We start from the raw sequence: 57,671 nt of genomic DNA, 5'->3' as shown, positions 1-57,671 counted from the left end.
TGTAGTTTTAGTTGCAACATCAATCAAACTACATGAAAAAAATTACTTTGATTCTTTTATTACTAGCTATTACAACGGCACATTCTCAGATTAGGGATTTCTCCGAAAAAGGCAACGGACTCGTTAATCTAGAGCGACATCAATTTACTATCAATCTTCTGGGGCCAGGTATTCGTTATGAGCTGGGTTTATTTAAAAATGTAAGTGCATCAACCAGTTTTACACCGGCATTTGCTAGATACCAAGTTGGGTATGCCTTAGGTTTTGCTTGGCATACCAGAATTCGATATTACCATAATTTTCAAGAACGCTTAGATGTAAATAAGAATGTAATAGGCAATTCAGCAAACTACATTGGTCCTGCGCGTAGTATATTCTGGGAGCCGGTTCAGTTTACCGATAATATCTCTAACGGTAATAGTGATTATGCCTTTGCTTTCTATGGTGGAGTATACGGTATACAGCGTACCAATAGAAAAGGTTTCAATGTAAATGCAGAAGTAGGCTATGGCTATTTTGACTCAAAAAATATAGATACTGGTCATGGTTTTTTGCTTCATGTTACCTTCGGGTGGGTAGCCACAAAAAGAAAATCTAAAAAACCTACTTTTGACTAAAATGGTCTAATCTTTGATAGTGTTATCAGCATAAATAAAAACTAAACACTATCATGAAAAAAATCACCTTTCTTTCAGTTATTCTTATGTCAGTTTTTTATGTTAACGCCCAGTCTGACAAGCTAGTAGAAGACGGACTCTTTAAAGTTAATTTGTTGGCGCCAGGGGTGTCTTACGAACTAGGTATTGGCCCTAAAACCACGTTGAATTTAGAAGCTTTTTTAGGTTTTGCACTTAACGGTGGGTCTGGTAGAGATACCAATTTCGGATTATACCCTGGTTTGGAAGCAGATGTTAGGCAGTACATCAATTTTGATAGAAGGCTTAGAAAAGGTAAAAACATATCTGGTAACACAGGTAACTACATTAGTTTTTTAAATCAGTTTCAATTTGGTACACCTGTTATTGGTAATTTAGAATATGCCTCAGATTACTTCTATAATACTGCAATAGTGTATGGTTTACAGCGTACCTATAAAAAAGGATTCTATTTTGGTTTGGCTTTCGGCCCGGGTATATTTGTAGATCAATTTAATACAGATGTGGGTGTTTTAATAGATGTTAGACTAGGTTGGGTTATTGGTGGTAGAAAAAAGTAGGCGTTGCTTTGGCGAACTATCTCAAAATCAATAAGATAAAAATAACATAAGTTTAAGTGTGGCTATTGTTATTTAAAGTATCTTTGCACGCTTAAATAAGACCTTTTATGTCCACTACTACAAAAAATATTGCGATCATTGCGCACGTTGACCACGGTAAAACAACCTTGGTAGACAAAATAATGTACCACTGTAGCTTATTTCGTGAAAACGAGAATACAGGTGATTTAATTTTGGATAATAACGATTTGGAAAGAGAACGTGGTATTACCATTACTTCCAAAAACGTTTCCGTTATATATAAGGATACTAAAATAAATATTATTGATACTCCTGGTCACGCCGATTTCGGTGGTGAAGTTGAGCGTGTATTGAATATGGCAGATGGTGTTTTGTTATTGGTAGATGCCTTTGAAGGTCCTATGCCACAAACACGTTTCGTACTTCAAAAAGCGATTGACCTTGGTTTAAAGCCTTGTTTGGTGATCAATAAAGTTGATAAAGAAAACTGTACTCCAGACGAAGTACATGAAAAAGTTTTTGATCTAATGTTCGAACTAGGTGCTGAAGAATGGCAGTTAGACTTCCCTACAGTATACGGTTCTGCAAAGAACAACTGGATGAGCGAAGATTGGAAAAACGAAACAACGAATATTGAGCCATTGTTAGATATGGTTATTGAGCATATTCCTGTTTTCGAACCAAAAGAAGGTAACACGCAAATGTTGATTACTTCTTTAGATTTCTCTTCATTTACAGGTAGAATAGCTATCGGTAGATTACAAAGAGGTTCTTTAAAAGAAGGTCAACAAATATCTTTGGTTAAAAGAGACGGTTCTATCGTAAAATCTAAAATCAAAGAACTTTACGTATTTGAAGGTCTTGGTCGTAAGAAAGTAGAAGAAGTTGAAACTGGTGACATTTGTGCATTAGTTGGTGTTGAAGGTTTTGAAATTGGTGATACTGTTGCTGATTTAGAAAATCCTGAAGCATTAAAGACTATTACAATTGATGAGCCTACAATGAGTATGTTGTTTACTATTAACGATAGCCCATTCTTTGGTCAAGATGGTAAATTCGTTACTTCTAGACATATTAAAGATCGTTTGGCTAGGGAGTTAGAAAAGAACCTTGCTTTGCGTGTAAACCCAACTGACAGTGCTGATAAATTTTTAGTATTCGGTCGTGGCGTATTACACCTTTCGGTACTTATTGAAACAATGAGACGTGAAGGTTACGAAATGCAAATTGGGCAACCACAAGTAATCATTAAAGAAATTGACGGGGTTAAATGTGAGCCTATCGAGCATTTAACTATCGATTTACCTGAAGAAGTTTCTGGTAGAGCTGTTGAAATGGTATCTATCCGTAAAGGTGAGATGACTAGTATGGAGGCTAAAGGTAACCGTATGTTATGTGAATTTCAGATTCCATCGCGTGGTATCATAGGTCTTCGTAACCAACTATTAACTGCTACTGCAGGTGAGGCTATTATGGCACACCGTTTCTTAGAGTATCAACCAATGAAAGGTGATATTCCACAAAGACAAAATGGTTCTTTAGTTTCTATGGAAAGAGGAAAAGCAATTCCTTATTCTATTGATAAATTACAGGATCGTGGTAAGTTTTTCGTTGATCCGGGTGAAGATATTTACGAAGGTCAAGTTATCGGAGAGAATTCTCGTGGAGATGATATGACCGTGAATATTACAAAAACTAAAAAGATGTCTAACGTTCGTTCTTCTGGTGCAGATGATAAAGCTAAAATTGTTCCGGCAATTAAGTTTTCTCTTGAAGAAGCATTAGAATACATTCAAAAAGATGAGTATGTTGAGGTTACGCCTAAGCATTTACGTTTACGTAAAATCTATTTGACAGAAAATGAGCGTAAGAGAAATAAAATAGCATAAGTACTAAAGCTCCTTTTTTAAGGAGCTTTTTTTTGCTTTTAAATATAGAAACCACCCAATCGGGTGGTTTTTTTTAGTTTATGTGATTTTTTAGAGGTTGTTGGTGAAGTGGTTTTGTGATTGCTACGCTGATATAATGTTAATTAGTGTCTTTGTTTTCAGAAAAACGCAAAAATATAGGTTAGATTTTCCTACATTCTTAATAATACATTCATCCTGCATTTTTCTTCGTTTCTGCATAGAATTTTAGCTAATTTAAAGTGGAATTTATTCACAACTCAAACTAACACTATTATGCAACTAAAAGGGAAAAATGTACTCATAACTGGGGGTACTCGGGGTATTGGTAAATGCATGGTTCAAAACCTAATTAAAGACGGGGTAACCAATATTGCTGTAATTGCACGCGATAAAAAAAATCTAAAAGATTTATCATTAGAATATCCTGAGGTAAGTTTTATTAGAATTGCTGGTGATATTGCCAATATTCAAGTTTTACGCGATGCTGCGGCACGTATAGAAGATAAATGGGGTCATTTAGATATATTAATAAACAATGCCGGGATCGTCGCTGCTGGTCCTTTAGAAGATATACAAGATGAAGATCTTTACGATCAGGTTGCGGTAAACTTAACTGCGGTAATGTTATTGACAAAATACTGTATTCCCCTTTTAAGATTTTCTGAAGATGCCTATATCTTAAATATTTCATCGGGATTGGGATTGATCGGAATGCCATTCTATGCGGTTTATGGTAGCACCAAGGCAGCTATTCGTCAGTTTTCAGATTCTATGCGTAGAGAATTGGCACCTTCTAAAGTTTCGGTAACCTGTGCTTTTCCCACCGCTACAGATACTGAGATGATGCAAAAATTTAAAGGTAGAAAAATGGATGCGCCAGAGTATGTTGCAGAACGTTCATTAGAAGGATTATTTAATAAAGAGATTCAAGTTATTTTTGGTGGTGAAGAACGACTGAAAGAAAATACCTTAAATTTTGAAGCGCCAGCAGAGTTAGATAAGGTGGTCGCAGAGAATTACGAGGAACGTAAAATAGCCAGTTTAGATCATAAAGCCGTCTGATCATAACTGTATAATAAACTAAACGGCACACAACTATGAAATTACTTTACAAACTATCACTATTATTAGTACTTGCAGTTATTGTATCCTGTAAAGAAACTCCTAAAAAAACAACCGAAACCGCTAAAGAAGTGGTGGCTGAAACTAATGTAATTGCTTATCCAGATTCTTGGGTGTCTTCAAGAGTTGCAAAAACAAAAGAAAGACTAAATACTACAGAAGCAGGAAAAGTTATTTGGAACGCAATGGAAGCGCATGGCGGATTGGGTACTTGGTATGCAAACGGACCAATTACTTTTCGTTTTAATTATCAGCCTCTAGATGGTAAAACTGCTAGAGATAGTTACCAAACAGTTGATACATGGAGCAACAGATCTGTGCATACAAGTGCTACCGATAGTTCTGCAAAATTTGGTTGGACAGGTGAACAAGCTTGGATGATGGCTAAAGACAGTACAGCATTTGCTTATGACACTAAGTTCTGGGCGCTAACTCCATTATGGTTTGTTGGTCATCCGTTTGTGTTGAGTGGTGAAGGGGTGAACCTAGAGTTGTTAGATGCTGAGAAATTTAAAGGTCAAGATTATAATGTGATCAAAGTAACTTTTGACGCAGAGACAGGTGATGCACCCGATGATTACTATATTCTTTATGTAAATAAAGAGACAAATAAGTTAGCGGTTATGAGATATATCGTTTCATATCCAGATTATTTTAAAGACGGTGGTCATGCTCCAGAAAAATTCACGGAGTTTATAGGTGAACAAACAGTAAATGGTATTACAATGCCAGGCGGATTTAAAACCTACTGGACGGTTAAAGACAATCAACCTGGTGACTATATCACTAAAATCGATTTTACAGATGTTTCTTTTGAGAAAGAATTACCTAAAGACTTTTTTGATGCTCCAGAGGGCGCGAAAATTTTAGAGTAATATCTCTTAAAATTTAAGTTGTTGTTACAACGCAAAAAAAAGCGTGTATCTAAAAAATACTTTTTAGATACACGCTTTATACTTTTAATATGGTTTAGATTTTATTCAGCTGCACAGGCATCATATGCTTGACTATAAGCTAAAAGACCTTCTTTAGTGTTTTTGTATTCACTAGCCATAATTTTTCCTTTTACCGCTTCACATTCAGTACTTAGGGCTGCTAATTTTTTATTGAAGCCGAAAACAAAATCTTTGCTCATTGTTGATATACCGTCTTCAGCATTGGTATACTTCAAAACATATTCTTTACCCATATGTTCGTACAATGATACTTTGCTACCTTGGTAAATTGCTTTTGCGAATTTCGGAGCATTAGTTTTATCACTTGCAACTGACGAAGTAAAAGTGGCAACTTCGTAAATATCACCTGTAGTTAATACAATCTGTTTACTGTCTATAGCAGCAACTTCTTGTGCTTTGTTATTTTCGTCTAGCATTTGTATTGCTGCGCTCGCTTTCGTCAATTCATCAATAGCAACTGTTGTTTGTAAAGTATCGTTAGCGGCTGTTATTAAAAACGCAACTGCCTTTTCTGATTCTTCAGCTGGATCTTCTGCATATACAATTGCTACATCTGGCTCATTTGAAAGGTCTTCGGTAATAACTTCAAAGTGTCTTGTTGAGATTTCATTTATGGTAAAATCGTTAATTAAATCTTCTGCACTATTATTCAGTCTCTTTCCGTCTTTTTTATCGTACTCGTTTGCGATAAGTAGATCTGAATATTCCTTAATTTTTTCGGGTAGATCTAAGTTCAAATAGATTTTTGCAATATTGTAGTAACTCGCATAACGCACTTTTTTATGCTGCTTGTCATCTTCATTATATCTTGTTACAACGTCGTTGAAATAATCGATCCATGGTTGCGCCTCTATTAATAAATCGCCAACTGGTTGGTCGTGCTGCATTTTTGAAAATATAGCCTTTAAAGATTCAGATGCTTCTTGGTGATTGGCAAATTCTGGGTGCTTCTTAGTAGCGATTATCCAGAAATGTTGTGATTGACTTAATGTTTTCGGTACATAACCGTATTTAAAATTGATCTTACTATTTGTTTGGCTAATCATGCTATTGCGATGCTTAGTACGATATTTGTCTCGTATACTGTAGCGATTATTGTTGTAATACGAACTTGCCTTAGAATAGGTTTTGAATCCTGTACTAGAATAGTTGTCATTTTCAGATAGTGTAAAAGAAGAGTTTTCACCAGAATCGGAATTATTAATTGATATTGTAGCAGAAGAAGAATAACTACAAATTACGTCATATGTATACGTCGTTTTGGTTACGTTTCCTTCTTTGTCTTTTTCTTCGTGTTTATTTTTTTTGATATCTACATCACCTATTTCGGTACCATGAAAAGTAAATCTAAAATCAAGGGTTCCGTTTTGTGCTACTCTAGAAAATCCTTCTAAAAAAATATTACGGCTACTAGAGGTAAAGGTTCTTTTTGAGTCATCTAGAATTGGTATTGAAGGTAAATCGACATATGAGACTTGAAAATATTCTCGGTCTAAATTTGCCCTTTGACCTAACAGTTTCGTGGCAGTAAGGCAACAGATAATTACTAATAAACTTAGTACTTTTTTCATTGTGGTTATTTTGGTTGGTTATATGAAAATATTGAACATGAGCGATTACACTTTGTATTAAAGTGTAATGTCTACGTTAAATATACTTGAATAAATATTAATGAAGTGTAGCCACTGCTGCACCAATAATACCTGCGTGATTTTGAAGCTTTGCGGGTATTACCTTGGTATCGATTTTGATTTTAGATTTAAACTCATCAAAATCTTTTGAAGCGCCACCACCTAGAATAATTAAATCTGGTGATACGATCAATTCAACATATTCTAAAAAGGTGTTGAATCTCTTTCCCCATTTTTTATACGATAGTCCTTCACGGTCTTTTGCCGATCCAGCTGCCCATTTTTCTATTTTAGAAAATCCTTTATAAGGTATTTGGCCTAACTCAAAATTAGGTATCAACCTACCATCTAAAAAAGCACCACTACCTAAGCCTGTGCCAATGGTGATCATCACAACAAATCCTTTTTCCCCTTTTCCTGTACCATAGTTCATGGTAGCATAGCCAGCAGCATCTGCATCGTTGATAACGGTAAAATCAAGTCCGGTTTTCTTTTCTAATAATTTTTCGACATTTACACCTAACCAGCTTTTATCAAGATTACCAGTAGCCTTACAAACTCCGTTTTTAATAATGGTAGGGAAACCACAGCCAACTTTGCCTTTGTAATCAAAATGTTTTACAATTTGGGCAATTACATCGGTCATTGCTTCTGGCGTTCTAGGTATGGGAGTGGGTATTCTATGGCGTTCAGAGATCATTTCTCCGGTTTCCGAATTAACTAATGCTCCTTTAATTCCAGAGCCACCTACATCAATACCTAGTAAAGTCATTTTGTGTTTTGTTATGAATTACAAAGAAACGAAAAAGAATCGGGTCTTTGAAGTGAGATTCTATATGTGAAGATACACATCTCTTTAAGCTCATTTTAGAGCATAAAAAAAGGACCTTTTTAGGTCCTTTCTGTTTATTTTACATTGGCATTAGCAACTCTACTATAGTGCTAACTTGAATTTCTTCTTCATCTTCATCTAACTCAGAATCTACAATGAACGTGATCATAAATTGTTTTCCAACAAATTTTTGGCTGTTTAAATCGAATGCATTCGCAACATCATCTGTAATGTTGGTGAACTCTGCATTGTAACCTTCGCTATCAGAAAAAACGTATGCGCCATCAACATAGCCAACATAAGTTCCGTTCATAGTGCTGGTATCTTGACCATATGAGGTCAACGAAGAAACTGCTACGAACAATACTATTAAAAGTGATTTCATTTTTTTAATTGTTTAGTTAATTAAAGATTTTTTTTGTCCGTTTTTAAATCCTGTTTATGGACCTAAAAAGTTGATACAAATGAAATCTAATTAATTGAATAACGAATAATTTTATCATTTTATTATGAATCTTTTTTTTAATCTTAATCTACTGTAATTCAGTAGCGTATTTTTAATTTTTTGTGTTAAAATAATTAGTTGTTAGCGAATTAAGTAATCTTATTTGATAGTACCTTTGCTGAATAAATTAATAGAATTCAATTGAAAAAAAATAAAATAGATTACCACCTTACTACGCTAATTGTTGTGCTCTTTGTTTTGGTTCAAAGTACAAATGCACAATCTACTTTAACTGCCGAAAATGTTCAGACATTAGTAGCGAAGTATAAAAGTGATATTCGTGGACCTTATAAAGATATTCGCTGGTTTTGTATAGACGGTAGTGTTCGTCAACCAAAAGATCCTTGCCCAGATAATATTGGTCCTGGTGTGCAACATGCGCGTTATAAAGATGAGGTAGTTGCTTTGGGTAAAAGCAATCATATTTACTTTGGTCAAATTTTAGCGTATACGACTATTGATGAACTTTGGGATACCAACCACAACCATTCTCGTTTAAAACAATATCAGTTAGATAAATATTTGAGATTGGTCGATGATGGATGGATCAATCAAAAAGGACAGTTTTATAGAGGTTCGGTTCAGGTAGAGGACGAAGAAGCTTGGGGAATCGATTTCTACAAATCGATTTTATCTAAAGATGCTGTAGTTGCCGATAACTTTTATTTTATTCGTCAGTCATTAAAAGATATTCCGCATAACGGCGATGATAATGTGGCGCAACTCATGCGAAGCGAATCGAAAGTGATTTCAGATTTGTTCGTTCCTTTTATGGATCTAAGAACAAAAATTCATAGTCAGCCCGAAAAAACTGATATTCAAAAGGTAATCGATTTTAAAGCTAAGAATCAAAAATCACTGACTACCGATTTGAATAAAAAGTTAGACGGACTTGTAACTACAATGAATACGTTTTTTAAACCTGTGGATGTTCAATCATTATTGAATAAATCAAAATTGGTGAAAGGAACAATCTTAGGTGATAAGGTACAATCATTTGTAGATGGCAGGGCGAATAATGAAGCGCCTTCGTATTCAGTAAATGAAACGGCACAGTTACTTTTAGAAATCAGAGAAGAGCTGCTAACCGAGAAGCGACCTTTAGCACGACTACAATTGCTTGATATTTCTTTAAAATTAGAAGAGCTATTATTTCAAAATGCACCTAATTGGGAGCCTACAACGGTAAGCGGACAGTTAGAAAAAATATGTGCATTGACTACGGCATCGGTCGGTGCAGGATATTTAGAACTGTGGGAATGGGAACAGATTTCTGGAGCCCTTAGTAAGTTCAATCAAGATCAATTAAGCTTGGCAGAATTAACGCAGGTATTAGAAACAGCTAGAGCAGCGGTAGAGTGGAGTGCAGCCATGGTAAAAGCAAATTACCAAGAAGTTGTAAATACATATACTACGTTTGAACCAAAAGCTTATGCATTTATAGATGATAGAATAAGAGGTTCGGTAGCATTGCATTTAGGGCAAAGCGTTGGTGAATTGGGTGATTTTATTTCAAAAGAATCTGCCTTGACCAATAAAGTGATGGATGTTGCCAACCAAAGTACATTTAGAGGGTTAAACCCTGGGTATGCGTTTGGGGAGTTGGTGGTTGTTGATGGCTCTTCTGAAGATATTGAAGTATCGGCAGATAAAATTTATATTTTTCAGCGCTCACCGTCAGACTTAAAACCTGTTGCGGGTATTGCTACTGTGGCAGAAGGTAATATGGTATCGCACGTGCAATTATTGGCGCGTAATTTGGGCATACCAAATGCTGCCTTATCTGATCAAAATCTTCAGAGTTTAAAGAAGTATAGTGGCCAACGTGTATTCTATGCGGTATCTAATAAAGGAAATGTGATTTTGAAACCAGAATCGCAGATGACGGATCAAGAACGCGGACTATTCGTAAAGAAAGAACGTAATACCGATAAGATCGAAGTGCCTGTTGAAAAGATTCAATTAGGCAATACCGATGTTTTGAACATGCGCGATGTTGATGCCAGTGATTCAGGAGCTTTATGCGGACCAAAAGCGGCTAACCTTGGGCAGTTGAAAAAGATGTTTCCTGAGCAGGTAGTTGAGGGATTGGTGATTCCGTTCGGAATTTTCAGAGATCACATGGATCAGCAAATGCCTGGTGAAAATAGTTCGTATTGGGAATATTTGAATGCCATGTTCAAAGAAGCCGAGCGTATGCGAAATGCAGATGTACCAGAGCCAGAAGTTGAGAATTATCAATTGCGACAGTTAGAAACCTTAAGAGGTGCTATCAAAAAAATGCCGCTGAAAGAAGATTTTATGAATCAGCTTGAAAGTAAATTCAAATCAGTTCTTGGGTCTGATTTTGGTAAGGTTCCTGTGTTTTTACGTAGCGATACCAATATGGAGGATCTAAAGGAGTTTACTGGTGCTGGATTAAACCTGACACTTTTTAATGTGTTAGATAAAGAGAAAGTTTTAGAAGGCATAAAAGATGTGTGGGCTTCACCATATACTGAACGTAGCTTTAAATGGAGGCAAGTATATTTGTTGAATCCTGAGAATGTTTTTCCTTCTATTTTGGTGATACCAAGTGTAGATGTAGATTACTCGGGCGTATTAATAACCAAGGGTATCAATTCTGGTAATGATAAAGATTTAACCGTGGCTTTTAGTAGAGGTGCAGGTGGTGCTGTAGATGGTCAGTCCGCAGAAACCTATACTATATATGATAGTAACGGCTATCGTTTATTAGCGCCTGCACGCGAGCCAATGTATACTACTTTACCTGCAATTGGCGGAACTGGCAAGAAAGTTGCGACGTTTCAGAATAGGGTAGTGAATGAAAAGAATATGAAAGATATTAAGACCTTGGCGAAAACTATTCGAGAGACCTTGCCTAAAGAAACAAATTCAGATTATGAAGGTGCTTATGACGTGGAGCTTGGTTTCAAGGAGGATAAATTATGGTTATTTCAAATTAGACCATTTGTTGAGAATAAAAAAGCATTGAGTTCTGGGTATCTAGAATCTATTACACCGAAAATTAATACAGAGAAAGAAATCTCTTTAGGTACAAAATTGTAATATGAAAAGAATCTATTTGTTTTTAATTGCTTCGTTATTTTTTGTTTTTACTGGGTGCGATGCAGATGATGACGATGTTGTTGATGAAGAATTACCAGCGTCGACTATAGCAGGTTTTAATACATTTGGTTGTCTTATTAATGAGCAAGTCTATGTACCTGAAAAAGGGAGCTTTTGTTTAGACTGTGCAGATGCACCTAAATTGCAATTAACCTATGGCGAAGTCTTTGAAGAGTATCGATTTTCTTTAGGTACATTCAATGATACAGACGGTGACGTGTCTATTACGCTAGAACTTTTTAATGGAACTGAACCGCTGACCGAAGGGCTATATTCTCTTTCACAAACTACATTAGAAGCGAGTGATATGCCCATAGCTAATGCTACTTGTAGGATTAATAAAAAAATTAGTGGAGAAAAAATTGAATCAGAATTTTACTCTAATGAAAGCATTGGTGGAGTTTTAGAAATAATAAAAATTGATGAAGAGAAGAAGTTCATATCAGGAACTTTTTATTTTTCAGCAGTAGATGGCAACGGTCAATTCATTAATATAACCGATGGTCGTTTTGATGTTACGTATAAGAGTTTTTAAAAATTACTATTAATATAAGTATGAAGAAAATTATAGTATTACTAATTGTTGTGTTAAGTGTATCTGCATTTACAACATACAAATATTACCCAATTGACGGTTACGAACGTACAGGTATTAAACGTTTAAAGCGTTTAGAGATGATTAAAAACGGAGAGATAAAAGATGCATCTGCATTACCTGCCGGAGCCATGAAATCGTACAGCGATATTCAATTGAACTTGCTGTCAAGAAAGAATGATAGCGCAATGGGATTGATGCAGGTGAACGAAGATTTTCAGAAAGAAATCAGTGCACTTTTCCGCGGATTGGATAAAAGTTATTCCCTTACTGTTTTAGATATCTCTGACCCAGAAAATGTACGTTATGCCGAACGAAATGAAACTGCAGGGTATCAGCCAGGGAGTGTGGGTAAATTGGCGGTATTATTGGGATTGTTCACACAGTTAGAGAAAATTTATCCGGATTCATTCGAAAAAAGAACGGAGCTGTTAAAGAACAAATCTGTAAAATCGGGAGTTTGGGGATTAACTGATGAACATACTATACCTATCTATAATATTGAAAAGAATACACTGGTAAAGCGCCAGGTGATTGCTAGCGATGTGTTCTCATTATATGAATGGGCAGATCACATGTTATCGGTGAGTAATAACGGTGCGGCAAGTATTGTATGGAGAGAAGCGCTTTTAATGGCGGCATTCGGAGAGAAATATCCAGATTTGACTCAAGAAGAAGCAGATGCTTACTTCAAAGAAACACCTAAAAAGGAATTGACAGACTTGAGTAATGATGTTGTCAACCTGCCATTGCGTGACTTAGGTATCACTTCAGATGAATGGCGATTGGGAAGTTTCTTTACTAGAGGTGCAAATACTTATGTAGGGGATAAAGGTGGTAGTATCGGTTCTCCGCAAGGATTAATGAAGTTTTTGGTGCAGTTAGAGCAAGGTAAAGTGGTCGACGAAGCATCTAGTTTAGAAATGAAGCGATTAATGTATATGACCGATCGTAGAATTCGTTACGCACAATCGCCAGTTTTGAAAGATGCTGCAGTGTATTTTAAATCGGGCTCTTTATATAAATGCGATAGAAGCAAAGGGGAAACTTGTGGAAAATATATGGGGAACGTAACCAACTTTATGAACTCGGTTATCATTGTTGAGCATCCAGACAATTGTAGGTATATGGTGGTATTAATGACGAACGTACTCCGTAAAAACTCTGCTAGTGATCATATGTATTTAGCGGGTAATATTGATAAAATTATACGAAAGGGGTAAATTTCGAACTTCTAATTCATTCTATTAAAATAACCTATTGTGCTATATGTCAATAGGTTATTTTCATTTTAAGAGGTTTTGAATACTTAAGAATACTTAATCTAAAGTTAAAAGTTTTTTTATATCAAAGCACTTGCTTAGTTTTGTGGTGTAATTAGAAATAATGGCACGTAAAAAGCAATATAACGAAACTGAGGTCATAGAAAAGGCAATGCGCTTGTTCTGGCGTAATGGCTATGAAAGTACATCGGTTCGTATGTTAGAGAAAGAAATGGGTATTAACCAATTCTCTATCTATGCCAGTTTTAAAAACAAAGAAGGAGTCTTTTTAGAGAGTATAAAATTCTATAACGCCCAAATAAAAAGTATTACAGATACATTAGAAAAATCTAACAATGGTGTGTTAGGTATTAAAGCGTATTTTTTTGACTTTCTAGAATTCTCTAGAGAAGGAGCCATCTTTAAAGGATGTTTGGTTACCAATACGGTAAACGAAATAAAAGAAGATTCTAATCCGACGATAATGGCAGCTTTAAAACGTTTTTCTTCAAATATTAGAGAACTGTTTGTAAGGAATTTAAAGCAAGACGACGAAAGGCATGTAAAAGAAATAGAAGTACAAGCAGACTATTTAATGAATGCGCTTTTAGGACTTTCAATTTCTTCTAAAGTATTTAGTGAAGACCAACTACAAGGTATTATTGAAATGACATTTTTACACCTGTAGGTTTTTTTTGAACAATAACTAAGCGATTGCTTAGATTTAACATAAATATAGTAATTAATAAAAACAATAAGATTATGACAACTTTAAAAATACATGATATCGAGTCTGCACCAGAAGGTAGCAAAGCATTATTAGAAAGCTCTAACAAGGCATACGGAATGATTCCTGGTCTTCACGGGGTGTTGGCAGCATCGCCAAAATTATTAGAAGCATACCAAACATTACATCAGTTATTTACAGAGACTTCTTTCAACGAAGAAGAGTTGACTGTAGTATGGCAAGCAATTAATGTTGAGCATGCATGTCATTACTGTGTACCAGCACACACAGGTATCGCTAAAATGATGAAGGTTGATGATACTATTACAGATGCGTTACGTAACGAGACTCCGTTAGCAAATGCAAAACTAGAAGCTTTAAGAACAATGACTTTAGCTATTGTTCGTAACCGTGGTAATGTAACACAAGAAGATTTAGATGCTTTTTATGCAGCTGGTTATGGAGAGCAACAAGTATTAGAAATCATTTTAGGATTATCTCAAAAGGTAATTAGTAACTATACAAACCATATTGCACATACCCCTGTCGATGCAGCTTTTCAAAAGTTTGCATGGTCTAAATAATTGAGGTTTCATTTTCCCCCGAAACCATATGTTGATTGAGTGATTAAGTATAGCCTTCTGTCTTTGGGCAGAAGGTTATTTAATTCTCGGCATTATTTATCCATAATTTAAACTTAAATCATGAGTACAACAATAGAAAATAAAGTAGCTTTAGTAACTGGTGCTAACAGAGGTATTGGTAAAGCGATTGTAGAGTCATTTTTAAATCACGGAGCTAAAAAAGTTTATTTAGCAGTACGTGACACAAATTCTACAAAAGAATTAGAAGAGAAATATGGTGACAAGGTTGTTACTGTAAAAGCAGATGTATCGAATACCAAATCTATTCAAGATTTGGCAGCACAAGCTACCGATGTAGATATCGTAGTTAATAATGCAGGTATAGGTACACCGTATGCTACAATAGGTGAAGATTTTGAAAAAGACTTTACAAACCAATTACAAGTAAATACCTTTGGGTTATTACGTATAGCAAATGCATTCGCAAAAACGTTAGTAGATAAAAAAGGAGCATTGGTTCAATTGAATTCTATTGCTTCATTAAAGAATTTCCCTCAATTATCTACTTACTCTGCCTCAAAAGCAGCGTCTTATTCATTGACACAAGGGTTAAGAGCTGATTTGGGTGCAAAAGGGGTTCAAGTTTTAAGTGTACACCCTGGTCCTGTAGATACAGATATGTCTGCTGCAGCGGGTTTTGAAGGTGCTGCGCCGACATCTGATGTGTCAGAAGGTATAGTTACAGCATTGGCAGCAGGTGATTTTCACTTGTTCCCCGATGATATGGCAAAACAGTTCGAAGGTGCTTATCAAAGCTTTTCTGACAATATAGTTTTAGCAGATTTTAGCGAATAATAATTGAATTATAGGTCTTAAATGATCACTGAATTTTAATACTTTAATACATATCAAAATGAAAAAAGTAGCAATAAACGGAATGGGGCGTATTGGTCGCGCTTCTTTAAAAGTAATTTTGGATACTCCAGAGTTAGAATTAGTAGCTGTAAACGATATCGTATCTATCGAGAATATTGCTTATTTACTTAAGTATGATTCAGTTTACGGTATATATGAAAAGGAAGTTTCGCATGATGAAAACAACCTAATTATAGATGGTAAAAAAATACAATACAACTCGCAACGCAATCCTGAAGATTTGCCTTGGGCAGCACATAAAATTGATGTCGTTATTGAAAGTACCGGTTTCTTTACCAAAAGTGAAGATGCTAAAAAGCATATAAAAGCGGGTGCTAAATCTGTTATAATCTCTGCACCGACTAAGAGTGAAGATATACCAACAGTTGTTCACGGAGTAAATACTGCAGCCGGTAAAACAAATATATTCTCTTGTGCTAGTTGTACTACCAATAATATTAGTCCAGTAGTAGAAGTGTTGGGTCGTAGAGTTGGTATCAAAAAAGCCATTATGACTACGGTTCATGCATATACCGCATCTCAAGGTATTGTTGATGCACCTTCTCAAAAGAACTTGAGAATGGGTCGTGCAGGTGCGGCGAATATTGTGCCTACTTCAACAGGTGCGGCAATTGCAACCACCAAAGCATTACCAGAATTAGCTGGTAAGTTCGATGGTGTTGCGCTACGTGTACCGATTCCGGTAGGGTCAATGTCCGACTTAACTTTTGTTATGGAACGCGATGTAACAATTGAAGAAGTGAATGCTATCTTTAAAGAAGAAGCGGCAACCGACAGATATAAAAATATTTTAGATACTACAGACGAACCTTTGGTTTCTTCAGATATTGTTAAGAATCCGCATGCATCTACTGTCGATTTAGGTATGACAAGAGTAGTAGATGGCGATTTATTGAAAGTGATGACGTGGTATGATAATGAATGGGGATTCACCAATCAAATGATCCGTCAAATATTGTCAGAAGTATAAACATAAAAGTATCGGGTAGGTCATCTTTATAAAAAGGTGCCTGCCCTTATTTTAACTATAAAATTTAAGAAAATGATAAAAGTATCAGTAATGTACCCGAATAGTGAAGGTGTAAAGTTCGATGCGGACTATTATAAAAATACACACTTGCCAATGGTTCAAAAACTAGTGGGTAGTGCGTTAAAAGAATTAGAATTAGACTTAGGTGTTGGTGGTAGAGCACCTGGCGAAGCTGCACCTTATGTAGCTATTGCACATTTAAAATTTGAAGATGTAGCTTCTTTTCAAGCAGCTTTTGGTCCGCATGCGGCAACATTAGCTGATGATCTTAAGAATTACAGTAATGTACAAGGTGAAATTCAGATTAGTGATTTAGTGACATTTTAAGGACTTAAATTCTGTAAAGAGAACACTATTCAATATAGTAAAGCTGAAGAATTGTTTGATGCAAAAGTGTTGAGTTAGTTGTGTGATTTTAGATGTAGTAGTAAACAGCACTTTATGCATTCAAAATATAATAGAGGTATTGCTAATTGCTAGAAGTCTTTAAAAAAATCAGTTGATATCTATGGAAGTTAATGATGTTACTATAAAAAAGGTTGCAAGCCAATGTTTTAGAAATGTCTTTAGAACAAGTACCGCTGAAACTGGTTTTTATCATATTGACTTAGGGAAAAACAGTACTCCTTTTGAATTCAGGACTTTTATGACAGACCTAAAGAAAGAACTTTCGACTTTAAGTGCTAGTACCTTTAATAAAAATCTGAGCTACCATTGGTTAGTTCGTTTTGATCAGCAAGTGAACACACCGTTTCACATAGATAATGCAGGTCATCAATCTTTTTTACTATTGGGCTACGAGCCTACTGAAATTGAAAGTGAGTTGCATTTGGCTGATTACCATAAATATGCGAATGATAGTGATGATGCAGAGAATTTTGCAGCCAATTTCACTCCTGTGTTTAAAGGTGATGAAGCTTTGTTAGCACCTTATGTCACTAAAATAAGTGCGATTAAAAAAGATACTTATAGTATTGTGATTATGAATAATAGCAGTCCGCAGGTGCATCAAGAAACCTTAGGTGTTTTTCATAAGGCTGTAATTATAAAACAAGATTTAAGTAAAAGCAGAATAGTAAATTCTATGGTTCTTAATATGACAACGGATGATGAAACTGTTGAGGACCGTTATCGAGAAGAGAAATTTTTGAATAACACTGCTATCAGCAAATAACAGAAAATATGAAGGAGAAATTAAAAATTGATATTGTATCTGATGTTGTATGCCCATGGTGTATTATCGGATATAAACGCTTAGAAAAAGCGATTTCAGAACTTGGCATTGCGGATCAAGTAGAGATTGAATGGCAACCGTTTGAGCTGAACCCTGGTATGCCACCAGAAGGTCAGAATATTACGGAGCATATTACCGAAAAATATGGTTCTACAGTAGAACAACAGAAAGAATCACGTGATAACATGACCGATGTTGGTGAAGCGTTAGGATTCAAATTCGACTATTTTGATGAGATGCGTATGTCGAATACTTTCGAAGCCCATGTGTTGTTAGAATATGCGAAGGACTTCGGAAAACAGACCGAACTAAAAATGCGATTTATCACTTCTTTCTTTAGCGAAAGAAAAGATGTGTCTGACAGAGCTGTTCTAAAACAAGCTTTGTTAGATGTAGGGTTGAATGCAGACGAAGCTTTGGCGAAACTAGATAATGAGGAAGCACGATACGAAGTAAGAAATAAACAAGGCGAATGGAAAAATATGGGTGTAAACTCTGTACCAACTATTGTCTTTAATAGAAAAAGTGCCGTAACAGGTGCGCAACCTGTTGCTACTTTTAAACAAATACTTGGCGAGCTAATTGCCGAGAAGTAAAATATAAATCTGTCTATTATGAGTACAACAAATAAAGGTGAGTTAGATACATTGTTAGCCGCAAAACGTCAAGAGGGAGCTGCGAAATTTACCGAAGAGAAAAAACAGGTATATGCTGAGGGTATTTCAAGTGTTGCCGCATCGGGAGTATTAGAAAATGCATTAAATGTCAATAGCAAAGCACCTAACTTCACTTTAAAAAATGCGTTGGGTAATTCGGTTTCGTTATACGATGAATTAAAAAATGGACCTGTAGTTCTTACATGGTACCGAGGTGGTTGGTGTCCGTATTGTAACATCACACTGCACTATTTACAAGAAAAACTTCCTGAATTTAAAAAGGCAGGTGCCACCTTAATTGCGTTAACGCCAGAGTTGCCAGATAATTCTTTGTCTACTTCAGAAAAAAACAAATTAGAATTTACGGTATTGAGCGATGTGGGTAACGTTGTTGGTAAAGAATATGGCGTGGTGTATACATTGACTGATGAGGTAGCTACTTTGTATGAAGCAGGTTTTGGTTTGAGCAAAGTAAATGGCGATGATAGTAATGAACTGCCATTAGCTGCGACTTATGTGATCGATACCGATGCCATTATTCAATATGCTTTTTTAGATGCAGATTATACCGAAAGAGCAGAAGTGTCAGAAATACTAACGGCTTTAGAAAAGTTGAAATAGCCTCAACAACAATTTAACCACCACTAATTATGAATACGAACAAAATAATTTATTACGTCGCTACAGGTATTTTCACCTTGGTAATACTGTTTTCTGCAGGTATGTATTTCTTTAATCATGAATATATTAAGGGAGCATTTACAAGTTTAGGCTACCCAACCTATTTAATTTATCCGTACGCTACCGCAAAGTTGGTGGGACTGTTTGCTATCTGGAACCCTAAATTTCATGTGATTAAAGAATGGGCGTATTCCGCATTTTTCTTTGCAGTTACCTTAGCATTTTTCGCACATATAATGGTAAGTGATGGTGAACAAATGGCAGCTGTAATTGCTTGGGTGGCATTGGTTGTTTCTTATATTTTTAGTAAAAGAATTTAAGTTTATTAAAAGCCAAAGGGGAAAAGTATTCTATTTAGGTAATCTAACCATTATTATAATGATAGTTGTTGCTATAGATACACTTGTATTCTGATTTTCCTGTAGAGATACTTTCTATGGAATTTAAACCATCTGTAATTCCAACTACTTATATAGTATTGGCTTTTTTAAACTTGTATTTATATGAAAAATCGAAATCATGAAAAATTTCAGTTATATCATTATTCTTTCTGTTTTACTTTTTTCTTGTAAAGAAAAAATAGAAAATAAAACACAATCAACTCCTGTCATAGCACAAACAGAAACACCGAAAATCACCCCAATAGCATCTTTTAAAGGGCAACAAGTAACTGGGGTTTCCGTGAGTAATGATGGGCGTATTTTTGCGAATTTTCCTAGATGGAGAAAAGGAGTTAAATATTCTGTAGCAGAAATAACAAATGGTACAACCGCTCCTTTTCCAAATGAAGAGTGGAACTCTTGGAAAATAGGAAACAAAACAGAGGCGAATAAATTTATTGGTGTACAATCTGTTGTCGTTTACGACAATCTTATCTATGTTTTAGATACTAGAAGTCCCCTTTTTCAAGAAGTTTTAGATGCACCTAGAATTTTTGTTTTTGATATAAACACAAAAAAATTAGAGCACACTTATATTTTAAACGAAGACGCTTACCATCCTAATTCTTATATCAATGATTTACGTCTTGATAAAAAGAACAACAAAATTTACTTTACAGATTCTGGTAATTCTGGTTTAGTCATTTTAGATTTAAAAACTGAAAAGTTCACTAGAGTTTTAGATAACCATTCTTCTACAGCAGCAGAAGTAGAATTTTTAACTTTTGAGGATAAGAAATGGACAAATTCTGTAAATTCAGATGGAATTGCTTTAGACACCAAGAATGACAAGCTATACTATCACGCCCTTTCAGGGTATAGTTTATACAGCATACCCACAAGAGTACTGACTTTAGATGATGAAAAAGATATTGAAAACGCAGTAACTTTTGAAGCTAAAACATCTGCACCCGACGGAATGATTTTTGACGAAAACGGAAATTTATATTATGCAGATCTAGAACACAATAAAATTATGTATCGCAAACCAGACGGTAGTATACATACTTTAGTGGAAGGTGATGCCATAAAATGGGCAGATACCTTTAGCATATTCGAGGGTTATTTATATTTCACCAACTCTAGGATTAATGAGGTAACTGCAGATATTTCTGAAATGGAATTTACCATTAATAAAATTGGATTAGCAAATTAGTTCTTGATGCTTCAAGAGTAACTTGATAGTGAAACATTAATTATCTTCATAAAATGAAAACCAAACCTAAAGTATTATTCTTTGATGTCAACGAAACGCTTTTAGATCTTACAAAAGTTCAAAAGAAAGTAGGAGAAGCTTTAGGCGGAAGAGAAGATTTGCTCTCCCTTTGGTTTACGACTATGTTACAGTATTCATTAGTGACTTCGGCAAGTGGTCAGTACAAATCCTTCGGGCATATTGGTGCTGCCGCTTTACAAATGGTGGCAGCAAATGTTGATATTTCCCTATCGGAAGATGAGGCACGCAAAACTATTGCTGAGTCTATGGGTAATTTACCAGCGCACCCAGAAGTAAAAGAAGCACTTACACAATTGAAAACTGCCGGTTACAAATTAGTAGCCTTCACCAATTCATCTAAAGACGGATTAAAAAAGCAATTTGAATATGCCGGATTAACCGAGTATTTTGATGAAATGCTAAGTGTAGAGCCAACGGGTAAGTTCAAACCCTTTACCGACACTTATGCATGGGGAGCAAAACAAATGGGCGTAGAACTAGAGGAATGTATGCTAATCGCAGCCCATGGTTGGGATGTTGCCGGTGCACTTTGGGCAGGGTGGCGCGCAGCTTTTATTGGTAGACCTGGTCAACAGGTTTTCCCTTTAGCTCCAAAAACAGAAATTGTAGCGACTGACCTGAAAAAGGCAGCAGACATTTTAGTGACCTATAGCTAGAAATTATAACCATTTCATTTTCAAATAAAAAGCATCTTAGAATATGTATCTTTGGCGTACCATTAACTAAAGAAAGTATTACATGTTTAAAAGAACACTATTTGTTGCCCTAATTGCACTTACCCTAACTTCTTGCTGGAAAGATAAAAGTCCCGAAGACCTTATTCGTTTAAAAGACAAATTTAAGTCTCAAGTCAACGATTTTGAAAGTAAGAAAGAGACCGCCAATAAAAATGTAAATAGAGGTCTAGAATCTTTAAATGCCTTAAAAAGCGCTTTAGAAGATACTAAGAATGAAGATAAAGAATTCGCGAAGGTATATGGCGATTGGGAGAAAGTAGATCGTCGTGTTCAGAATTTGAACAAAGAATACGAAGATTTAAAAGAGAAGGCTTCTAACTTGTTTACAGCTATGGAAACACAGACCAATAGCCTAAGTGATGAAAAGAGCAAGAAAACACTATTAGGTGCCATAGAAAAAGCACGTACCAAGTATAATGGTACTTTAGCGAATACATCGCAAGCCATAGATAAATTAAGATTACTACATGGCGATGCCGTTGAGGTGGTAAAAGCCTTAGAAGTAGCTGCTGCCTTAAATTCGTTCGATAATATTAATGATCAAATGAAAAGCATAGAAGGTCGTGTAGACGGTATTATGCAAGAATTGAATGTTGCCGTAGTAGAAAGTAAAAAACTATACGAAAAGAAGATTACCGAGTTAGGGGAAGAGTAGTATAACTGCATTCACCTTTTACTAGAAACAGCCAGTATTTTTTAAATACTGGCTGTTTTTTTATGGGTTAGTTTTTCAACAAAGACATCTTTGTTAATGTTATATAATTTGAAATGCTATTTGTTGTATTCTAATTAGTACCTATTTGATTACTGGAAAGATGTTTTTCATTTTGTAGTTATAACATTACAAATTTTGATTCCTTTTCGTATATTTCTTGGCTTGAATCAATATCATTCTTTTATTGATATAATTTTATTTAAAAAAATAGAGATACCAATTATGAAAAAACTTCAACTTTTAAGCATTCTAACTCTTTTGTTTATTTCAAGCGCATTTGGTCAAATAGACACCAAAGAATTGGAATCTGAAAACCAGAAACTCAAGGCAGAAATTGTGATTAAAAAAGAAACTATCTCTAAGCTTGAAGGGGAAGTAAATTACTTGAAAGAAACTTTGGATTTAATCGATTCAAAAATATCTAAAGATGAAAAGGATGTTTCCTTTAAGATTAATCTTGTAGAAGGTGATTTGGATACAGGAAAAATTATTATCGAAGGAATTTTGATAAATAATGGAGTTGTGAGGTCGATCCAAGGTCAAAAAGCTAATGCTTTTGACCCAAAAGGAAATGGAATTAATTCTTATAAAGTTAAGTTCGGAGATGTTGCAAAAATTTCTAAATTACTTAAAGATGTTCCTGTAAAATTCAATATTGAACTCGACCCAATATCTGATGCACCACCAATACTTAAAGCACTAACAGTGTATTTCTATTCAAATGTAGGCTATAAAAAAGACCCGATAAATGTTGTGTTTAAAAACCTAAATGTAATTTGGAAGTAAATTAAATAAACTATAAACTTAATAAAATTAGAATTTATGAAAAAGATAATTACCACCTTATTGCTGGCTTTTATTTTGACTTCTTGTTCTTCGGGTGGTCCTAAAAGTGCCGCTAAGAATTTTACAGAAAATATGTCAAAAGGTAAAATTGAAGAAGCCAAGAAATACGCTACAGAATCAACAGGTAAATTACTTGATTTTGCTAGTAGTTTAGGAAGTTTGCCCATAGAGCCTGATTTTAAATTTAAATTTGTTAAAGACTCTATAGTTGACAATAGAGCTTGGGTAACTTTTATAGATGAAAAAGGGAAGGAAAATGATTGTGAACTTGTCAAAATAGATGGGGAATGGCTTGTTCATATAGAGTCAAAAAAATAATCTTTTTAATTACTTTAACGATATTTTATGCTTGTCAAGAACGATCTGAAAAAATCATTTCCTCTGAAAGTTTTATTCCTGATAAATTAGAAAGCGGACTGCTCATTTGTCGATTAGGCAATGGTTATTTTTCTAAATACTTTAAGAATTATGGATCAAAGGAAAAGAAGTATTCTCATATAGGAATGCTATCCATTGAAAATGATAGTTTATTTGTATATCATTCAGACGCAAGTGAGTTTACTGGTGTGGGATTGGTAAAAAAAGAAAATTTCAATTCTTTTGTTAAAGGTATAAAAACGTATGATTATTTTGAACTGAAATTTTCAAATTCAATAAAGGAGAAAATTTTAGATGAAGTAAAAAAATATTATAAAGCTAAAACGCCTTTCGATTTAGAATTCAATAGCGAGAATGACGATGAGTTATATTGTACAGAGCTAATAGCTGTGTCGGTCAATAATGTTTTTGATTCAATCAAAGTATTTTCACCAAGTATATCCTTAAAAAATAGAAAAATTTATGCTTTAGATGATATTTATTTAAATCAACATGTTGTAAAATTTCTACCGTAAAAAGATGGTATGACTAATTATAGTATATAAATGTGCTTTTTAAATAGCCGTTAAATGCTTAATTATTATCAAATCTTCTTATTGAAAAATTTAAGGAAAATAAAAGACTAATTATATGCCAAGATGAATGATTTGATTTCTGAAAAAGAAATTAAATTAATTGATAAACTTGACCAACAATACTGGGATTCAGTTCAAGACATTATAGCAATAATGTTTTAAAATATACGATATAAATAAGTTTAATTATGTATAAAAATAATTACCCAGTATAGTTTTTAATCAAAGATTGTTACGTGTTTGTAACGGCTGAGTTTATTGCGAAAAATCCTCGCACACAAACCAGCAACTACTTATATATAATCATTAGGGCACATTAGAAAAAAATGAAGTACATAACATTAACCATAGGATTATTCATCGTCAATTTTGCATTTGGACAACATTTGTATACTGAAAAATATGATGAATGTAAATTGAGTAGATTTTGTTTGGATTGTGGAGACACTAAAGCTGAACCACCAATAGATTTTGTGACTGATTTTCTATCCAGTCTCAACGAAAAGTCATTAAAAAAAATAAAAGGTTCAATTGCTGTCCAGATTCTAATAGATTCAATAGGGAAACCTTGTCTTTTAAGCGCACAAAATGAGACAAACGTGAAATCCTCAAAAATAAAATTACAAACAGGAATTAACAACACAAATAATTGGTTACCTGCGATTACTAAAGGAAAAGCGGAATCAGCTTCGGTTTCGTTACTCTTAATCTTCGAGGATGGAAAATTAGTGATAAGAAGAAGAAACTTTGATAGTAAGAATCAATCGAATATGAAATCGGTCGGAACTTCAGATATTAAAGGTACGAGAGAATCAAAACTTTCTGAAAGTTGGACAGTTTACAATCAAAGTAATTCAAAATTACCTTGGGATATGTCAAGAGTAGTATTAACAGATAAAAACAACACACTTTGGGTTGGAACTGATAATGGTATTGCAGTTATGAAAGGAGAAAATATCGAAATAATTAATTCTAATAACTCTAAACTAAGACCAACCAAATATAATGAGAACCAAACATCTTCAATACGAGGCGGAGCAGTTGACCAACTAAATAATAAGTGGTTTTTTGGTGGCTATGAACTTTACAAGTTCGACAATAAAAATTGGACAGTTTTTGACTCTTTGAATTCACCAATTGGTTGGATGAGAAAAATTCATGTCGACAAGAAAAACAATTTATTTCTGACGTCTTCTAAAGGAGTGGTCAAATACGATGGTAATAGTTGGTCAATAATTGATACTTCGAATTCTAAACTCCCTTCTAACAAAGCTTCCGGAGTTTTCGTAGACAGTAAAGAAAGATTATGGATTGGAACTTATGATGGTAATATTAGAATAGATAACGATAATACAACAGATTTTAATAACTCTAAATCACCTTTAAAAGAAGGAGCTATTTCACAAATGCACGAAGACAAGTTTGGTAATCTTTGGTTTGATCTTTATAATAATGATGATAAGTCAAAAGGAGGTATGTTTATTTTAAGAACTAATGGACAATGGGAATCAATAAGACCTAAAAACTCTAAACTATTTACAGTTAATGATATTAACAACTTCCTTTTGGATGAGGACAAGAATATTTTATGGATTGCGCTAAATAGTGTTGGACTTATAAAGTATGATATTACAAATGATAAATGGGAAACCTATACAAATGAAAATTCTAATGTCCCAAGTATTCACGTAATGCAACTAACAAAAGATAAAAACGGAATAATTTGGGCTGCGACATTTGCAGGATTGATAAAACTGAACGCAGAATAACGTACCCTGACAAAAAACAGAGATAAAATCAACCAAATTCTTCTCTAACCTAAGACACTGCCATTCAAAACTCAAAGAATCTGAAATCAGATTCTTTGAGTTTTTTTTAAACGAATGAGCCTTGTCGAGGCTTTAAAATATTGATAATTTTATGAGGATGATATGGTTTTCGAAATACTTCAGAATGATTTACGTTATTATCAAAAGTGAAATACACTTTTAATCTTTATTGGTTATTAATTCAATTTTTGTAAAATAGAATTATGAGAAGAAATTTGGGCTATATACTATTACTTCTATTTTGTGCATCTTGTGTTTTTCAAGATGCCAAATTGTCGACTATCTATAACATACAAGATGACCCGCTAAAAATTCTGATAATTAAAAATTATAGCGATAGTACACGAGTATTACTTATGGTACCTATGGCGATAGAAATCAATAACAGCAATCACCAATCAGTTAAGTTTACAAAGATGGCATATAGTCAGTCTGGAGGGAATATCTACAGCATGATTGGACCTAAACTGTTTGAATATGTAAATAATCAACTTACATACGAACCTGTAAAAAACAGAACTGTAAGTAGTAGAAGTAGTGAGAGCTATAAGTTATATATGGCTTATAATGTAACCTTAGACGGCACGATTAGAGAAAAAATATTTAAAGATTCTGTCTTTTCTCATACTAGAAATGATAAAAATGTTTTTAACATACCCAACACAGAATTAAACTTAGGTATGTACAGCGAAAAAATCTCGGATAGTTTAAAAGGTTTTATTCATCTCAATTACACGAATCCAAAAAACGATCAATTAGACTATTTAAACATCCCTATACAATTTTAGCATCGCAAGGTAATGCTACAGGTCTCATTCATTAAATCTCGCTTGAGCAATTGTTTATAGATTAATATTTATAATTTTATATTAATGCATAATAGTTCAAGAAAGAAAACATATCTCTTATTCGGAATGATTTCCTTATTTTTTCCGATAAATCTATGTAAAAAAACAGTTTTGCTTAATCTAAAATATTATGAGTGTATCTAATGCTGAAAATGAATGGTTTGACTTTACATCTCAATTTGTCACCAAATTAAATGATAATAATAATGATTGGAAAAAATTAGATGATGAAGAACAGGAATTGGCTTCTTTGTGGAAGTTAGAAATGGATATTCATAATGGTGGTTTTTTACAGTTTTTTACAAATTGGGGTGTTGAATGTTATGATAATGCCGTGAGATGTCTGAAAAAAATGGGAGCAGTTAAATGCCTAGCGATTATCGAATCTTCTTATGAGATTATTGAAAAATATAAGGATGATAAAAGACTAACTACTTACCAAGATTTATATGATTTAATTTCTAAAAAAGAAATGAAATTAATAGATAAGCTTGACCAACAATACTGGGATTTACCCGAAGACATTATCGCATTAACTTTTAAAACATACGACAAAAGCAAGTTTAATAATGTATGAAAATTAGTGTAGTTTAATGCTTAAATAATGTTTGTATAGTCTGATTCTTCTTCGAGAAATGTTCGCAAAAACTGCAACTATACGTGTAAATAACTTTTGACGGTAATTACAAAATGAAATACATCTTTTTAATTCTACTAATGATTTCATTCTTCACTAGCTGTAAGAATAAAAACGATGAAAAATATCAGCAGGTAATAAAAGCGCCATATGAGAATGGGGTTGATAAAGCTAAAAAGCCTCCTAGTCAAATCATAAAAAACGGCGATACAATTATAGTCAAGCAAGTTGATAAGATAGAAGATTATGATAGTTTTACTTTAAGGTCATTTTCATATGTATGGATGACAAATAAAGATACCCTTGACCTTAAAATTCAAGCTAGAGAATATTTAATGGATGGTAGTACCCCTATTTTTCATATAGATATTAGACACTCAGAAGAAATGTATTTTTCCACAGCTTTAGAATATCTTAAAAATAGTATTCCAATTATTCAAGAAGATTTTAAACTGAAAAATTTAGGTTCATTGCAATTTGAAAGCACGTTTTTGTATAAAGATTTTAAAACAACTTTGCCTAAAGAGTATGAAAGTAAATATGGTAAAGAGCAAATAAGCTATTTAGAAATAGATGATTTTCTCAAAGAATCTAGTATTGACGATGAATTAAAAAAGGCGCTATTTTTCTTAAAAGAAAGAACTTATGAATACGCAATAGAAAAATTTATAGTTCGTAATTCATTCATTACAGGAATAGCTATTTTAGTTAGAATTAAAACTGATGAATAAAGAAGCCTATTAGCTAAAAACCCAAATACATCACTTAAATGAATCAACTTTCTACTGAAAATCTAAACCTACTTCCAAACCCAACTGAATTAAAAAAGATTTGTAAATCAATAGCTGCTTTAGAAGCGATCATCTGCCAAGATTGGGAATTTAGATACTATTCTTTTCAAAAAGAATGGAGCGAGAATGAAGAGTTTTGCGAAATGAGAAATGGAGAAGGTGACCAGGTTCTAATAAGTTTTGGAGAAAATGGAACTTGTATAAACGGGTTTGCCCACGAAAGCAAAATGAATGGTTGGCAAAAAGATTCAAAACAAGATATACCAGTAGGTGTTGTTGATGAATTACCGGCTGTATTTAACGATTTTGTATTTGGAGAACCGGTTAAGAGTATCGGCACAACATTCTGTATTTGGCAAACCGAAACCGATGACAATTGGAAAATAGGAAATGTGAAATTGCCAGATGACGATTACAAAGATGGTTCTGGTGACTTGCTACAATTGTTAGACGGAAACCCTTTGACATATAAGAATTGGGCAGAGGAATATTATGAAGAGAATTTTGAGGATAGCGAATTAGCATTAGAACTTGTTGAGCATATTTATGACGGAACCGTAATAACAAAAGATATGGTTCTTAAAATAAACCCTGAATTAGAAGATTTTGAACAACTGATATCTGATTTAGATGAAATTGGTTATGCCCATAAACTATAGCTTATATAATGCTGCGACTATAAAATACAACAACTAGTCTGAAAATAAATGTAATGGAATTTGATAAATTATTATTTGAAAAATCTTTAGATATTATTGGAATTGGTTCCACCAAGAAAATAATAAAAGTGACAGATAAAACGCTTGATTTTTTTAAAAGTATTGGATTATCTGCAGAGCTAATTGATTTCTTAAAAGAGTTTTCATTTATGCAGGGTATAGATTTTGACGGTATCTATTTTTCTCGCGTAAATGATATGAGGTCTGAGAATTTAGAAGAAATAAATAAAGAGATCTTTAAGTATAATTTATTGATTGTAGGTGCTGGTATGAACGGAGATCCGATTGTGTTGAATTTTAAAACCATGAAAATGGGGTATGTTTTTCACGACGAGTTATGGGAAGGTGATACCATAGAAGATTTAGATGCTATTTTTATTGACCTTGGTCTAAGCTTAGGTGAGTTCTATTATAAAAAAGTGACCGAAGAAAATTTCCCTATTGATGCTTACGAAGCAGAGGAGTATATGAATAATTTGAAAAAATAAAATGGCTAAAAAAGAATATGAATTCTTCCTCAACCTACTAATAAGTTGGTGGCAAGGAACTAAAACAAAAAACGAAATCATTGAAGTGGTTAGTCCTGTTTTTGAAATAAAACCGATTTCAGAGTGGTCAGATTTTATTAATGACTTCGAAGAATCTATCAGAGAATACGATGAGCAATATTATTTTGATTGGGCAGAATATAAAGAATACGCAAAAGATACTGCAGCCACAGTACCAGGACTTTTACACTGCATTGAAAGTTACCAGTCTAAAGAATTAACCACAGAAGAATTTATTAATTGGGCGTGTTGGCATAATGGTGATTGTGGTGAAACAACTAGTGGCGTATTTGAAAATAGAAGCATTGAATATTTTTGCCTTTTCTTTCTTCCAAAGTATTATAAGAATTTAGATAGTATTTTTTACACTAAGGCAAGTGGTCTCATTACCGCTAGTAATAAATTACAATATGGTGAATTTGTAATTGCCTTAAACTTACTTCTTGAAAAAGAAAAAAAGAGCATGTATTACTTCCTTAAAAGTTATCTAGAAGGAAAAAAAACAGATGCCGATTTAAATGATTATCTCATTAAAAAAATCAGTATTAACCTACCTGCTTTTAAATTTGACCTTTCTGTTTTTCCTTATTCAGAAGAACTGAAAAAGATTAAAGAGAATGGAGATGGGGTTGAGTCATTGATATCATTAATGGAAAAGTAAGTGAATGTATATCCATCTTCAATTAATAATTTTTACGAAAATTAAAGATGTTTGAATTAGATATTCTATTACACAACAAAGCACATGTGTAAACGTTGAATTTGATAAGATAGAAGCTAATTTTTTAGACAGAAGAATATGTTGAAACACGAATACTTTGGTGAAATAATAGTAGATAATTGGAATATGTTTTTTCAGAAGGAAAAACTAAGCATTCCGTATTTTGAAGAAAGTATTAAGGTAAATCTAATGGAGTATGATGAAGATTTCGAACCTATAGAAGAAATGCCGAATGAGCAAGTACTTAATGCTTATGCCGATACTTTAAAGAAGTTTTTAGCAGACATAGACAATATAATTCTAGATATTCAAGAAGCAGCTTTCAATCGTTATGTAAGAGTTTACGCAAAATATTATGAAAAGCCTTTCGAAGTCATTTTTGAAAATCAAAAGATAAAAAAAGATGAAGCTAATGAGTTTCATCAGCCTTTAAACATAGACACCAAAGAGAAACATTTTGAGTATATGAATAGCATTCTCGAGAAAATCGTTATCTCTAACAATCAAACTATAGTAATTCCGCTTTGCTATGATATTGATGAAGAGCACGGACTCGAAATTAAAATTAGGAATAATAAAGTGGTGAAGGTTGGTGGAATAGGGGAAACCACATATGAATAAAAAATAGAAATTAAATGAGTTACGATATTGTATTATGGAAACGTTCAACCAGAACAAAAACAGCAATGCTTAAAGAATGCTATGAAGCTATAATGGATGAAAAAGACCATACTGCAATGGAGTTTTTTGATGAAGCTCCTTTTTTTGCTGATATGGAAGCGGAATATGGGGTTCTTCAACCTCAATATTTTGGTACAGAAATAGACGATTGTCCTTTTTTATATGAAACCGGAAAAGGTGAGTTTGGCAATTGGATTGTATTCAATATCTCTTGGTCAGATTATCAAAAGACAATTGATGTAGTTGTAGAAATTGCTGTAAAACATGGTATAATGGTGTATGATCCACAACGTGAAAGTGTTTATGGAAATAAAAGACCTAAAAAATGAACAGTAACATAGAAATTGAACAATACGATTTTGGTAATAATACTTATGATAGAATAAGTATAGAGAACACCTTGAATAAAGCAGATTTAAGTGAAATAGCGCACACTGTAGCTACGAAAAGTGTTAGTTATATATCTTTCGATTATGAACAAACGGTAGAAACCTGGAAAGAAATAAACAGAATTGTAAAATCTAGCAATTCAACAATTCGGATAACTTTAATGTATCGTGAAACCAAGCTAGAAAATCTGTCTTTTCTTGAATACTTAACTGATGTAGAAGAGTTGTTTGTATTCTATTTTAGGGGTACTGATTTGAGTCCGATTTCTTATTTAAAAAAGCTCAAAGTGTTGAAATTTTTTGTCGCTTTTCAATCTGCAAAAGTTCGGTTAAAACCATTAACTAGTTTAACCAAATTAGAAGAGCTTAAGATATTTAATATAAAAGATATTGAAGAGATTGAAAAGTTCAAAACCCTTAAATATTTAGGATTAGAAAGTATTAAAGTTGATAACCTTAACTTTTTAAAGTCGTTAATCAATTTAGAAAAAATAGAATTGAGATCTTGTGACAGAGTAACAGATTATTCAGGCTTATACGACTTACCAAAATTGAGTGAAGCTTTTATTGTAAAAAATTATAAAGATACATCAGCAGAATTTTTATCACATTTAAAAAATTTAGAAAAACTTAGTATATCTGACTTTAATTCTGTTGCCAAATTTCCTAGTTTGCAAAATCTAAATAAGTTGACCTACTTATCTATAACTAGCTGGAAAATACTGAATGATATTAGTGGCGTTGCAAAAGCAAAAAACTTGGTAGAATTCTCTGCTTTTGTTGGTAAAGAGTTTAAACCAGAAGCCTTAAAAGTCTTAATTGATCACGCTAATATAAAAACCATAAGAGCAGGGTTCCATAACGCAAAAGAAGAGGCAGAATTTGAAATTATAAAAAAAGAAATTTTAGGATAATAACTGCAAATAAGAACGCCTAAAATAATTAAATGCAAAGCAAAGTTATGATAGAGAATAGTAATTCTTTCTTTAAAGAATATGTACTCAGCGGCGATGGTTCAGGCTTTTTTGATGCTTATGAAAAGAAAGAACTTTGGGGTGACAGACGTATTGATATTCGTATTGTTCATAGGCGGTTAACAAAAGATACGCCAATATGTCTAAAGAAAATACTTGAGAATAAAAACCACTATGATCATGAGTGGAAAGATTTTATAGCTTCAAAACTTTTAGATGAATTAAAGATTGAATGGGATACAATAGAATTGTCTTTTGAACAAATAGTTGACGAACTTGAAATCGTGGATATTTCTTACGGTTATTATGATGCACCATATGACTTCAATATTTACTTTACTCCTAAAAATATAGATTCAGAACACGGTATTGTTTTATTGTGTGATAAACACGGTAAACCAATAAAGACTCATATCGAGTAATTGAATTTTTATGTCTTGAGATTTTAATGAATGATGATTTATAAATATCATTATTCGCCAACTTGAATGCACAATAATAGTATACGAATGCAAAATGGGATGTTGAAAATTTTAAACATTGAAACAATAAAAAAGGAATTACTTTCTGCAAATTCTACAACAGTAAATTTCCCTAAGAAAACCACTTTTGAGTTTCCTGATAACTACAAAAATGTGGTTACCAAAATCAAAACAAAAGAACTATCTGCAGAATGTATTCTGTTCGATGCTGTAAAATCGGTCAATGAAACCAAAGAGTTTTCTGATGTAGATTATTGGAGCGAAAACATGGCAGCAGAAAAGATAAAGGATTATTGGTTTTTTGGTACTAACGGACAAGGAGATTCATGGGTTTTGCATAGTAGTGATAAAGTACTGTTCTACGACCATAATAAAGGAGAGTTAGGGATTGATAATCTGGTCGATTTAGAACTTAATTTTGATCAATGGTTGCAGTTTGCTTTTTTAAACAAACAACTAGAGGATGCTTACCATAATGATAGTTTAACTTTAGCATTGAAGAATGACTATAAATCAAAATTATCTGAATTAAGTACGGGTCTTTTAGAAAACTATCCGTTCGAGATATAAGAGATTTGCTGGCATGGTAAATTTATTGTGCTAACTATAATTGTTAGATTTTGAACATTGCAATTTGCCTTAAAGTAGGCAAACACTAAATACAGATTTTACAACATGAGTTTCGATTTAATAACTACAGGCGATTGTTTAGAGAAAGGTGATCTTGACGCTTTAGAAACGTATGTATTTAAGAACGGCAAAGGTTTTCCCGCGTCTTATAAAGAATTTGTCAAAAAGTATGGATACGGAGTTACTTGTAATTTATTTATAATCTACATACCGATGAATATGTATGGAGATTCCTTTTTTGTGCGGAGTAAAGAGGTGATTGCCACTTATCAAGACGTTTTAGATGATGAAGAAGAACTTTGGTTCGATTTTGGGCCTAATGTGGCGTATAGTAAATTGAAAGATCTTATGCCTTTTAGTGTCAGTGAAAATGGAGATTATCTCTTTTGGGATATAAGCACTTATAATAATAACGAGTATGATATTTATATGACCAATTTCAAGGGGTTACCTTTTGCAAAGGTAGCATCTAGTCTTAATGAATTATTTGACAAAATAACGTCAGAACGAGATTTTCGAAGTGTATTTCCTTTCAGTGAAAGCCCTTTGCCTAAACAATTTAAGCCATTACATAAAGAGCGATAATATGTGGTATTTAAAACACGATTTTCTAGAAAAACAAGAAGGTTTGAAAGAGCAAATTCCTAACAGCTTTTTTACTCGAGCTTGCTCTGAAAAGGAATTTGAATTTATAGCGAAGAGTATAGCCAAAGGTCTGCATTGTAAAGATTTTCAAGTTCCAGATTTCTTAGAATTACCAGAAGAATATAGCGCACTTTTAGAGTATTCTAATGGCGGATTAATCGTTAACGAAGAAAGAGAGTTTGGTTATTTTGATATCGCAACCATAAGAGAGTTTTATATAAATTACGGTTTTATAAAATACGCACCAAAGATGTTACCTATCGCTTTTAACGGTGGTGGCACTTTCTATGTTTATAATTTTGAAGACAATCGCCTAAAGCCAAGTATTGCTGCAGTTCACGCAAGCTGTGTAGGTGATGATGAATTAACTTGTTTTTTAGGTAATACACTTGACGAAGTGCTACGTAAAACTATAAATATTGATAGTGAAATTGATGATAAACAATCTAAAATTGTATTGAACGATAGTCGAAAAAATAGAATTGAAAAGAATGCAAAACTATCAGAACTTAGAATAGCACTTAGTGCGCTTCATGAAAGTAGAACTAAAGGTGATATAGATTTAAAAACCTTTATTAAATCTAAGAAAGTAATTGAACAGAAATTAAAAGCGCTGGAGTAAACGTATAATTAACAATCGCTATAAATAGAATTAAACCCAAACTAAGTAGATATTCTCAAATTAAAACATGAATTTTTTTCCTACTAAAGAATAACATTTCAAGTTAATAGATAGTCAGGCAGAAACCTTAGCAAGGTTGAAAAGAAGAACTGAAAAGTCTGATTACCTAACTTCTGAATATACCAACAAATCATTCCGAGGAACCATAAGTGAAAATAAATTTAAAATTATATCGTCAACAATAGGTAAAGGTGCTTTTTGTGTAATGACTGGCGAGATTTTAGCAGAAGAGATTTATGTAAATGTTGAAATACATACAGTGTTTAAAGTATTATTGACCATGATGTTATGTTTTCCTTTGATTGGGTTCAGTGTTCTTGTCTTTTCTAAAGTAGAAGAATTTTCTCCAAGTTTTATTATAGTTGCATTTGGGCAAATGCTAATGATAAGATATGTTTTTATTGCAATAGCATTTAAGATTTTATCTAAATCGAGTTTAGTTAGATTACGTGATGTATTAGATATTGAGTTTATAAAACCTAGTAAGTAAATCAATGGTGTAATGAGCAGAAAGAAAAAACTAAAATTAGATACAGGTGATATTCTTAGTATTAATCTAGATAATAATGAATATGCTTTCGCAAGAGTTTTAACTAAAGTAAGTATAGGTCATTGTATTGAGATTTTTGATTTTATAGCTGATAGTCAAAGTCAGTACACTAAAGTAAATTTTCAGTCTAGATTATTAAGCCCGCAAATTATTGATTCATATTCAATTTTTTGGCTTAGAAATGAAGGTGATTGGGAAGTTGAAAGTAAGCAGAAAGATTTTTTACCAACTAAAGATGAGGCAACAAAATTTAAGTACGGAGACAAAACGAATTTAACATTAATAGATATTTTTGGTAATCAAGAAGCAATGAAAGAAAATGATGGTAATCGATATCCACCATATAGTCCGAAGGGCGATTTTCAAATAAAGAAAATTATCAAATTTTGGAGAGATAAGAATAGTGGTTCTGATTAGTTTCGAATATAATTTTACTAGTTGAAAATTGATATTATCATAATAGAGTAGTTGTTGCAGGTAATTGAATAAAATCAAAGAGATGACCGATACAGATTTGCAAAATGAGTTAATTAATAGTTCTCTGGAGTATGCTACCCAAATGAATACTCTTGAGTTGAGGTTTTCGAAATTAGATGATGAGAATCCGGGTACAGATTACTTTCCTGAGTATAAAGAAAAGTATCTAGGCATTTTTAATAAATACTGCACCAATAAAAAAAGAAGTTATGGCGGTCAAGGCGATTCTTATGGAGAGCCAGCTGAATATGACGGCATAGAAGATTCCATCGAACAAAAAACGGAATTGAAAACAAAAAGTAGAGCTGAAGTTTATTTTAAAACTAAAAACGCTTTTGATGCAGAATATTTATTTGTTCTCTTGAAAAAGTCTGGAGAATGGAAAATTGACAGTTCAAAGTATAAGTGGTACAAACAAGAAAAATGGGATACTTTACACTTATAAAAATTAACTAAAAAAGTGCCTTTAAAACTTAGCTAAATAATATTAGTAGTGGTGTTTAATTTTTGAAAAAAATAGAAATCAAATGAAGTATAATTTTGAAAAAGAATTTTTAGCTCAGAATGAAAATAAAAGTGATGCTACCAATCTTAGAGAAAAATTAAGTGAAACAGAAATAAAAAAGTTATTAGAAGAATACCCTAAATTATCAGATGACTATATCGATTATCTTAAGGAAATAGGAAGTGGGAATTTTAGAGAATGTCAATTTGTTGTTCAAAACTACTTGTTTAATTTAGACGACCTAGGTCTTGCAGAACACTATGATGAGTTAGGTTCTGGAATTAAATTTTTTGGGGATAATTATTGCGGAGACTTTTCAGGGTTTGATTTTGACAACAACCCTGAATTAGTGGTAGAATTTTGGCACGAAGACGGTACAATATGTGAAACCAATAAAACCTTCAAAGAATATATTCGTGAGCAAATGCTAATTGACGATAATGGACAAGATGAACGAGAATAAAGCTAGCTGCCGAAATAGTTGTAATTTTTACTTTTATGAGAATATTAGAAAATTCTAAGAAATATACCCTTGCCGAAATATTCGAATTCATTTTGAATTCGAATGAAGAATTTGTCATGGATAATTATAATTTATATCTGAAAGATGATAGCGTAAAAACTTCAAAAGATATGGACTGTTTCATCTCAAATGAAGGAATTGATATTGATGATAACGACAATGAAATTCATCCTAAATTTGTTATCGATAATGGACTAGAATTTTATTGTTCTGGTCAATTAATAGAAGATGTCGTTCTTAATACGATTCACCAAAAAGATGAAGATAAAACAAAAGTTACCATAGGTCAGCTAGTTATATCTTTAGATTTTTATCTGCAAAACGATAATTTCTTGACAATTGAATGATTGAAAAACGACATAAATATATTTTGAATTAATTATAGCCTTTAGAGGCTAAAAGTTGTCAATAATTAAATAGTATGAAAAGTTTAAAAGAGCAAACCGATGCTAAAATTGCATCAGGTAGATTAGCGAAACCTGAATTCATGAAGGGTGTAGATGAAGTTATAGAGGAGGCAAAAGCTTTTGAAAAAGGAGCAAATGCGATTAAAATTGGGCAAAAAGCTCCAGATTTTAAACTTCCTAACCCAGAGGGGGAATTAATAGCATTAGACAATTTATTAGAAAAAGGTACTGTTGTCGTTACTTTTTATCGCGGAGATTGGTGTCCGTATTGCAACTTGCAACTTAGAGCTTTACAAGCGAGATTAGGTGAAATTCATGAGCTAGGTGCTACATTGGTTGCTATAAGTCCGCAAGTACCAGATGGGTCATTGACAAAAAGTGAAATCAATGAAATGGATTTTATAGTATTGTCCGATCAAGATGCAAAAGTGGCTTCAGAGTTCGGAGTGGCATGGGAAGTTCCAGAGTTTTTGTTAGATCATATGCGTGTAGATCGTAATCTAGATTTAGCGGCAATTAATAATGGAAATGGTAGTGTATTGCCAATACCGGCAACCTTTATTTTAAGTAGTGATGGTGTGGTTCAATGGAGCTATGTCAATGTAGATTATAGAACACGTTCAGAACCGGAAGAGATTATAGCGGCTTTGAAAGAGTTGTCTTAAGAACTAATTTCATCTTATAAATGAAAACAGTGAACGGCGAAGAAAAAAGATTTAAAACGAAAACGGGTTTTTGTCATATTTTACCCGATAGTATTATATTGACTAGAGATGGTATAATTGGTAACATTTCAAAAGCAGTGGTAGGTAAAAGCATAACGCGAGTAATGTTAATTTACGGGGGTATTTCTGCATTTTTATTTTATTCAGCTTATGACGGTTTTCAAAGAGGAGAAACCTTTAGTACTGTGTTATTCGGATTATTTGGTCTTTATTTAGTATATGGAATACTAACTAGCTTAAATAATTCGGCAACATCAAGTATTGAAAGAGATAAAATTAAAAGTGTCAAATTTAAAAAAGCAATATTCGGACTAACGCGTGCGCGATTTATCGTTGTTTTTGAAGATGAAAATCAAAAAATTAAGAAGCGATTAATCATGCTGCCAGGATCATTGAATAATGCATCGAAAGAGACGGAGATTGCTTTGCAAGTAATGAGAGAAGAGAAATTACTGGATATTTAAAAATTTATCAATAACTAAATCATCTAATAGATAAACCAAAATAACTGTTTGAAAAAAATAAAAATAAAACTTACTATTAACGACATCGGGAAATTCAGGTTCTACTGGGGTATTTTGTTGGGATTTGTATATGGTTTTTACTTGAATATTTGGTTAAGACTTATTGATTCTAGTTTTTTTATAGTACTCAATTTAAGTGATCATTATAATTTAAGTCTCGATAGTTTTACTTTAAGCTCTTATAATTCATTTTTACTTGCATTTACATCGTCAGCACTTGGGTTTTGTATTACGATGTATATATGGACTAGTAAACCTATTTCTGTAAATAGAAAAATCACATTTAAAAATAGAATTGCGAATACGAATTCAATGTTCATATTCATGTTGGTTCTATTTGTATTAACAAAGTTTATATCAGTAAGTAGTACTTTGCTTTACAGAGATTATAGAATAAATCTCGAAAATTTTTATGGTTATACGCCATTTCTTCTTCCTGGTTTCATTTTTCTTTTCAATTGGTTGAAACCTTCTCAATATTTTAAATCTAAAAAATTGATGTGGTATTCCGCTGCTATAGTAATGGGTTATGGCATTTTCTTAGCCAAAAACCAAATAGGTAATATTTTTATAACGGGTTATACCAACGAAGAAATGCAAGAAAAAATTGATATCGAGAATGAGGAATTAAAGTTACTATCTGAAAAGATGTTAGGTACATGGACGGAAGATCAATGGGTTGGTATTGATACTAAAAATTTGCCACCGCCTCCGCCTTTAATAAACCCTGCTCACGATTCACTTTGGCCTCCCTATTACGAAATTTCAGATAATCAAATAAAACATTTTTTTCTAGGTATAGACTCAACTTCATACAAACTTAATAGGAGAAATAAAGTACTGTCCTTGATTAGTTTGAGAACCGATTTAATAGGTTATCAGAAAGAATGGCGCATTTTGAGTGTGTCAGATTCAACTATGACTGTTGAAAGAAGGTTTAGTTCACGTTTTTATGAAACTTCGAACTATACCGACGGTAGCGATACTATAAATTTTATAAGAAAAGAATAGTAATCTTGAATAGACATTCAAGCAATTTAGCAGACGTTAAAAACGTTCTAAAATGAGTGAAATTAACTATGGTTATAGTTTATAAATTCTTTAATCTTTTAGCTTATACATAATGAGAATCATTAAATGCTTTATTTTTATTCTGTTCATGCAAACCGGTTCAGTCTGTCATTCTCAGCAAACCCATCAAAATAGTCCTAAAATGACAAAAGAGGTAGAAGTGCTTATTAAATTGGGAAAAGATGAAATTGTTGCATCTGCGCTAAAGTCAATCGGAGGTAATGTAAGTCTTGAAAATTTTTCATCAGCCACAGTATTGACAAATGGTAAAGAAGTATATGTTTCTTTAAGAAATCAATATAAATACCTTCCTATAAATACAATCTACTATTTTGATGTTGGGGTGAATATTACTACGCAAACGACGTATAAAAACTCCGTTGCAAATCCTTACAATTATTCCACTGAACGAACGATTCCCTATTTTAAATCAACAGAAGATATCAATAAGCATATCGATTTTGTAAAACATGCAATTGGTAATTTAGAAGGTTTTGAAGATGATTTGATTATTCGTGAGAATGAAGATTTTTATGCTATTGAAGTAGTATCAGAATCTCAAGAGTCTAGCTATAAGATCAAAAAAGGCACAGGTGAAATATATGATGAATTTCACGCGCATCTTGAGCCAATTCCATTTGATATTGATGACGCTGAAGAATTTAAAGAGGTAGATTTTCCTGAAATTTTAAAGTAAACCAAGACGAGGGTAAGCATTGCATTAGGGTTAATAATGAGTTTCGACAATAAATAACATAGACATTAAAAAGTTGCCATATTTTAATTACTAATAAGCAGACTCAGGCAACTATAGAAAACTGTAAGAATGATAAAATTAAAAGATATAGGGTCATTTGAAAGTGTTCCTCAAATAGTATCAGACATAATTCAAGGCAATACAGATGCATTAGATACCCATTTACAGCAGGGGTGGAATGTTAATGAGCTTATAGAAATAGGTGAGTATAGTGAAGAATCTCCTCTAGATTTAGCTTTAATAATGGAGTCGTTTGCATCTGTAAAATGGCTGGTGGAACATAATGCTGATCTCAACTCAAAAGGCAATCCTAGTTTTCTGAGAGCTGTTCGTTATTGCAATGAAGAAATTATTAGATATGTTGTAGCGCACGGTGCCAAAATTAACCTGGTTAACAATGTAAAATCTGACGCATTCGAACAGGCGCTTTATGGTAATAGAATTGAAAATTTACCTATAATTCATAGTTTAGGCTACACGGTAAATGAATATGGTGGTAAGGCTTTTAGAAAAGTGGTTAGTGATCAAAACCACAAAGCCATAGATTTTTTTATCTCTAATAATGTAGATATAAACTATAACAAACCAGATATGGTGTATTCTTTTATGCCAACACCACTATGTGTGGCAGCTCGGTATGTAAATCTAAAAATGTGCAAATACCTAGTTGAGCATGGTGCCGATGTAACCATAGCTGAAAAAGACGGACTAAGACCCTATCAAATTGCATTAGAAAAAGATGATAATGAAATGGCAGAATATTTCAAGTCGCTAGAACCCAAAAAATTTCATAGTTTAGAATATAAGTTAGGTGAATTAGAGCCCTATAAATTATCTAAAGACTTAATTGAATTTTTAAATGGTGATAATTTGCATCTTGCTTTACCTGAAAGTGATTTTGAATACTTTAACTTCTTTTCACTGGTTAATATAGTTCCATTAAAACATGGTAGAAAAAAGCTTTTAAGACTTTCAAAATCTTCTGGTGAATACGAGCATATTATATTAGTATGGAATCCTAAAACACAAAAAATAGCTTGTTTTGATTTAGAACATGATGAGTTAAATGACCTATGCAGTTTTAAAGATTTTATGAAAGATCCTAGTATGCATATAGAAAAAATTTTCTAGTTAAAATGAGGGTTGAAAATTTCTAAGGCTTCAATAATTAAGTTTTAATTGATCAAAAAAAATAACAAAAAAATATAGTAATGGATATTAGAGCGGAATTTGAAAAGTATTCTTTTGATGTTGTTGATAAGCTTTTTAGTGAATTTGATGGTGATTTAAGTAAAATGACTGTACCTGAGCAAGAGGTGGTAAGAATATGGCGATTAGAAGCTGATATGTACAATGGCGGATTTATGCAGTTTTTCTGCAATTGGGGTTACGAAAACTTTGTAGAGACTCAAAAAGTGCTGAAAAAGATTGAGGCTGTAAAATCTCTTGCGTTAATAACAGAATGTGAAAAAATCATTTCAAAATTAAAAGATGATGACAGGGTAAAAGCTCTTTGGGATATTCCTAAATATTTGCCTGAATATATAACAGAAGCTGAAGATAACCGACTGAATGAACTAGACGAGCTATACTGGACAAATGTAGATGATATTCAGAAAATAGCATATGACGTATACCTAGCCTAATCGTGCGAATTGCAAATAATCTGGCACAACTATTTATTTAAGTTTTTAAAAAAGTAAAATATTTAAATACACTTTCTGTGCTTTTTATTTAAACACTATAATACACAACCATGCAAAACATTCTTTTCGCTTTCTTACTGTCTATTGGTCTTTTTGGTTGTAAATCTGAAGTGCAAAAAAAGACAAAGGACATTGTGGTAGTAGCTGTTAAACCTGTAAAAAAAGACTCGGTAAAATTGACAAATGGTTTTGATTTTCCTGTTGGTAAACCAAATGCTAGCGGTTATTACAATGCCCAAAAGTTCGGAGAAAATAATCATTTAGGAGAAGATTGGAACGGAGTAGGTGGTGGTAACACAGACTTAGGCGATTCTATATATGCCATCGCAAATGGTTATGTCTCTTTTGCTGAAGATATAAATGGTGGATGGGGAAATGTAATTAGAATTATACATCAAACAGATGCCGATACTCAAATTGAATCTCTTTATGCCCATTGCCTTAAAATTGACGTTCAAGAAGGGGACCATGTAAACAAAGGCGATAAGATCGGTACAATCGGAAATAATAGTGGGCAGTATTTAGCGCACCTACATTTAGAACTAAGAAGTGAAGTAGGTTTGCCGATCGGTGGTGGGTATTCAAGTAACACGTCTGGGTACATAAACCCGACCGAGTTTATTAAGAACAACCGATAATAAAACGAAGCTGATATAAATAAAAGCTAATACGTAATTTTTAAGATTCAAATGAAGCACAAACAAATTACAGACAAAATCGGATTTGAACAGTTGAATGAGTCCATAGAAGATGATCTCATCAGACTAGTTACGCGAGGTATGGCTAGAAAGAATGGCGGTAGTCTTGATGATGTTGAATCGTATGTGCTACCCTTAATGCTAACCCGTTGGAATTGTTTTTTGCTAGCAGAAACAGGATTGGCTAAATACTATAAAGAAAAGGTTTACCTAACATTAGCAACCCTGCTGCATAAATATGGTTTTTCAGATAAGCACATAACAGAGAAAGCTCTTGAAGCAATTGATGTATTAAATGATAATGTTGTTTTAAGTGATGACTTTTTTAGAAAATCTCCAAAAATAAAAGAGTTCTTAAAAACGAAACCTACAGCATTAAAAAGAAAACCTTCTAGGCAAAAGAACACTACGTTCTTTAGAGCGAATGATCTTTTTTCTATCAATATAGATGGCACCTATTATATCGCTTTTATTCATAAGCTAACAGGCATAAATGAAAGTCCGGTAATTGAGTTTTATGATGAAACGTTTAACAGGCCGCCAAAGTTAGAAGATATAAAGACAAAAAAAGCTAGAGGGCAGCAGTATAATGATGGTATGGTACATGCCTCTAAATTTGCTATCTACGGCATGAAATATCAACCAGATTTAGCAAATCAAATTCATTTATTATCGGCTAGCGAAAATTCGGTTATGGCTCCAGATAGTAGTCACTTAGAAGAATCTGTTGGCGTGTATACAGTCAGTAATTTATTCACGATACAAGATACCATTAGAAAAATGTTTTCTGAGCAACGAAGGCAGTCATAAAAAGATACATTTTTAAAAAAGAGTTACCTGTACAATATAACTATTTTAAGGCTATATAGCTTACAGGTTATAAGTTGTGCTGTCCTTAACAGAATTCAATACAAAAGAACTGTGTATAGTAGAAATACCATCTATAATGGATAGTTTTTCATTTAAGAATTTATGAAACTCGGCAATATCGTCTACCGCTATTTTCAATAGAAAATCAAAATTTCCAGATACTTGATGACATTCCATGATATCTGGCAACAACAGTATTTCTTCTTTAAATTTGTCTGCCAATTTCTTTTGATGCTGAGATAAGGTCACTTGACAGTAAGCAATTAATTCTTTCCCAATTTTGGTTCTATCTAAAAGCGCAACATATGACTTAATAATTTCTTGCTGCTCTAACTTTCTAATTCTTTCATAAGTGGGGGTAACGCTTAATCCTACTTTTGCCGCAATTTCTTTAGTGTTTTGCTTCGCATTTTCTTGAAGTTGCATCAAAATTTTACCATCGATTGTATCCATGCCAGTTTATTTTTCTGTTAATCGAACCATTAATGAGTTAAACAGTTATTTAAAACTGTTAAATTAAGTATATCAGTTCAATATTCTGTATATATTTTATATAAAGTAATTTATTATCAGTAATTGTAATTTTACAGTATTAAAATACGCATAACAAACCGCAATGAATATGAATAACGAACAACAGATAGATGAGCTGTTAACCAAACTAATTCAAGAGAAAGATAGAGTTATAGGTTACCCAGTTGCAAAAGATTTTGATTATTCAAGATTATACGAGTTTTTAAAGCATCCTATAAACAACGTAGGTGATCCTTATGAAGATAATACGTATAAGGTTCAAACACATGAAATGGAGCGAGAAGTGGTCGATTTCTTTGCTAAATTATACAGAGCAGATCCTAATGATTTTTGGGGGTATGTAACCAATGGTGGATCAGAAAGTAACTTGTACGGCTTGTATTTGGCAAGAGAATCTCACCCAAAGGCAATGGTATATTTTTCAGAATCAACCCACTATAGCGTAAAGAAGAATATTCATTTATTGAACTTACCAAGTATAACCATTAGGGCGCAAGAGAATGGCGAGCTAGATTATGATGATTTAGAGAATACCTTGCAATTGAATAGAGATAAACCGGCTATTATTCTAACCACATTTGGTACGACTATGACCGAGGCGAAAGATGATGTTTCGAAGGTGAAAAGAATTTTGAAGAAATTGGCTATTCAAAATCACTATATACATTGCGATGCAGCTTTGGCAGGTTCTTACGGTCCTTTTATAGAACCACGAATTCCTTTTGATTTTCAAGATGGTGCAGATAGTATTTCAATCAGTGGGCATAAATTTATAGGATCTCCGTTTCCTTCTGGTGTTATAATTGCAAAGCGTTCGTTGAGAGATCGTATAGCAAGGGGTATTTCATATATAGGCTCTTTAGACACTACCATTACAGGGTCAAGAAACGGACATAGTCCGTTGTTTCTATGGTACGCCATAAAGAAAATGGGTGTAAAAGGTTTAGAAGAACGGTATCGTCATAGTTTAGAAACTGCCGAGTATTGTAAACAAGAACTTTTAAAAATAGGCATCAACGCCTGGAAGAACGAAGGGGCAATTACTGTTGTGCTGCCTAAAGTTGCCGATGCTATTAAAAAGAAATGGCAATTGGCGACCGATGACATTACACACGTAATTTGTATGCCTAATGTTACTAAGGATCAAATAGACGAGTTTATTCAAGATATAGTCGAAGAGCAAAATAAAAGTGCTCAAAAAGAAACTGATGCATTGGCACTTCAAGATTAAATAGAAAGTTCTAATTTTATAAAAGCCCGATTTCGATAATTAACGAAATCGGGCTTTTGTTTTTGCAAAACTAAATACTCGTGCTATACTATGTTACCGAATACTAGTCGACTCTAAGAGAAATTTTTAGGTGTTCGTATTAGGTATTACAGTATGTTATTTTTAGTTCAAGAAATTCATTTTTCATATTAATTTAAAAATTTGAATCTGATCATACTAAAATGAGGTATATTCATTTATTGAAATTTTAATAATTGGTAATACCCCCCTTTTAACCTGTTACTAAAAATGAAAAGCCTGTTTTCTAGTAAGATTATGATGAAGTTAAAGTCGCTTATCGGTTCGGCAAAGACCTATATTATCTTATTGGTTTTGGCAATTGCCTTGTTACTGTATACCGTTAGTGTAGGTTATAAGCAGGTGAACAGACTTCATAAAACAGGAGACCTAGTTTCTCACACCCTAGAGGTACAGCGTACCATTGTAGAGCTTTCTTCTAAATTCTTAGAGGTAGAGGCCATTCAGCTTAAAAAACTTATTGAAGTTGAAGAAAGTAACCTCTCTGCCATTGTGGTGACAGAAATGGGTCAGTCGTTAGATAGGCTCAATACACTTACGGTAGACAACGATGCCCAACAAGAGCGCGTTAAGGCATTACAACTATTACATGATAGAATTAAGACTGAAATAGACACTACAACCATTGTTGATGCTACCAATGCGCCAGATAGTTTAGAAGTAAAAGATAGTATTGTTATTAATTTCGCCAGTTTACGTTATAAACGTAATCAGCGAATTTCGAAAATTGTTGCGGAGTCTCAGGTTATAAAAGATAGAATGCTCGCAGAAGAGAACTATTTAATGGTTGCTCGTAAAGAAGAATACACCTCGCAATCGTTTTTAACGCCCATGTCATCTTTATTGGTTGCGCTAACGGCTTTGGGTATTTTTTTAATTGGTTTTATCAGTATCTATAAACAGAAAGGCGAAATTAATGAGGTAAATAGTCAGGTTTTTGTTCAGAACAAGAAATTACAAGAAACAGAAGAGTTTTTAAAAGGTGTCTATAAAAGCTCTAACAATGTCATTAGCCATTTTGAACCCATTTTTGACAAAGAGAAGAATATCGCCGATTTTCAATTTAGGTATACCTCTAATGCCATAGAAAAAGTAACAGGATCAGAACAAGATGATATAATTGGTAATTCTTTGTTAGAAATGTACCCAATGGTTTTGGAGAATGGTCTTTTTGAAATAATGAAAGAATGCTATGTTAGTGGCGATACCCAAGAGCATGAAAGTGTGTATACTTTTGAAGGTGAGAATAAATACATTTTTAACACGATTGTAAAATCTGCAAACGGAATTACCAATACCGCCTGGGATACCACAAAAATTAAAAAGGCTGAAGAAGAGCTTCAAAAACTGAACGAAGACTTAAGCCTTCAGAATACCATTTTTAAAGAAGCTGAAAATGTAGCTGGTGTCGGTAGTTTTATTTGGTATTTAGATGATGGTACCGCAACGGTTTCTGACAATTTTTATAGAATTCTTGGCGTCGAGCCTAATAGTTTTGAGGTAACTTTTAGTTCTTATAAAGAATTTGTACATCCAGAAGATGTTGCCATATTTGAGTCGATAGGTGCTAACGTTGAAGAGAAAGGAGCTTCTACCGTTTTTGCATACCGTGTAATTACCAAAACAAAAGGAGTAAAACATTTAGATTTAAAGGGCAAATATGTTGAAATAGATAACAGACCGGTTTCAGTCGGTATTGTTCAAGATATTACCAGCCGTGTAGAAAAAGATAGAGCACTTATCGATAGTTATGAGAAATTGAAGATTAGTAATGAAGAGCTAGAATCTTTTAATAGAGTGGCAAGTCACGATTTGCAAGAGCCTTTGCGTAAAATACAAATGTTTATTTCTCGAATAGAAGACGATGGTGAACAGAGTATGCCTGCCAGTATTCAAAATTATTTTGGAAAGATTAAAGATGGTACGTTTAGAATGCGAGAATTAATACAGAATTTACTTTCGTATTCAAGAATAGATAAGGTTAATTCAAAATTCGAAAATATTTCTCTAGATGAAATTATAAGTAAAATTGAAGATGAACTTTCGCAGCTCATTAAAGAAACCGATACCTCTATTTCTTATGAAAATCTACCAAATATCCAGGGTATACCTTTTAAAATAGAACAACTGTGTACGAATCTTATTAGTAATTCTATTAAGTATGGCAAAAGTGATGTAGCCCCCAAAATAATTATCAGCTCTAAAAAGGTGCGTAACTCAGAAATTGTAGAGAACTTTAGTAAGACTACAGAATACTATTACAAAATTTCATTTGTAGATAATGGCATCGGCTTTGAACCCGAGTTTGCTAGTAATATTTTTGAGGTGTTTCAAAGGTTACATTCAAAAACCGAATATTCAGGTACAGGTATCGGACTCTCCATTTGTAAAAAGATAGTTGAAAAACATAATGGTTATATTCATGCCATTGGTAAAAAAGATGAAGGTTCTACTTTTGTCATTTATTTACCTATTAACTAAAATCTTCCTCACTTATATTTGAGGATACATTTGTAGTTTCAATACTTATAACATCAGCCATGAACAAACTCGAAATACAAACAGATCGATTAACATTAAGGTTAATTGAGATGGCAGATGTAGAAGTTATTCATCGCTTACATTCCTTACCCGAAACAGACGAGTTTAATACTCTTGGTATACCTGAAAACTTACAAGAAACTCATGAGGTGATAACCCCTTGGTTCGAAGCTAATAACGCTACAGAAATCAGAAATCACACCTTTGCTATTCAGCATAAAACGAATGGTGAATTTATTGGTTTATTCGGATTAAGATTGGGTCCCAAAAAATATAACAGAGCTGAGGTCTGGTATAAATTACATCTCGATTATTGGAATAAAGGCTATGCAACAGAATCTTTAAAAGCGGTTTTAAACTACGGATTTGATGTGCTTCAGCTACATCGAATAGAAGCAGGCTGTGCAGTAGCTAATATAGGTTCGGCAAAGGTGATGGAAAAAGTAGGAATGAAACAAGAAGGTCGAAAGCGGAAGATTCTCCCCTTACAATCCGGATGGTCAGATAGTTTTGAGTACGCCATTCTAGATACTGATGTGCGCAATTAATAATATGATTTAAAGAACAGGGAAATGGATAAGAAAATCGGACTCAAAGATGCTATCTCTATAGGTATTGGCGGTATGGTCGGTGGCGGTATTTTTGCTGTTCTTGGGCTTGCCGTTGCCTTGGCTAAAGGTGCAACACCGGTAGCATTTCTTTGGGCGGGTATAATTGCATTGCTAACTGCATATTCGTATGCTAAACTTTCAAAGAAATATCCAGAGAATGGTGGTACAGTAAAGTTCGTGCATCAACACTTTGGAAACGGAATTTTCGCTGGCGGTATCAATAATCTGTTGTGGATTAGTTACATTGTTATGCTAGCACTCTACGCATCGGCGTTTGGATCTTATGCGACCGAATTACTTTCGGTTTCAGGTTCAAAAGAAATCGATACGCGTATATTTCAAACATCCATATTACTAATTGCACTGCTCATCAACTATTTAAGTGTTAAGCTGGTTAGTGAGATTGAGTCTATGGCAGTGATCATAAAACTATGTATTCTGGTTGCATTTATTGGTGTAGGTTTCTATGGGTTGTCTGCTCATCCAGAAAATTTACAACAATTATCACCCGAAAATTGGGAGAGCCCTATGCTCATACTTTCTGGTGGTATGGTCATTTTTGTTGCATATGAAGGTTTTGAATTAATTGCAAATTCCGTAGCAGATTTAAAAGATAGAGAGAAGAATACTGCCAAGGCTTATTTTGGTGCTGTTGGCTTTGTGATCATATTGTATATTCTAATTGCTATTGTAACCGTTGGTGCCTTGCCATTTGATCAAATAGCAGATGCCCAAGATTATGTGTTGGCAAAAGCTGCAGAGCCAACTTTAGGGCAAATTGGTTTTACCGTAATGACCGTTACGGCTTTGATTTCTACTTTTTCAGCAATTAATGCTACCGTATTGGGTAGTGGCAGGGTTAATTATGACATCGCAGAAGACGACGAGTTGCCGAAGTATTTTTGCCATATGTTTTGGGGTAAACCTGTAGGGTTTTTAATAACGGCATTGCTGTCAATTGCATTGGTAAATCTGTTTAATCTGAAAAGTATATCAACAGCTGGTAGTGCAGGCTTTTTGTTGATTTTTTGTATCGTTAATTATATTGGTTACAAAAGGCACAAAGAACTAGAATCTAGAAGTTATGTTCATTTACTGGCGAGTGTACTCTGTTTATTGGCTTTTTCGACATTAATTATTCAGCAGTTTTCTGAGAATAAAATAGGGGTATTAACCGCATTGGGTATTATTGTTTTTTGTTTTATTCTTGAAACTGTATACAAAGTAACAAAGCCGAAAGTGGTGTAATTGGTTCGCTTTTTTTAAGGCATTACGTAATATTAATTTCAAAGAAGAAGACCTTGCAAGCACAGAGTGATGCACAAAAAATGACAAATCGTAAATTTGCAGGTGTAGGTGTTTTTATCAGTGTATTTGTATTGTTGATTATGTATTTCACATATTCTAATATCGGTTTTCCAGATGGTCACCTCACAGAATTTGATGTCTTTTGTAAAGAGCTGCTATTTCCTATTTTTATAGCTGTTAACATCCTATATCTAATAGTATTTATGAGCTTGTACTTTGTCAAGAAAAAAGCAATGCACCGTCTTATTTTTTATGTGCTTACGTTAATAATAATTGCAGTTATGTATTATTATTTTTCAATAAATTTAGAGAACGGACAAGGTGGATAGCGCATTTATAAAATAGTTTTAAGCTATGTATTTCTAACAATCTGTTATAAATTTTTTCGAAATAGAATTATTTAAGTTTATGATGTTAACAGTTTAACAGTATTAAATTTAACAAGTTAACAATGTAATTGGTTGAATAGTTGCGATTAAGTAATACTATTCACTTGTTGAATGCGTTAATCAATCTTATACTATAACAAATAGTATTTTTAACGATTCGTCCGTCGTAGGACATTAAATTTGTCAAACCTTTAAATTGCCTTTGTGCAGTTGTGGTTGAAGGAAGAATTTTATAATTGAAAAAGACTTTATGGTCCATAAGAATGCTGAGGAAGAAAGATTAGCCGTTGAGGATAATTATAAAAACTGGAAAAGATGGGGTCCTTATTTGGCAGAGCGCCAATGGGGTACAGTAAGGGAAGATTATAGTCCAGAAGGGCATGCATGGAGTTTTGTCGGTCATGACAAAGCACGTAGTAATGCCTATAGATGGGGGGAAGAAGGTATTGGCGGATTCTGTGATTCTAGAGAAATTCTATGTCTAGCACCTGCTTTTTGGAACGGTAAAGATTCCATATTAAAAGAACGTCTTTTTGGTTTAACCAATGATGAAGGTAACCATGGCGAAGATGTAAAAGAGCTTTATTTTCATCAAGTGTCAACGCCTACGCATTCGTACGCCAAATATTTATACAAGTATCCGCACAAGAAGTTTCCTTATGCAGAGCTGGTAAGAAAGAATAAAAGTAGAAATCGCGAGCAATCTGAATTCGAAATTTTAGATACCAAAGCATTTGATAATAATACGTATTTCGACTGTTTTATAGAATATGCCAAAGAAGATGTTGGTGATATTTTAATGAAAGTAACGGTTATTAATAGAGGTCCGAGAGCTGCGAATATTCATGTGCTTCCGCATTTATGGTTTCGTAATTTCTGGAAACATAATAATAGGTTCGAACGTCCTGAGATGAAATCAACCTCAGATAATTCGGTACAATCTCGTAGTACTAGAAATGGTCGTTATTATTTTTATCATGAGAATGGAGATCAGCTTTTTTGTGAAAACGAAACAAACAACCAACGTATTTACGGTGTACCTAATGAGGTAGATTATGTTAAAGATGGTATTAACGACCATGTGGTAGATGGGCAAGCTACTGTGAATCCTGATAAAAAAGGATCCAAATTTGCGGTGTGGCATAAACTCCGCTTAAAATCTGGAGAAGAAAAAACAATAAAGGTTCGTCTTAGCAAAAAAAAACTCGCTGACCCTTGGGGTAATTACGATGCCATTTTTGAAAAGAGAATTCAAGAGTGTGAAGAATTTTATGGAAATATTTTAAAAAAGGAGCTTCCAGCTCAGCAACGAGAGATTGCTAAAAAAGCATTCTCAGGTTTACTTTGGACGAAGCAGTTCTATTACTACGATGTATATAAATGGTTGTTTGGCGGTCCAGGAGAATCGAAACCTCATAGAAATGATTCTAGAAATGCACAATGGGAGCATTTGACCAATAGGCACGTAATTTCAATGCCAGACAAGTGGGAATACCCATGGTATGCCGCTTGGGATCTTGCTTTTCACATGGCTTCTTTCGTTGAGATAGATCCTTATTTTGCTAAAGAGCAATTGCTGTTGGTGCTAAAGGAAAGTTACATGCACCCCAACGGACAAATACCGGCATACGAATGGAATTTTAGTGATGTAAACCCACCTGTGCATTCATGGGCAGTGTGGACGGTTTATGAGAAAGATAAAAAGCGTACCGGTAAAGGCGATACCGACTTTTTAGAAAAAGCGTATCAGAAATTATTGGTCAACTTTACCTGGTGGGTGAACCAAAAAGATAAAAGCGGAACCAACCTTTTTGAAGGCGGATTCTTAGGCTTGGATAATATCGGAGTATTTGATCGTAACCACATGCCAGAGGGAATTACGCGTATGCAACAAGCAGATGCTACCAGTTGGATGGCGATGTTTACCTTGAACATGCTACGTATGTCATTAGAAATGGCAACTATTAACCCAAACTACGAAGATAGTGTGGCTAAATTCTTTAGACACTTTTTGAATATCGCTTGGGCAATGCACCATATCGGACAAAAAGATATTTCGCTTTGGGATGATGAGGATAACTTCTATTACGATGTGGTAGAAATGTCGAACGGAAATACAGACCGATTAAAAGTAAGATCATTGGTGGGTATTATACCCATGTTTGCGGTTGAGATTATTCACAAGGATTTGTTTGATGAACTAAAGAATTTTAAGACTCGAGCTGCAGAAATTGTACGTACAAGACCAGATCTAGCTTCTTTAATTTCTAATATCGAAGAATTTAATTCAGATGGTAATTACCTATTTTCCATTATGCGTGGCTTTCGATTAGAGAAACTGTTGGTACGTTTACTTGATGAGAAAGAGTTTTTGTCTGATTACGGAATTCGCTCACTTTCTAAATATCATGAAGAGCATCCGTACGTATTTAAGCATAATGGGGATCACCAAATTTCGTATGAATCTGGCGAGAGTCGTTCAAATATGTTCGGTGGTAATTCTAACTGGCGTGGTCCAATTTGGTTGCCTTTAAATTATATGATCGTACAATCGCTTCGTAAATACTACTCGTATTATGGCAAAGAATATGTATATGAATTTCCTACAGGGTCTGGTAAAAAAATGAATCTGAACGAAATTGCAAATGAGATTTCTAAACGATTAATTAAGTTGTTCGAACCTAATGAAGATGGTAAGTTCGTGTACCACTCAGAAGATGCCAATAAAGTATTTACAAAAAATGAGCACTTTAAGAAGGAACATTTCTTTTATGAGTTTTTTGATGGCGATTCTGGTAAAGGTTTAGGAGCGTCTCATCAAACTGGTTGGACTGCCTTGGTTGCAAACCTGGTGATGGAGCTAGACGAGAATAGTTAAAATCAAACTTTTATATAATCTAAGAAAGCGAGGTATGAAAATACCTCGCTTTTTGTTTTTAGTTACAACACTATAGATGTGATAGCCTCATGTGCTTCTAATGCAAAACTCCTAATTTTTGGGTCTTCATCATTAAGAAGGCTTTCGACAATACTTAAATAGCGCGGTTCTTTTTGTTGCGTAATTAGGTATAGCACTGCTAGCTTAATCTTTAGGTCATTCCCTTGTAATAGCAGTTTAAAGCATTCTAGTTCTGTCGGTATTTTGTGTTTAATTTTTTGAAGTTCTTCTTCCGATGAAATATCTAATGCAGATTCTTCAATAATCGGTAAGAGTTTACGCTTTAATTCTCCCGTTAAAAGATTGTCTAAGAATTCGATGGCATTGTGTTGCGCTTCCTGTTTCTGACTTATTAAGCCCTCATACGCAATGGCAACATCATTTTGCTGATAGCGTAAACCTAATAGTTTGAAAATACGCTCTAATCCAGAATCTAAACGACGTTCTAATAATTCTAAAAGGCTAGTTCTAGCATCTCGTTCGGCATCGCCAATTTCTTTCTTCGATTTGTTTCTATTTCGGTACGATACAATAATCTGGGTATGCATTGACGATAAGGTCTGATGATGCAGTTTACATTCATCAAAAATTACCGAGACCACTTTGTAACGATTAAATTTTAACTGCGGATGCGTAGCTCGTATGGCACTCAAAGCACGAATAGTTTCTAAACGAACAGTAAGGTCATTATCGGTTAAAATGGCTAATAAATGATGCACAGCTTCTTTTGAATGAAAAGATTGCATGGCTGCAGGTATAAACCGAAGTACAGGTAATGGTTGTAGACGATTTTGAATAGTACTACGTAGCAACGGTAGAATCTGCTGACCATAGATTTTAAAAGCTTCCATTACAGTTGGTCTATAATTCTTCTGTGCTAAAAACGGAATTATTTGTTGCACCATGCTAGGGTCCGTGGCAGTGCCGATAGCCTTAATCGTTGTTAGTACTACTTCTTCATTATCATGATTTAGAAAGGCAATAAGCTTGGTGTTGAAAATGGGCATATTCGCCACACCTAGTATTTCAATTACGGCTTCTACGTATGATAAATCCTTCTCATTCGTTTCAATATTTTTAAGCGCTACTGAAATGCGATCTAATAGCGAGTAGCGTTGTTTTAAAGAATAGTTGTTTTTTGCTGCTCTAGCCAAGCAGTATAATGCTGCCATGGCAATTCGTTCATTTGAATGTTCTAAATAGGTATCGAACACGAACGATTTGTCTTTGTGTGCAAAACTCAATACATAAGCTAATGTCGCAATAGTTAATTCTCGATCATCAATTTTTAATAGTTCAGAAACCTCGGCAGTCATACTTTTAGAATTTAAAAAGTACAAATTCTGAATGGCCGATAATTTTACTTTATTGCTCGGGTGATCTAACAATAGCTCTACGTCTTCTGCAAAACGTTTGTCATTGATTTCCATCAATTTATCAAGCATAAAAAGTATTTGCTCTTCGGTACCGTTTTTAAATACCGTGCGCATGCCAGTTATTATAGATACTTTTGAGTGGGAGATTTTTTTAGCTTTCTTACCACTATCGGTCAATACCTCTAAGTTTGTTCTAAAGGTCTTGTAATACTCTATTCTTACTTTGTAAATGAAGTAGAGCCAAAGACACACTAATACGATAATTAGCACGCCAATATAGAATGACGGTAGGTCTAGACCACGCACTACGAATATTAAAAGGCATCCGGCAACACCTGTGGCCAAACTATCTACAACGACGTCAATAAACGATTTTGTCCTATTTTTCAGGTCAAACGGCAGCGGTAAGGTCAGTAATTCTGAAGCACTTTTGTGTATAGATTGTTTTAGTATTCCATCCATCGCCTTTATAACGACTACCGCAGAAAGTTCAGGTAACATCAAAAACAAAATGCTTCCGCCGAAAATACCAATGGGTAATAAAAGCAATGAAAATCCAACGCCCCAAATACCCACAATTCTATGCGTAAAAAATAGCTGTATCACCAGCGATAATAAATTGAAGGTGGAAAACCAAAATGCAAAAAAAGCGGTAAGCTCATCGGCATCGGTTATGGCAGATGAGGCAAAATCACTAAATAAATAATCTACTAATTTGGCAACGACCACGCTCACCGCGACGATGCTCGCTATATAGGTAAGGTGCTTAGATTTTAAGATCAGTTTTAATGGTGGTTCGGAAATGTTGGTAGCCGACTTGTGTTTTTTGACGCTACCGTTTTTATGAACTCTAATATTCCAAATTCTTCTTAATAGCGGAATGCAAAAGAATAGCAATAGGGCAGCAACGAACATTAAGTTTTCATTACCGATTAGTGGGGCAAGAATAGAAGTAAGGTATCCGCCAAAAATTCCACCAATGATCGCACCAGACCCAATAAAACCGAACAAGCGTTTTGCTTCTCTGATATTGAAGACCAAGTTTGCCAACACCCAAAATTGAGAAGCAGATAGTACCGCATAAATTGCTACCCATATATAAAAGAAATAGAGCAACACGCCACTGACCACATCTAACGAGAGCAGTATGCCCAAGCCTATTAAAATGACAATAGAACTAATAATGGTAACCTCAATTACCTTTTTAAGCGGGAATTTTGAAACAGCTTTTGAATAGAAATAAGAGGTAGCTACAGCAGTTATAGCAACTAACAAAAAAGCAAAAGGCAATTGTTCAATGCCTAATTCTGATAGAAAAAGGGCGTTGACCGTAGGCTTGATAATAAGCAGAACGGCGATGACAAAAAAAATGTAGGCGAGCATCCAAAGAGAAACTTTGAACTCGCCTTCACGTACATCGAATATTTTTTTAATGAGTCTTTCTACCATCAAGAAATGGAAATGTGTATTCCAAGACCTAAAGTACAGGCTTTTTTAGCACCTTTTCAATTGGTTTCACTAAATCTCTTATAATTTGTTCGCCATTGGCATCATCGATCAAGGCAACTAGAATGTATCTTCTATTACTATCTTTTCCCCAAACCAAGATGGAGTCGGAATGGTAAGTGCGCCAAGAACCCGATTTTCTAAACAATCTGGCATTCGGTGCAATCTTATCTAAGGTATTTACAAATTTATGGTGCAGCTCTGGATCTTCAAGAATATCTAGCATCTGCTTCGATCGTTTTTGGTTCACGAGCTTACCATTCGCCAATAAATAGTAATACCTACATACTTGCGTTACCGATGCAGCGTGACTTAGATTTTTAAGTGGCTCGCGATTGGTGTCACCACCACCGCCGTAACGCTTACCAACCCAGAGTCCGCCACCTTTTTGCTCGTCGTAAAAAGCATATTTAGGATCGGTCATAACCGATTCAAGCTTTTCATAACCTACGCGATCTATCATTCTAGTAGCAGCAGAATTATCAGATTTACTGATCATTAGGCGCATATCTTTTTTAACCTCTGCGGTTTCTTTTAATTCACCTTTCTCAATAGCATCCATAGCAGCGAGAAGAATAGCTATTTTAGGTAAACTAGCAGCATACATCATATGGTTCCCGTTTACACGTGCAAAACGTACATTTTCTGGATCGCTTAAATCAACCAAACCTACTGACATCTTCTTTTGTGCAATAAGATCGTTCCATTCTGGGTGCGATGCCAATTCATCTCTAAGGTTCGTTTGCAAAGAACTATCAAGTAATTTTTGCAAGGGTTTGATCTTCGAATTATCTATTTGTAGCGGTAGCTCGTTTTGTGCATTTGTGACTATGCAAAATAGGAAAGAAAAAAGAAAAACGATTCGGGTAGCTTTCATTGATTTATGTGTATTTTAAAATGTAGTCAAAATTAGGTAATGCACTGATTTGTTAAATGTTAATTTTTGTATTTCTATAAAATTTTAAAACTGCCGTAAAATCACTGTGTAGCCCCATATACTTTAAAATGCTGTGTTAAAATTCTAAATAATTTCAGATAATATAGTACCTATGCGTCCCTTTTTTTAAAGAGCAAATGGGTTAAAAATTTATATTGACATTCAATTAAATAACTGTATCTTAAAAATGGAATATATGCAAACTTATGAATCTTAAAGATGGCGTTAAAACAGCTGAGAATAAAGTGTCTATAGAGGCACGTAAACTTAGCGATATGGTTAAAGATACAAGCAAATCTTTAGTAGACCGTTTAGAGTGCTTTGAAGATATTATAAGTTTAGAAGTTGGTGATACGGGTTTACATAGAGCCAAAACCTTAGAGCGTGAGTTCAATGTTCGTCAACTATATCTTAAATATGAAGGTGACAACCCTACCGGAACGCAAAAAGATCGTATTGCTTTTGCACAATTATACGATGCGCTGCGTCGTGAGTTTACTGTGGTAAGCTTGGCTACTTGTGGTAATTATGGTGTGGCGATGGCGCTGGCATCTGATCTAGCGGGTATTGCCTGTAAAATTTACATTCCAGAAAGTTACCATACCGATCGTGTGGTTGAAATGGAAACCTTGGGGGCAGAGATTATTCGTATACCTGGTAGTTACGAAGATGTTGTTACGGAGAGTTCGAAATTGGCGGCAGAAAATGGGTGGTACGATGCCAACCCTGGTGGTGCCAACACTCCGCTACAAATATCTGCCTATGCGCAAATTGCACAAGAGATTTTTGAAGATTTAGGTGATGCACCAAAATATTGTGCGGTACCTGTTTCTAATGGAACCTTGTTTGCAGGAATTTATAGGGGCTTCGTAAATCTG

63 protein-coding genes (1 of these 63 cut by a window edge) are annotated in these 57,671 nt (G+C 33.8%); 57 read left to right on the top strand and 6 right to left on the bottom strand.

The features are described 5' to 3' along the window. The first annotated feature begins 32 nt into the window (after nt 1-32). From QSV08_RS11785 to QSV08_RS11765, 5 genes are all read left to right on the top strand, one after another. Complete coding sequence (locus QSV08_RS11785; protein ID WP_324023549.1) at nt 33-617, top strand: hypothetical protein; 585 nt, start codon at nt 33-35, stop codon at nt 615-617. A gap of 53 nt (nt 618-670) precedes the next feature. Next, nucleotides 671-1,216, top strand: a complete 546-nt coding sequence (locus tag QSV08_RS11780; protein ID WP_324023547.1) for a hypothetical protein — start codon at nt 671-673, stop codon at nt 1,214-1,216. Nucleotides 1,217-1,323: 107 nt separating this feature from the next. Then, complete coding sequence (typA, locus tag QSV08_RS11775; protein WP_324023545.1) at nt 1,324-3,126, top strand: translational GTPase TypA; 1,803 nt, start codon at nt 1,324-1,326, stop codon at nt 3,124-3,126. Between the two features lie 294 nt (nt 3,127-3,420). After that, on the top strand, nt 3,421-4,209 hold the full coding sequence (locus QSV08_RS11770; protein ID WP_324023543.1) for an SDR family NAD(P)-dependent oxidoreductase: 789 nt from the start codon (nt 3,421-3,423) through the stop codon (nt 4,207-4,209). Between the two features lie 35 nt (nt 4,210-4,244). Beyond that, nucleotides 4,245-5,144 carry a DUF6503 family protein gene (locus QSV08_RS11765; RefSeq protein ID WP_324023541.1) on the top strand — a complete coding sequence of 300 codons (900 nt, stop codon included), beginning with the start codon at nt 4,245-4,247 and terminating at the stop codon, nt 5,142-5,144. A gap of 101 nt (nt 5,145-5,245) precedes the next feature. On the opposite strand, the gene QSV08_RS11760 is transcribed toward QSV08_RS11765, so the two are convergent. From QSV08_RS11760 to QSV08_RS11750, 3 genes are all read right to left on the bottom strand, one after another. Further along, complete coding sequence (locus QSV08_RS11760) at nt 5,246-6,796, bottom strand: hypothetical protein (protein WP_324023539.1); 1,551 nt, start codon at nt 6,794-6,796, stop codon at nt 5,246-5,248. A gap of 97 nt (nt 6,797-6,893) precedes the next feature. Beyond that, the gene (gene ppgK / locus QSV08_RS11755) at nt 6,894-7,628 is read right to left on the bottom strand and encodes a polyphosphate--glucose phosphotransferase (RefSeq protein WP_324023537.1); all 735 of its coding nucleotides are present in this window, start codon (nt 7,626-7,628) and stop codon (nt 6,894-6,896) included. Nucleotides 7,629-7,767: 139 nt separating this feature from the next. Beyond that, entirely contained in the window at nt 7,768-8,073 is a 306-nt protein-coding gene (locus QSV08_RS11750) for a hypothetical protein (protein WP_324023535.1), read from the bottom strand. Nucleotides 8,074-9,096: 1,023 nt separating this feature from the next. Between QSV08_RS11750 and QSV08_RS11745 the strand changes: the two genes are divergently transcribed. The 45 genes from QSV08_RS11745 (at nt 9,097) to QSV08_RS11525 (ending at nt 43,284) form a co-directional block, all read left to right on the top strand. Beyond that, nucleotides 9,097-11,262, top strand: a complete 2,166-nt coding sequence (locus tag QSV08_RS11745) for a PEP/pyruvate-binding domain-containing protein (protein ID WP_416382059.1) — start codon at nt 9,097-9,099, stop codon at nt 11,260-11,262. 1 nt (nt 11,263) lies between these two features. Then, the gene (locus QSV08_RS11740; protein WP_324023531.1) at nt 11,264-11,857 is read left to right on the top strand and encodes a hypothetical protein; all 594 of its coding nucleotides are present in this window, start codon (nt 11,264-11,266) and stop codon (nt 11,855-11,857) included. 20 nt (nt 11,858-11,877) lie between these two features. Continuing rightward, nucleotides 11,878-13,140, top strand: coding sequence for a serine hydrolase (locus tag QSV08_RS11735; RefSeq protein ID WP_324023529.1), 1,263 nt, complete (start codon nt 11,878-11,880; stop codon nt 13,138-13,140). 163 nt (nt 13,141-13,303) lie between these two features. After that, nucleotides 13,304-13,867: a TetR/AcrR family transcriptional regulator gene (locus QSV08_RS11730; protein ID WP_324023527.1), complete on the top strand. Its 564-nt coding sequence runs from the start codon at nt 13,304-13,306 to the stop codon at nt 13,865-13,867. A 74-nt stretch (nt 13,868-13,941) separates the two neighbouring features. Then, nucleotides 13,942-14,490: a carboxymuconolactone decarboxylase family protein gene (locus QSV08_RS11725; protein WP_324023526.1), complete on the top strand. Its 549-nt coding sequence runs from the start codon at nt 13,942-13,944 to the stop codon at nt 14,488-14,490. Nucleotides 14,491-14,610: 120 nt separating this feature from the next. After that, complete coding sequence (locus QSV08_RS11720; RefSeq protein WP_324023524.1) at nt 14,611-15,345, top strand: SDR family oxidoreductase; 735 nt, start codon at nt 14,611-14,613, stop codon at nt 15,343-15,345. 58 nt (nt 15,346-15,403) lie between these two features. Then, nucleotides 15,404-16,396, top strand: a complete 993-nt coding sequence (gene gap / locus QSV08_RS11715) for a type I glyceraldehyde-3-phosphate dehydrogenase (RefSeq protein WP_324023522.1) — start codon at nt 15,404-15,406, stop codon at nt 16,394-16,396. A gap of 72 nt (nt 16,397-16,468) precedes the next feature. Then, nucleotides 16,469-16,783: an EthD family reductase gene (locus QSV08_RS11710; protein ID WP_324023520.1), complete on the top strand. Its 315-nt coding sequence runs from the start codon at nt 16,469-16,471 to the stop codon at nt 16,781-16,783. A 181-nt stretch (nt 16,784-16,964) separates the two neighbouring features. Further along, nucleotides 16,965-17,630, top strand: coding sequence for a hypothetical protein (locus tag QSV08_RS11705; protein ID WP_324023518.1), 666 nt, complete (start codon nt 16,965-16,967; stop codon nt 17,628-17,630). Between the two features lie 8 nt (nt 17,631-17,638). Then, a complete protein-coding gene (locus QSV08_RS11700) occupies nt 17,639-18,286 on the top strand; it encodes a DsbA family oxidoreductase (protein WP_324023516.1) in 648 nt (215 codons plus the stop codon). Between the two features lie 18 nt (nt 18,287-18,304). Beyond that, nucleotides 18,305-18,967, top strand: a complete 663-nt coding sequence (locus QSV08_RS11695; protein WP_324023514.1) for a peroxiredoxin-like family protein — start codon at nt 18,305-18,307, stop codon at nt 18,965-18,967. A gap of 29 nt (nt 18,968-18,996) precedes the next feature. Next, nucleotides 18,997-19,347: a DoxX family protein gene (locus QSV08_RS11690; RefSeq protein ID WP_324023513.1), complete on the top strand. Its 351-nt coding sequence runs from the start codon at nt 18,997-18,999 to the stop codon at nt 19,345-19,347. 199 nt (nt 19,348-19,546) lie between these two features. Next, the gene (locus tag QSV08_RS11685; RefSeq protein ID WP_324023512.1) at nt 19,547-20,623 is read left to right on the top strand and encodes an L-dopachrome tautomerase-related protein; all 1,077 of its coding nucleotides are present in this window, start codon (nt 19,547-19,549) and stop codon (nt 20,621-20,623) included. 53 nt (nt 20,624-20,676) lie between these two features. After that, a complete protein-coding gene (locus tag QSV08_RS11680) occupies nt 20,677-21,360 on the top strand; it encodes a haloacid dehalogenase type II (RefSeq protein ID WP_324023511.1) in 684 nt (227 codons plus the stop codon). Between the two features lie 82 nt (nt 21,361-21,442). Then, nucleotides 21,443-22,096 carry a hypothetical protein gene (locus tag QSV08_RS11675; RefSeq protein ID WP_324023510.1) on the top strand — a complete coding sequence of 218 codons (654 nt, stop codon included), beginning with the start codon at nt 21,443-21,445 and terminating at the stop codon, nt 22,094-22,096. Between the two features lie 282 nt (nt 22,097-22,378). Continuing rightward, nucleotides 22,379-22,942 carry a hypothetical protein gene (locus QSV08_RS11670; RefSeq protein WP_324023508.1) on the top strand — a complete coding sequence of 188 codons (564 nt, stop codon included), beginning with the start codon at nt 22,379-22,381 and terminating at the stop codon, nt 22,940-22,942. A gap of 36 nt (nt 22,943-22,978) precedes the next feature. Further along, nucleotides 22,979-23,320, top strand: coding sequence for a DUF4878 domain-containing protein (locus QSV08_RS11665; protein WP_324023506.1), 342 nt, complete (start codon nt 22,979-22,981; stop codon nt 23,318-23,320). Further along, nucleotides 23,290-23,895 carry a hypothetical protein gene (locus tag QSV08_RS11660; protein WP_324023504.1) on the top strand — a complete coding sequence of 202 codons (606 nt, stop codon included), beginning with the start codon at nt 23,290-23,292 and terminating at the stop codon, nt 23,893-23,895. The genes QSV08_RS11665 and QSV08_RS11660 overlap by 31 nt, the downstream gene beginning before the upstream one ends. A 386-nt stretch (nt 23,896-24,281) precedes the next feature. After that, nucleotides 24,282-25,724 carry a ligand-binding sensor domain-containing protein gene (locus tag QSV08_RS11655; RefSeq protein ID WP_324023502.1) on the top strand — a complete coding sequence of 481 codons (1,443 nt, stop codon included), beginning with the start codon at nt 24,282-24,284 and terminating at the stop codon, nt 25,722-25,724. A gap of 263 nt (nt 25,725-25,987) precedes the next feature. Then, the gene (locus tag QSV08_RS11650; RefSeq protein ID WP_324023500.1) at nt 25,988-26,572 is read left to right on the top strand and encodes a hypothetical protein; all 585 of its coding nucleotides are present in this window, start codon (nt 25,988-25,990) and stop codon (nt 26,570-26,572) included. 190 nt (nt 26,573-26,762) lie between these two features. Then, nucleotides 26,763-27,209: a DMP19 family protein gene (locus QSV08_RS11645; RefSeq protein WP_324023498.1), complete on the top strand. Its 447-nt coding sequence runs from the start codon at nt 26,763-26,765 to the stop codon at nt 27,207-27,209. Nucleotides 27,210-27,349: 140 nt separating this feature from the next. Further along, nucleotides 27,350-28,000, top strand: a complete 651-nt coding sequence (locus QSV08_RS11640) for a hypothetical protein (protein WP_324023496.1) — start codon at nt 27,350-27,352, stop codon at nt 27,998-28,000. A 38-nt stretch (nt 28,001-28,038) separates the two neighbouring features. Further along, on the top strand, nt 28,039-28,719 hold the full coding sequence (locus QSV08_RS11635) for a hypothetical protein (RefSeq protein WP_324023494.1): 681 nt from the start codon (nt 28,039-28,041) through the stop codon (nt 28,717-28,719). Nucleotides 28,720-28,772: 53 nt separating this feature from the next. Beyond that, nucleotides 28,773-29,267 carry a hypothetical protein gene (locus tag QSV08_RS11630; protein WP_324023492.1) on the top strand — a complete coding sequence of 165 codons (495 nt, stop codon included), beginning with the start codon at nt 28,773-28,775 and terminating at the stop codon, nt 29,265-29,267. Between the two features lies 1 nt (nt 29,268). Continuing rightward, nucleotides 29,269-29,988: a hypothetical protein gene (locus tag QSV08_RS11625; RefSeq protein ID WP_324023490.1), complete on the top strand. Its 720-nt coding sequence runs from the start codon at nt 29,269-29,271 to the stop codon at nt 29,986-29,988. 138 nt (nt 29,989-30,126) lie between these two features. Then, a complete protein-coding gene (locus QSV08_RS11620; RefSeq protein WP_324023489.1) occupies nt 30,127-30,669 on the top strand; it encodes a DUF6985 domain-containing protein in 543 nt (180 codons plus the stop codon). A 14-nt stretch (nt 30,670-30,683) separates the two neighbouring features. Then, complete coding sequence (locus QSV08_RS11615) at nt 30,684-31,058, top strand: aldehyde dehydrogenase (RefSeq protein WP_324023488.1); 375 nt, start codon at nt 30,684-30,686, stop codon at nt 31,056-31,058. Continuing rightward, nucleotides 31,055-32,032, top strand: coding sequence for a hypothetical protein (locus tag QSV08_RS11610; RefSeq protein ID WP_324023486.1), 978 nt, complete (start codon nt 31,055-31,057; stop codon nt 32,030-32,032). The genes QSV08_RS11615 and QSV08_RS11610 overlap by 4 nt, the downstream gene beginning before the upstream one ends. A 32-nt stretch (nt 32,033-32,064) precedes the next feature. Next, nucleotides 32,065-32,514, top strand: a complete 450-nt coding sequence (locus QSV08_RS11605; RefSeq protein WP_324023484.1) for a hypothetical protein — start codon at nt 32,065-32,067, stop codon at nt 32,512-32,514. 99 nt (nt 32,515-32,613) lie between these two features. Then, nucleotides 32,614-33,144, top strand: coding sequence for a hypothetical protein (locus tag QSV08_RS11600; protein ID WP_324023482.1), 531 nt, complete (start codon nt 32,614-32,616; stop codon nt 33,142-33,144). A gap of 105 nt (nt 33,145-33,249) precedes the next feature. Continuing rightward, nucleotides 33,250-33,789, top strand: coding sequence for an SMI1/KNR4 family protein (locus QSV08_RS11595; protein ID WP_324023480.1), 540 nt, complete (start codon nt 33,250-33,252; stop codon nt 33,787-33,789). Nucleotide 33,790: 1 nt separating this feature from the next. Continuing rightward, on the top strand, nt 33,791-34,471 hold the full coding sequence (locus tag QSV08_RS11590; protein ID WP_324023478.1) for an SMI1/KNR4 family protein: 681 nt from the start codon (nt 33,791-33,793) through the stop codon (nt 34,469-34,471). Nucleotides 34,472-34,607: 136 nt separating this feature from the next. After that, nucleotides 34,608-35,021, top strand: coding sequence for a hypothetical protein (locus tag QSV08_RS11585; protein WP_324023476.1), 414 nt, complete (start codon nt 34,608-34,610; stop codon nt 35,019-35,021). Between the two features lie 12 nt (nt 35,022-35,033). Then, nucleotides 35,034-35,498 carry an Imm26 family immunity protein gene (locus QSV08_RS11580; RefSeq protein ID WP_324023474.1) on the top strand — a complete coding sequence of 155 codons (465 nt, stop codon included), beginning with the start codon at nt 35,034-35,036 and terminating at the stop codon, nt 35,496-35,498. Between the two features lie 82 nt (nt 35,499-35,580). Then, nucleotides 35,581-36,003 (top strand): NTF2 fold immunity protein, encoded by a 423-nt coding sequence (locus QSV08_RS11575; RefSeq protein ID WP_324023472.1) that lies wholly within the window; start codon nt 35,581-35,583, stop codon nt 36,001-36,003. 82 nt (nt 36,004-36,085) lie between these two features. Next, nucleotides 36,086-36,526 carry an SMI1/KNR4 family protein gene (locus tag QSV08_RS11570; RefSeq protein ID WP_324023470.1) on the top strand — a complete coding sequence of 147 codons (441 nt, stop codon included), beginning with the start codon at nt 36,086-36,088 and terminating at the stop codon, nt 36,524-36,526. Nucleotides 36,527-36,696: 170 nt separating this feature from the next. Further along, nucleotides 36,697-36,933 carry a DUF7716 domain-containing protein gene (locus QSV08_RS11565; protein WP_324023468.1) on the top strand — a complete coding sequence of 79 codons (237 nt, stop codon included), beginning with the start codon at nt 36,697-36,699 and terminating at the stop codon, nt 36,931-36,933. A 74-nt stretch (nt 36,934-37,007) separates the two neighbouring features. Continuing rightward, a complete protein-coding gene (locus QSV08_RS11560) occupies nt 37,008-37,658 on the top strand; it encodes a peroxiredoxin-like family protein (protein WP_324023466.1) in 651 nt (216 codons plus the stop codon). A 20-nt stretch (nt 37,659-37,678) separates the two neighbouring features. Next, nucleotides 37,679-38,182, top strand: coding sequence for a phosphoribosylaminoimidazolesuccinocarboxamide synthase (locus tag QSV08_RS11555; protein WP_324023464.1), 504 nt, complete (start codon nt 37,679-37,681; stop codon nt 38,180-38,182). A 48-nt stretch (nt 38,183-38,230) separates the two neighbouring features. After that, entirely contained in the window at nt 38,231-39,253 is a 1,023-nt protein-coding gene (locus tag QSV08_RS11550; protein WP_324023462.1) for a hypothetical protein, read from the top strand. A gap of 202 nt (nt 39,254-39,455) precedes the next feature. After that, nucleotides 39,456-40,010, top strand: a complete 555-nt coding sequence (locus tag QSV08_RS11545) for a hypothetical protein (protein ID WP_324023460.1) — start codon at nt 39,456-39,458, stop codon at nt 40,008-40,010. A gap of 129 nt (nt 40,011-40,139) precedes the next feature. Continuing rightward, a complete protein-coding gene (locus QSV08_RS11540; RefSeq protein ID WP_324023459.1) occupies nt 40,140-41,201 on the top strand; it encodes an ankyrin repeat domain-containing protein in 1,062 nt (353 codons plus the stop codon). Nucleotides 41,202-41,281: 80 nt separating this feature from the next. Further along, nucleotides 41,282-41,716 (top strand): DMP19 family protein, encoded by a 435-nt coding sequence (locus QSV08_RS11535; protein ID WP_324023457.1) that lies wholly within the window; start codon nt 41,282-41,284, stop codon nt 41,714-41,716. A gap of 110 nt (nt 41,717-41,826) precedes the next feature. Then, nucleotides 41,827-42,414: a M23 family metallopeptidase gene (locus tag QSV08_RS11530; RefSeq protein WP_324023455.1), complete on the top strand. Its 588-nt coding sequence runs from the start codon at nt 41,827-41,829 to the stop codon at nt 42,412-42,414. Between the two features lie 51 nt (nt 42,415-42,465). Further along, nucleotides 42,466-43,284 (top strand): hypothetical protein, encoded by an 819-nt coding sequence (locus QSV08_RS11525; RefSeq protein WP_324023454.1) that lies wholly within the window; start codon nt 42,466-42,468, stop codon nt 43,282-43,284. Nucleotides 43,285-43,344: 60 nt separating this feature from the next. Here QSV08_RS11525 and QSV08_RS11520 read toward each other — a convergent pair whose 3' ends face one another. Beyond that, entirely contained in the window at nt 43,345-43,797 is a 453-nt protein-coding gene (locus tag QSV08_RS11520; protein WP_324023453.1) for an Lrp/AsnC family transcriptional regulator, read from the bottom strand. Between the two features lie 169 nt (nt 43,798-43,966). Here QSV08_RS11520 and QSV08_RS11515 point away from each other — a divergent pair, with 169 nt between their 5' ends. The 6 genes from QSV08_RS11515 (at nt 43,967) to QSV08_RS11490 (ending at nt 52,914) form a co-directional block, all read left to right on the top strand. Beyond that, the gene (locus QSV08_RS11515; RefSeq protein ID WP_324023452.1) at nt 43,967-45,109 is read left to right on the top strand and encodes a histidine decarboxylase; all 1,143 of its coding nucleotides are present in this window, start codon (nt 43,967-43,969) and stop codon (nt 45,107-45,109) included. Between the two features lie 315 nt (nt 45,110-45,424). Beyond that, nucleotides 45,425-47,668, top strand: coding sequence for an ATP-binding protein (locus tag QSV08_RS11510; RefSeq protein ID WP_324023451.1), 2,244 nt, complete (start codon nt 45,425-45,427; stop codon nt 47,666-47,668). 59 nt (nt 47,669-47,727) lie between these two features. Further along, entirely contained in the window at nt 47,728-48,276 is a 549-nt protein-coding gene (locus tag QSV08_RS11505; protein WP_324023450.1) for a GNAT family N-acetyltransferase, read from the top strand. 24 nt (nt 48,277-48,300) lie between these two features. Beyond that, a complete protein-coding gene (locus QSV08_RS11500) occupies nt 48,301-49,587 on the top strand; it encodes an APC family permease (protein ID WP_324023449.1) in 1,287 nt (428 codons plus the stop codon). 80 nt (nt 49,588-49,667) lie between these two features. Next, nucleotides 49,668-49,976 carry a hypothetical protein gene (locus tag QSV08_RS11495; protein ID WP_324023448.1) on the top strand — a complete coding sequence of 103 codons (309 nt, stop codon included), beginning with the start codon at nt 49,668-49,670 and terminating at the stop codon, nt 49,974-49,976. A 310-nt stretch (nt 49,977-50,286) separates the two neighbouring features. Then, nucleotides 50,287-52,914, top strand: a complete 2,628-nt coding sequence (locus QSV08_RS11490; RefSeq protein WP_324023447.1) for an MGH1-like glycoside hydrolase domain-containing protein — start codon at nt 50,287-50,289, stop codon at nt 52,912-52,914. A gap of 62 nt (nt 52,915-52,976) precedes the next feature. Here QSV08_RS11490 and QSV08_RS11485 read toward each other — a convergent pair whose 3' ends face one another. After that, nucleotides 52,977-55,799: a hypothetical protein gene (locus tag QSV08_RS11485; RefSeq protein ID WP_324023446.1), complete on the bottom strand. Its 2,823-nt coding sequence runs from the start codon at nt 55,797-55,799 to the stop codon at nt 52,977-52,979. Nucleotides 55,800-55,827: 28 nt separating this feature from the next. Next, a complete protein-coding gene (locus QSV08_RS11480; RefSeq protein WP_324023445.1) occupies nt 55,828-56,733 on the bottom strand; it encodes a serine hydrolase in 906 nt (301 codons plus the stop codon). Between the two features lie 266 nt (nt 56,734-56,999). On the opposite strand from QSV08_RS11480, the gene QSV08_RS11475 reads away from it, so the two are divergent. Beyond that, nucleotides 57,000-57,671, top strand: partial view of a pyridoxal-phosphate dependent enzyme gene (locus tag QSV08_RS11475; RefSeq protein ID WP_324023444.1) — the 5' portion only. It continues 390 nt past the right edge of the window; the window shows 672 of its 1,062 coding nt (coding positions 1-672); it begins with the start codon at nt 57,000-57,002; the stop codon falls past the right edge of the window.

Source organism: Maribacter sp. BPC-D8, from assembly GCF_035207705.1.
Taxonomy (GTDB): Bacteria; Bacteroidota; Bacteroidia; order Flavobacteriales; family Flavobacteriaceae; genus Maribacter.
Note: the sequence above shows the minus strand (reverse complement) of the source record. Positions and strands in the feature narration are given on the sequence as shown.

Excerpts from the sequence above, each read along its gene's own strand:
- QSV08_RS11785 (WP_324023549.1), top strand. The coding sequence starts at position 33 with ATGAAAAAAATTACTTTGATTCTTTTATTACTAGCTATTACAACGGCA.
- QSV08_RS11780 (WP_324023547.1), top strand. The coding sequence starts at position 671 with ATGAAAAAAATCACCTTTCTTTCAGTTATTCTTATGTCAGTTTTTTAT.
- typA (WP_324023545.1), top strand. The coding sequence starts at position 1,324 with ATGTCCACTACTACAAAAAATATTGCGATCATTGCGCACGTTGACCAC.
- QSV08_RS11770 (WP_324023543.1), top strand. The coding sequence starts at position 3,421 with ATGCAACTAAAAGGGAAAAATGTACTCATAACTGGGGGTACTCGGGGT.
- QSV08_RS11765 (WP_324023541.1), top strand. The coding sequence starts at position 4,245 with ATGAAATTACTTTACAAACTATCACTATTATTAGTACTTGCAGTTATT.
- QSV08_RS11760 (WP_324023539.1), bottom strand. The coding sequence starts at position 6,796 with ATGAAAAAAGTACTAAGTTTATTAGTAATTATCTGTTGCCTTACTGCC.
- ppgK (WP_324023537.1), bottom strand. The coding sequence starts at position 7,628 with ATGACTTTACTAGGTATTGATGTAGGTGGCTCTGGAATTAAAGGAGCA.
- QSV08_RS11750 (WP_324023535.1), bottom strand. The coding sequence starts at position 8,073 with ATGAAATCACTTTTAATAGTATTGTTCGTAGCAGTTTCTTCGTTGACC.
- QSV08_RS11745 (WP_416382059.1), top strand. The coding sequence starts at position 9,097 with ATGAATACGTTTTTTAAACCTGTGGATGTTCAATCATTATTGAATAAA.
- QSV08_RS11740 (WP_324023531.1), top strand. The coding sequence starts at position 11,264 with ATGAAAAGAATCTATTTGTTTTTAATTGCTTCGTTATTTTTTGTTTTT.
- QSV08_RS11735 (WP_324023529.1), top strand. The coding sequence starts at position 11,878 with ATGAAGAAAATTATAGTATTACTAATTGTTGTGTTAAGTGTATCTGCA.
- QSV08_RS11730 (WP_324023527.1), top strand. The coding sequence starts at position 13,304 with ATGGCACGTAAAAAGCAATATAACGAAACTGAGGTCATAGAAAAGGCA.
- QSV08_RS11725 (WP_324023526.1), top strand. The coding sequence starts at position 13,942 with ATGACAACTTTAAAAATACATGATATCGAGTCTGCACCAGAAGGTAGC.
- QSV08_RS11720 (WP_324023524.1), top strand. The coding sequence starts at position 14,611 with ATGAGTACAACAATAGAAAATAAAGTAGCTTTAGTAACTGGTGCTAAC.
- gap (WP_324023522.1), top strand. The coding sequence starts at position 15,404 with ATGAAAAAAGTAGCAATAAACGGAATGGGGCGTATTGGTCGCGCTTCT.
- QSV08_RS11710 (WP_324023520.1), top strand. The coding sequence starts at position 16,469 with ATGATAAAAGTATCAGTAATGTACCCGAATAGTGAAGGTGTAAAGTTC.
- QSV08_RS11705 (WP_324023518.1), top strand. The coding sequence starts at position 16,965 with ATGGAAGTTAATGATGTTACTATAAAAAAGGTTGCAAGCCAATGTTTT.
- QSV08_RS11700 (WP_324023516.1), top strand. The coding sequence starts at position 17,639 with ATGAAGGAGAAATTAAAAATTGATATTGTATCTGATGTTGTATGCCCA.
- QSV08_RS11695 (WP_324023514.1), top strand. The coding sequence starts at position 18,305 with ATGAGTACAACAAATAAAGGTGAGTTAGATACATTGTTAGCCGCAAAA.
- QSV08_RS11690 (WP_324023513.1), top strand. The coding sequence starts at position 18,997 with ATGAATACGAACAAAATAATTTATTACGTCGCTACAGGTATTTTCACC.
- QSV08_RS11685 (WP_324023512.1), top strand. The coding sequence starts at position 19,547 with ATGAAAAATTTCAGTTATATCATTATTCTTTCTGTTTTACTTTTTTCT.
- QSV08_RS11680 (WP_324023511.1), top strand. The coding sequence starts at position 20,677 with ATGAAAACCAAACCTAAAGTATTATTCTTTGATGTCAACGAAACGCTT.
- QSV08_RS11675 (WP_324023510.1), top strand. The coding sequence starts at position 21,443 with ATGTTTAAAAGAACACTATTTGTTGCCCTAATTGCACTTACCCTAACT.
- QSV08_RS11670 (WP_324023508.1), top strand. The coding sequence starts at position 22,379 with ATGAAAAAACTTCAACTTTTAAGCATTCTAACTCTTTTGTTTATTTCA.
- QSV08_RS11665 (WP_324023506.1), top strand. The coding sequence starts at position 22,979 with ATGAAAAAGATAATTACCACCTTATTGCTGGCTTTTATTTTGACTTCT.
- QSV08_RS11660 (WP_324023504.1), top strand. The coding sequence starts at position 23,290 with ATGGCTTGTTCATATAGAGTCAAAAAAATAATCTTTTTAATTACTTTA.
- QSV08_RS11655 (WP_324023502.1), top strand. The coding sequence starts at position 24,282 with ATGAAGTACATAACATTAACCATAGGATTATTCATCGTCAATTTTGCA.
- QSV08_RS11650 (WP_324023500.1), top strand. The coding sequence starts at position 25,988 with ATGAGAAGAAATTTGGGCTATATACTATTACTTCTATTTTGTGCATCT.
- QSV08_RS11645 (WP_324023498.1), top strand. The coding sequence starts at position 26,763 with ATGAGTGTATCTAATGCTGAAAATGAATGGTTTGACTTTACATCTCAA.
- QSV08_RS11640 (WP_324023496.1), top strand. The coding sequence starts at position 27,350 with ATGATTTCATTCTTCACTAGCTGTAAGAATAAAAACGATGAAAAATAT.
- QSV08_RS11635 (WP_324023494.1), top strand. The coding sequence starts at position 28,039 with ATGAATCAACTTTCTACTGAAAATCTAAACCTACTTCCAAACCCAACT.
- QSV08_RS11630 (WP_324023492.1), top strand. The coding sequence starts at position 28,773 with ATGGAATTTGATAAATTATTATTTGAAAAATCTTTAGATATTATTGGA.
- QSV08_RS11625 (WP_324023490.1), top strand. The coding sequence starts at position 29,269 with ATGGCTAAAAAAGAATATGAATTCTTCCTCAACCTACTAATAAGTTGG.
- QSV08_RS11620 (WP_324023489.1), top strand. The coding sequence starts at position 30,127 with ATGTTGAAACACGAATACTTTGGTGAAATAATAGTAGATAATTGGAAT.
- QSV08_RS11615 (WP_324023488.1), top strand. The coding sequence starts at position 30,684 with ATGAGTTACGATATTGTATTATGGAAACGTTCAACCAGAACAAAAACA.
- QSV08_RS11610 (WP_324023486.1), top strand. The coding sequence starts at position 31,055 with ATGAACAGTAACATAGAAATTGAACAATACGATTTTGGTAATAATACT.
- QSV08_RS11605 (WP_324023484.1), top strand. The coding sequence starts at position 32,065 with ATGCAAAGCAAAGTTATGATAGAGAATAGTAATTCTTTCTTTAAAGAA.
- QSV08_RS11600 (WP_324023482.1), top strand. The coding sequence starts at position 32,614 with ATGTTGAAAATTTTAAACATTGAAACAATAAAAAAGGAATTACTTTCT.
- QSV08_RS11595 (WP_324023480.1), top strand. The coding sequence starts at position 33,250 with ATGAGTTTCGATTTAATAACTACAGGCGATTGTTTAGAGAAAGGTGAT.
- QSV08_RS11590 (WP_324023478.1), top strand. The coding sequence starts at position 33,791 with ATGTGGTATTTAAAACACGATTTTCTAGAAAAACAAGAAGGTTTGAAA.
- QSV08_RS11580 (WP_324023474.1), top strand. The coding sequence starts at position 35,034 with ATGAGCAGAAAGAAAAAACTAAAATTAGATACAGGTGATATTCTTAGT.
- QSV08_RS11575 (WP_324023472.1), top strand. The coding sequence starts at position 35,581 with ATGACCGATACAGATTTGCAAAATGAGTTAATTAATAGTTCTCTGGAG.
- QSV08_RS11570 (WP_324023470.1), top strand. The coding sequence starts at position 36,086 with ATGAAGTATAATTTTGAAAAAGAATTTTTAGCTCAGAATGAAAATAAA.
- QSV08_RS11565 (WP_324023468.1), top strand. The coding sequence starts at position 36,697 with ATGGACTGTTTCATCTCAAATGAAGGAATTGATATTGATGATAACGAC.
- QSV08_RS11560 (WP_324023466.1), top strand. The coding sequence starts at position 37,008 with ATGAAAAGTTTAAAAGAGCAAACCGATGCTAAAATTGCATCAGGTAGA.
- QSV08_RS11555 (WP_324023464.1), top strand. The coding sequence starts at position 37,679 with ATGAAAACAGTGAACGGCGAAGAAAAAAGATTTAAAACGAAAACGGGT.
- QSV08_RS11545 (WP_324023460.1), top strand. The coding sequence starts at position 39,456 with ATGACAAAAGAGGTAGAAGTGCTTATTAAATTGGGAAAAGATGAAATT.
- QSV08_RS11540 (WP_324023459.1), top strand. The coding sequence starts at position 40,140 with ATGATAAAATTAAAAGATATAGGGTCATTTGAAAGTGTTCCTCAAATA.
- QSV08_RS11535 (WP_324023457.1), top strand. The coding sequence starts at position 41,282 with ATGGATATTAGAGCGGAATTTGAAAAGTATTCTTTTGATGTTGTTGAT.
- QSV08_RS11530 (WP_324023455.1), top strand. The coding sequence starts at position 41,827 with ATGCAAAACATTCTTTTCGCTTTCTTACTGTCTATTGGTCTTTTTGGT.
- QSV08_RS11525 (WP_324023454.1), top strand. The coding sequence starts at position 42,466 with ATGAAGCACAAACAAATTACAGACAAAATCGGATTTGAACAGTTGAAT.
- QSV08_RS11520 (WP_324023453.1), bottom strand. The coding sequence starts at position 43,797 with ATGGATACAATCGATGGTAAAATTTTGATGCAACTTCAAGAAAATGCG.
- QSV08_RS11515 (WP_324023452.1), top strand. The coding sequence starts at position 43,967 with ATGAATAACGAACAACAGATAGATGAGCTGTTAACCAAACTAATTCAA.
- QSV08_RS11510 (WP_324023451.1), top strand. The coding sequence starts at position 45,425 with ATGATGAAGTTAAAGTCGCTTATCGGTTCGGCAAAGACCTATATTATC.
- QSV08_RS11505 (WP_324023450.1), top strand. The coding sequence starts at position 47,728 with ATGAACAAACTCGAAATACAAACAGATCGATTAACATTAAGGTTAATT.
- QSV08_RS11500 (WP_324023449.1), top strand. The coding sequence starts at position 48,301 with ATGGATAAGAAAATCGGACTCAAAGATGCTATCTCTATAGGTATTGGC.
- QSV08_RS11495 (WP_324023448.1), top strand. The coding sequence starts at position 49,668 with ATGACAAATCGTAAATTTGCAGGTGTAGGTGTTTTTATCAGTGTATTT.
- QSV08_RS11490 (WP_324023447.1), top strand. The coding sequence starts at position 50,287 with ATGGTCCATAAGAATGCTGAGGAAGAAAGATTAGCCGTTGAGGATAAT.
- QSV08_RS11485 (WP_324023446.1), bottom strand. The coding sequence starts at position 55,799 with ATGGTAGAAAGACTCATTAAAAAAATATTCGATGTACGTGAAGGCGAG.
- QSV08_RS11480 (WP_324023445.1), bottom strand. The coding sequence starts at position 56,733 with ATGAAAGCTACCCGAATCGTTTTTCTTTTTTCTTTCCTATTTTGCATA.